Origin of the sequence: Virgibacillus siamensis (genome assembly GCF_039522605.1) — a bacterium.
Lineage (GTDB): Bacteria > Bacillota > Bacilli > Bacillales > Amphibacillaceae > Lentibacillus > Lentibacillus siamensis.
Genome location: NZ_BAAADS010000001.1, coordinates 173014 through 218660, shown reverse-complemented (window position 1 = coordinate 218660; position 45647 = coordinate 173014). Strand labels below are relative to the sequence as shown.

The window sequence follows — 45647 nt, the reverse complement described above, 5'->3', positions numbered from 1 at the left end:
TAAGGAAGGCCGACTAAAACCGGCCTTTGCGGCCAACGTCGACACACCCCTATGAAGGGGCGTGTTTCCTTTATCTCATTTAAGGAAGATCGGCTAAAACCGCCGCTTTGCGCAGCAACGCCGACCTACCCGCGATGCGCGGGCACAGTTTGTACGTCGCTAAACGGGCGCTTCCGCTTTTGTTCTTGCCATAAAGGGGTGTTTTTAAAAACAAGGGGTTGTGGTTGATTATAAAGAAACTTCGACACTCGTTTTAGACGGGACGAATGCCGAAGTTTTTCAATGCACGTTATTTTGTATCCATCAAAATGTTTGTGACTTTATCTACTACATAGCTGCTGCCGCCATCATCTTCAGTATGTTCGACCATCATGGAAATCAGAATATCTTTTGACTTCGATGGGTAACCGACAAACCAGCCGTTTTCTGCACCTGATTCCTGCTCAAGTGTCTTTTTCAATTCAGCCGTACCTGTTTTACCAGCAATTGGGAAGTCCGCCTGCTGTGCCCCGTTTGCTGTTCCTTTTGGTGATGATACGACCTTCCGCAATGCTTTCTGCAGAAGATTTACTTGCTTCGTGGTGATTAAATTCTTTTTCCATACCTGACCATCTTTAGCGTCAGCAAGTAAAGTCGGTTTTATCATATTTCCTTTGTTCAGAATCGGTGTATACGTCATTGCCAGATGCAATGCACTTACCTGCAATTCGCCTTGTCCGTAACTTGAATTTGCAAGCAGAACTTCATCATCTATACTTCCGCTCGATGATATCGTTGATTTCTGGATCGGATATTTAAAAGGCAATTCCTTACCAAAGCCAAATTGTTTCATGCCTTTCACATATTTTTCGGACCCCATCTCAACTGCCTGCATTGCAAAATAAATGTTGTCGGATCGAATCAGGGCATCCGTGACGTCAACTGGCTGGCTGGACGTGGATACACGGGTAACTTCATAATCACCCCAACCCTCACCTCCGCTCCAGGTAAGACCGTTTATTTCAATACCTTCTCCAGGTTTGATGGTCCCATTATCTAATCCGATTGCCGCTGTTACTGGTTTAATCACTGATCCCGGTGTAAATGTTGCCGAAAATCGATTGATCAATGGCTTTTTTGGATTGTTTTGCAGTTCATCCAATTTGGATTGGGAAATACCATATAAAAAATCGTTTGGGTTAAAAGAGGGACTGCTGACAAGTGCCAGTGTCTCACCGGTCTTTGGATCTATCGCTGCCGCGGTACCGGCTTCCCCGTTATAGCTCTGGAAAATTCGCTTCTGTAATTCGGCATTAATTGTTGTTACAATATTTTCGCCGTCTTTTACCGGCTTTTCCGCAATAACAGTTGTTTCACCGTTCTTATTCGTGACGGTTATTTTAACTCCCTCTTCACCTTTTAGACGTTTATCAAAAAGTTGTTCAAGACCGCGTTTTCCAATCATATCATTTGGACTGTAGACTTTGGAATCACGTTTTTTCAGTTCTTCTGCAGTAATTTTCCCTACATATCCGACCAGGTGTGCAGTGGCTTTGCCGTATGGATATACTCTTCCCGTTACATCCCTTTTCACGACGGAGCTTAGTTCAAATAACTGGTTCAATAGATTATCATTGTTTTTTGATACCTTTTTGATCGGTACAAACATGCCAGGTTTTACCCAATCGGCATTAATACTGTTGTTGATTGATTCAACCGATATATTGAGCAGTTCAGCTATCTGTTGTTTTTGCTGGCTGGCGTTCGAACCAAGCTTCCCGGGAACAATACCAATCTCGTAAACAACATCATTAATGGCAAGTGGCATTCGGTTGCGGCCCAGGATTTCGCCGCGGCGAGGCTCTTCCGTTTCCAGTCCAATCTTTCCGCCATTTTTAATTGCCGGGAAAATAAAACCGGGATTCCATTTAACATACCAGTTCTCTTTGTCCTCTTCGCCTTCTTTAACCAATGTAGCTTTATAATCAAAGTTAACAGGACCTGCAACAGTATCCATTTTTACTGTAAAAGGGATAGTAGCTTTCCCTTTTTCCATCGCTTTTTCTATTTGTTTGTCTGAAAGTTTCTCATAGGAAATTTTCAGGTTGTTGATGTTAAGATCTCCGTAAATATCTTTATACCTTTTCACATAATCCTTTGTTGGATATTTTTCAGTCGATTTTTCCGCAGACATATCGTACATTTTACTGAATTCCTGCTGGTTCCAATGGCTCACATATTTATCAAACCGCTCCTGCGGGGTAATTTCATCTTCCGAGCATGCGGAAAGCAACAGTACCAATAGGACAGGGAACAGCAGTATAACCTTTTTCATAATGACCCCCTCCACTATCTGAAAATCTATTATTATCATATCATTTTCCGCCTGAAAAAACATGTGTTTTTCCGTTATTTGTGCAGATACAGTTTTGGAATCGGCAAACATTTTTGTTCGATATAATGAAAAGCAAGACATTAGACCTATATCGGCAATTATTTCCCAGTCATACACAAAACTAGTTGATATTTGACAAAAGAAGACACCCAAAATGTATTGCAACTATTGTATAGTAGTAGTAAAGTAGTATTATAGTTCTTATTTGAGAACAATTTGATTAAAGGCCAGGATTAAAGTATTGGGTATTAAGAATCAGAATTGTTGTCTGCACACGAAATAATTAGGGAGGAATACTGAATGCAAAGTCCGGTAAAACAAGTTGTTTTAGATGATGAGTGGTTTGAGTTGATCAAATCGGCTAAAACATTGGGGTTGACTATAGAAGAAATAAGGCAGTTCCTGACAGAAGTGCAGCGGAAAAACCGATGATGGATAAAACTGTACATTATATAGAACCATACACCTTTTTATGGTATACTTTGTCTGAAAGAAGGTGTATTACGTGATAGGTGAAACAATAAAACGATTGCGCAAGGCTAAAAAGATGTCTATTTCCGAACTGGCCGAGCGGGCTGGTGTGGCTAAATCATATTTGAGTTCCATTGAGCGGAATCTTCAGTCAAATCCTTCTATCCAATTTATGGAAAAAATAAGTGCTGTACTGGATGTCTCCGTGAATGATTTGATTCGTAATGATGAACAGGAGAATAATAGAGGGGAACTGGACGGTGAATGGATTGAAATTGTGCGGGAAGCAATGGATTCGGGTGTCAGCAAGGAACAGTTTAAGGATTATCTTGAATTTACAAAATGGAGAAAAGAACAGGATAAGTAAGAGCTGACCGTACAGCTGCCGGGCTTGCGGTTTTTTGCTGTTTGGGTTTTGCGGTGATGGGAGGGTCAGCAGTGCAAAAATCTGTATATTGGCTTTTTCCTTTGTTATGGATGGGGGTGATCTTTTATTCGTCGGCACAGCCATATGAGGAACAGGATATCAAGCCATTTTTGGGGAACGCCCTAAATTTATCGTTTCTGGAACCGTTTGTTGGATGGATGTCATTTACATATCATAATTCGGAAGTAAGTGTGGAAGCGTTGGGTGTTGATGGCCTGATTGAGTTTTTTATCCGAAAAGGTGCTCATTTTGGTGTATATTTCATCCTGCTTTGTTTATTTTACATGGCATTCGTTAAAACGGTTAAAGGTGCACATTGGAAACTTATGGAAGTGTCGTATTTGTTGTCCATTACATATGCTGTTACAGATGAATTCCATCAAAGTTATACGGCGAACCGGACACCGTATGCGGGTGATATTGTTATTGATGGAATTGGAGCAGGGGCTGCAGTATTATTTCTGATTGTATGGAATCGGAACAGAAAACGTCGGCAAAAAAACGGAAAATTAACCAGATAATCACGCAGAACGACATAATTCGACAGCCTTTTTCGAGTGTTTATGGTATGATTAGCGTATAATTTTAAAAAGGCGGTATTGCAAATGGTAGAACAGGAAAAATTTAAGCATTTGCTGGAAAAGCTTATTGAAGATACAGAAAATGCCAAATTTCAATCGTCAGAGGAATTAATTAATGCACTCATTCATGAACTGGGTGCTGACAATAACAGCTTTCAAGTAAAGTGATTAAAAAGGATTGAACATCTATTGAATACCAGATTATATATTAAAAACGCAGCTATTTATACAGAAAATCAGGGGATTGTCCAGGGATCACTGTTTATTGAAAATGATAAAATGAAAGAAATACACACGGAATCGAGTCCGCCAGCTGATGCTGAGATTATTGACGGGACGGGGCTTCATCTGATACCTGGCTTTATCGATGGTCACATTCACGGGGCGGCAGGTGCTGATGTTATGGATGCGACAGAAGAAGCGATTGATACAATGGCCGGTGTATTACCTGAAGAAGGTACTACCGGTTTCTTGGCTACAACGATTACCCAGTCGCAGGAAAACACCGAGCAGGCACTTGAAAATATTGCGGCTTATCATTCGAAATCAGGACAGGCTGAAGTTGTTGGGGTGCATTTGGAAGGACCGTTTATTGAGAAAAGTAAAAAAGGCGCCCAGCCGCTGGAACATATTTTGCAGCCGGACCTTGATTTGTTCAGAAAATGGCAGGCACTTTCGGGGGACAGCATTAAAACGATAACGATGGCTCCCGAGCATGATCCAAATGGAACGTTTATCAGAAATCTTTCAGCCACCGGGGTCAATGTTTCAGCAGGACATACGGCAGCAGGATTTGAGGGCATAAAAAAAGCTGTTTCACATGGTCTGCGGCAAGTAACACACCTTTGCAATGCAATGACAGGAATTCACCATCGTGATATTGGTGCAGTCGGCGCTGCATTTGAATTGGAAAAACTGCGTGCCGAACTGATTGCAGATGGGATTCATGTTGCACCGGAAATGCTTGAACTGATTTATGCGAACATGGGCAGTGAACGGTTAATTTTAATCACGGATGCAATGCGTGCAAAGTGTTTGCAAGCGGGTGACTATGAACTGGGAGGACAGCCTGTTGCGGTAACGGATGACCGTGCTGTATTAAAGGATGGTACATTGGCAGGGAGCATTCTAAAAATGTATCAGGGAGCACAGCAGATGTTGCAGGTGACGGATGTCACAATCGGTGACATTGTGAAAATGGCAGCAGCCAATCCGGCTAAACAGTTGGGCATCTTTAACAGGAAGGGAAGCATTAAGGAAGGGAAAGATGCTGATCTTCTGCTGGTTGATGACAATATGACGATTAAGTACACGATTTGCCGGGGTGTTGTAGCGTATAAGGAGGAAGCATGAATGGAAATTTTGAAATGTAAAGACTATGCTGATATGAGTGAAAAAGCCGCTGAATTGATTGTGAATACAATAAACGGGTTGCAAAAGCCGGTTCTTGGTCTGGCTACAGGTTCCACCCCTGAAGGATTGTACCGTAATTTAATTAAGGCATATAAAAAGAATGCCGTTTCTTTTGTAAACGCAACAACCTTTAATCTGGATGAATACGTCGGACTCCGTGAAGATGATCCAAACAGTTATAAGTATTACATGCGTGAAAAATTGTTTGATGCAGTTGATATTTCTGTTGAACATACACATGTACCAAATGGGGATACCGGAAACCCTGAGGAAGAGTGTGTAAGGTATGAAAAACAGATTCGTGATGCCGGTTATGCTGATTTGCAAGTATTAGGTCTTGGATTAAATGGTCATATTGGTTTTAATGAACCAGGAAGCAGTTTTGATACGAAGACACATACAGTTGATCTGGATTTATCAACCAGAAAAGCGAATGCACGCTTTTTTGATTCATTGGAACAAGTCCCTGAACAGGCAATAACAATGGGAATCAGTACAATAATGCACGGCGAAAAAATTGTTCTGCTCGTATCAGGCATTAATAAGGCGGATGCAGTAAAAAAATTGGTGCATGGAGAGATCACCGAGGAATTCCCTGCGTCTGTTCTGCAGCAGCATGGAAATGTGATTGTAATTGGGGACGAGGCAGCACTGTCAAAGTTAGGATAACATCGGTGCGTGGGGATCGATGCAGTTTAGACATCGATCTCCACATATGCACTGCCTTTATGGGTCACCAACGCAGTGTCACTGGTCAGATTGGTAACCCAATCCAGGAAACTTTCCTCGAAACCGTCTCTGACATAAACGATAAATTCCACTTTTTCCAAATAATGAATCGATTCAAGTACGTGATCAGAGTTTCGCAATTCATTTTCCAATTTTCCCAGCATCGAATAGTCAACAGTTACTGAAAATCCGTTCATTAACCTGCGCTCCACTACACCCGCTGTTTCTATCGCCAGGGAGGCGCTGCTTCCGTAAGCACGAATAAGACCGCCGGCACCCAGCTTAATCCCGCCAAAGTATCTGGTGACAACAATTACAGTATCTTTCAGGTCCCGTTTTTTAAGAACTTCCAGTATTGGTACACCGGCTGTTCCGCTGGGCTCGCCATCATCATTGGCTTTTTGGATTTGGTTGTTCCCGCCGATCATGTATGCTGAACAGTTGTGGGTTGCGTCGTGGTGTTTTTTCTTTATTTGATGAATAAATGCCTGTGCCTCCTCCTCTGATTCAGCTCGTTTCACATAACCGATAAAACGTGACTTTTGAATGACAAACTGATTTTCAACTTCTTTTTTTACGGTATAATAAGTAGATAGCATAGGAATATTTTGCCTCCTGTTTAATATAGAAGATTGGAACCTGCAAATTTTTGAAACATGGGTTGTCACCATGCCTTTAGGTGACGAGTTGGTTGCACGTATGCAGTAAGAAAGTTTTATATTTTCCTATCTGCTAAAAAGTTTTCGTAAAGCATGCTAAAAGACCCTATTAAAGAAAAATATGGATACGAATAATTATATCATAGGCTGGTGGAACTGTATGTCAGAAAAACTGGAACAGAAAACATTGGACTTTGTGATTGATGAAATGTTTGATGTCGTGGAAAACAGTAAAGATGAAATATTCAATATCAGTGAAGAAACAAGAAATGAATATGAGACGCTTACTGAAGAACTGAAAAAGACCAAAGAAGAGATGGCTCAGCACATTACTGACGGTGACCAGCTTGAACAGAAAGTGCGTTATTCCAGGGAGCGTCTTTCAGAGGTCAGTGAATATTTTGATCGCTATTCCGAAACAGAAATCCGCGAAGTTTATGAAAATACGCATAAAATGCAAACGCAATTGGCCGTGCTTCGTCACGAAGAAAAAGAGTTACGGAATAAACGGGATGATCTGGAACGGAGACTGGTTGCCCTGGATCAGACATTTGAACGTGCAGATGGATTGGCAGGAAAAATATCCGTTATTCTCACTTACTTAAATGATGATTTTCGGCAAGTAAATGAAATGATTGCTGAGGCAAAGGAAAAGCAAGAATTCGGGTTGAAAATCATCGAAGCGCAGGAAGAAGAACGCAGAAAAATTTCCAGGGAGATTCACGACGGGCCAGCCCAGATGCTTGCCAATATTTTGCTCCGATCTGAGTTGGTTGATCGTACATTCCGCAACGGTCCTGTGGAAGACGCAATCAAAGAAGTGAAAAGTATGCGTAAAATGGTACGGTCTTCGCTGTATGAAGTGCGCCGCATCATTTATGATTTGCGTCCGATGGCCCTGGATGACTTGGGGCTGATTCCAACCATTAGAAAATATATTGCAACCATAGCAGATTATAATGATGCTGAAATCACATTTTCATCAGTTGGGGAACAAAAGCGGCTGCACCAGAAATATGAAATAGCTTTTTTCAGGCTTGTTCAGGAGGCTGTACAAAATGCAATCAAGCATGCTGATTCCACATGTATTAAGGTAAAAATAGAAATAAATGAGCAAAATATTTTAGTAGAAATAAAGGATAATGGCAAAGGTTTTGACCCGGACATGAAGCATGATAAGTCATTCGGATTAATCGGTATGCGGGAGCGGGTTGAAATGTTGGATGGAACTTTGTCGATTGACACTGGTATCGGTAAAGGGACAACGATTCAGATCAACGTTCCGTATAACCCATCATAATGCTATACCATTTTTCAACAGATTTATGTATACTAATACTTAAATAGAGATTTAGCCTTCATAGATAATGTAATGGGGTAATTTAACATATACAGAAAATAATCAGGGAGGAACAATACCGATGAATACGAAACGAACTAGGATTGTATTGATTGATGACCACAAGCTTTTTCGCGAAGGGGTCAAAAGAATTTTGGAATTTGAACCATCTTTTGAAGTTGTAGCAGAAGGGGACGATGGGCTGACAGCATCGAAAATTGTCAAGGAAAATAACCCCGACGTTGTACTGATGGATATCAATATGCCGACAATGAACGGTGTTCAGGCAACTGCGGATCTCGTTCGGCATTTTCCGGATACTAGCATTATTATTCTTTCCATTCATGATGATGAAAGCTATGTGACGCATGCGCTGAAAACCGGTGCACAAGGATACCTGCTGAAAGAAATGGATTCAGATTCATTAATTGAAGCGATCAAAGTGGTCAGTGAAGGCGGTTCTTACCTTCATCCGAAAGTTACGCATAATCTGGTGCAGGAATATCGGCGTCTTGCACAGGAAAACATGTCAAGAACAGCTGAAAAAAATCTCGAATATCGTAAACCATTACATTTGCTGACTCGTCGTGAATGCGAAGTTCTGCAGCTTCTTGCTGACGGCAAAAGCAATCGTGCAGTTGCCGAATCGCTATATATCAGTGAGAAGACTGTAAAAAACCATGTCAGCAATATTTTACAGAAAATGAATGTTAACGACCGAACACAAGCAGTTGTTTCAGCAATACGCAAAGGCTGGGTCGAAGTAACGTATTAAGTTGGAGTTTTGTTCCTTAACACTCAATACTCTGTCATCAAGGTTGGTGGCAGGGTATTTTTTATGCAGGAGGAATCGGAGATGGGCAGATATCAACAGAACAGTAAATTTATCGATAAAAGTGCGACATATCGTTGAGACAATAAATTCGCGGAGGGCGCTCTACCGCCGGATTATTCTCCCCAAAACAAATGCATTTTTACCAGTATTCATGTAAAATAGTAATACAAAAATAGAAGAGGAGAAGGGTAGATGATGAAGGTTGCAATAATGACTGACAGTACGGCATATCTTTCGGAAAGGTTACTCAAACAGAATGATATACATGTCGTTCCGCTTAGTGTTGTCTTTGATGATACTTCTTACCGTGAAGGAATAGACATTACTACGGAGGAATTCTATCAAAAGGTAAAAGCTGCCGAGCAACTTCCCAAGACTTCCCAGCCCTCAATCGGACAAATCACCAAGAAATTTGAGGAACTTGCCGATGATTATGATGCTGTCATTTCGATTCATTTATCCAGCGGGATCAGTGGAACGTATCAGGCGGCTGCAAGTGCCGGGGAGATGGTGGAAGGCATTGATGTCTATCCGTATGATTCCGAAATCAGCTGTATGGCCCAGGGATTTTACGCGCTGGAAGCTGCTGAGATGGCCAAGGCTGAGAAAAGCCCGGATGAAATTATTCAACAGCTTGATCACATGAAAAAGAGTATCCGTGCCTATTTCATGGTGGATGATCTCAGCCATCTGCAGCGAGGAGGCCGTTTAAATGGTGCTCAGGCAATTGTTGGCAGTCTCCTGCAAGTCAAGCCGGTACTGCATTTTGTCGATAAAGTAATCGTTCCTTTTGAGAAAATTCGTACTCGAAAAAAAGCAATTAATCGAATCTTAGGGCTGCTTGAAGAAGATGCAGGAAAAGGGAAGGAAATGAAGGTTGTTTTCATTCACGCCAATAATGAGCAATCAGCTGTTGAGTTAAAAAACAGGGTTGACCCAGCGTACGCTAATATGGAGAGTATGATCAGTTACTTCGGCCCGGTAATTGGGACTCATCTCGGTGAGGGTGCAATTGGTGTGTGCTGGTACATGAAATAGCTGGTTTATTCTGCCAGTCAGTCGGCTGGCAGTTCCATATATTAATAGAGGAGTGTGAGGCCATGCAGCTTCAAGTGGATCAGGATTTTATTTCCCGTTACGATGGGAAACTATTGCTTCGACAGGAAATTCCCCTGAACGACCCCATATTTGAACAACTTCTGCAAGACAAGTATTTTACCCCAGTATCATCTTTTCAAATAAATTTTTTTCAAAAAAAGTGCAGTCGCTGTGGCAATTATAAAAAATCATTATTAGGAAAACTTCCATGTCAAGTGTGTGGTGAACGCCATGTATACTGTCGCAAGTGTATTGAAATGGGACGTGTAATGGAATGTATGCCACTGTTTGAATGGAACGGTCCGCGTGCCGTGTGGACCACACATGAAGATGCCTGTACGTGGGACGGTGAATTAACAAAAGTTCAACATAGGGCTGCAGATCGTATAACGACAGCAATCACTGCAGAGGAACCTGAACTGCTGATATGGGCGGTGTGCGGCGCTGGGAAAACGGAGATGCTTTTTCCCGGTATTACGGAGGCACTGCGACTGGGAAAGCGAATTTGCATTGCCACCCCAAGAACGGATGTTGTCAGGGAGCTGCTGCCAAGAATACGTACTGCCTTTTCGAATGTGTATATTCAAGGAATGTATGGCGGCAGCAGGGAAAATGACGGATCCGCCCAAATGATTATTGCGACAACCCACCAGTTGTTACGCTTTAAGCATGCATTTGATGTCATTATTATTGACGAAACAGATGCATTTCCATATCATGCTGACCCATCGCTTGCATTTGCCGCTAACCGTGCCAAAAAGATAACCAGTACCACGATTTACCTCACTGCGACACCTCGTCCCGTGCACCGGAAACGGATTTTAACGAATAAACTTTCACATATTTTTGTACCTGTCAGGTTTCACGGCCATCCTTTACCGGTACCTATATTCACCATGACATTTTCACTTCAGAAGGATCTTAGGCAATCCACCATTCCCAAATCGTTTCTGGACTGGGTGAAAAAGAGGTCGGACCGGAACAGACAGCTTCTCATTTTTGTACCTACCATTTCCCTGGCTGAAAATCTCATCCCCAACCTGAAAACAGCACTCCAGGATAACAATGTAACAGCTGTGCACGCATCTGATGTGGACAGAGAAGAAAAGATAAACCGTTACAGGAACAAGCAGATCCAAACACTTGTAACGACGACAATCTTGGAACGTGGCGTTACCTTTCCTTCAGTTGATGTTGCGGTCTTGGATTCCGGACACACCGTATTTGACGAAGCAGCGCTTGTCCAGATTGCCGGGAGGGCAGGAAGAAGTCCTGCAGACCCGACCGGAGAGGTGGTGTTTTTTCATGATGGCAAAACGGAAGCAATGATGGAAGCCGTTCGATTGATTAAGAAAATGAATAAACGAGGGGGATTCAACTAACATGGACTGTTTATGGTGTGACAATGAAATTATTCCCGAAATTAACTGGACTACCCTGTTTATGCTGCCTGAGCCGGAAAAATTATGTCAATCGTGCCGGGGAAAGCTAATTGAACTGGATGGAAAACGGTGTGAAAAATGCAGCCGTCTCAGCAGTAAGTCCATTTGTGATGACTGTCGATGGTGGAAGGAGCATAAGGATCCGCTCATGTTCAATTATTCCATTTTCCAATATAACGAACGGATGCAGGAAATGGTTGCACGATGGAAATACCGTGGTGATTATTGTCTTGGCGAGGCTTTCCGTAAACAGTTTCGGAACGGGTTTCGGCAATCATTTTCTTTTTTGACTAAACAAGCAGTAGCTGTCCCAATTCCGTTAAGTCATGAGCGGCTTATGGAACGGGGGTTTAATCAGGCTGAACTGCTTTCCCGGTTTTTGCCGGTTCCAACCAGAAATGCCTTATCAAGAGTCCATGGCGAAAAACAATCCAAAAAGACCCGTTATGAACGGATAACGGCCATTAATCCATTCAGGTTATCAATGGCTGTCGACAAGCCGGTGGTTTTGGTGGATGATATTTATACAACCGGAACAACTTTGCGGCATGCTGCTTCTATTCTGAAAGATGGGGGCAGTACGGAGATCTATGCTTTGACACTCATTCGGGGCTGACTGCTGTCTAAGAATAGCGTGTTGTTGCATGAATTGATGAAAAATCGGTTTTTGCAAGGTAATGCATCTAGGAATTTTTCACTATTTTTTAAATTATTATAAATTCTGTAATGCAACAGCGGCAGCGCTTACAGCCCAAATTCGACAATTCTTGCTAAAATATGACGGAATTTTTTAACGGTTTAAGCAGGAAAAGTGACGGGAAACGTAGTATAATATACGCATAAGGATGAAAGGAGGACACAATTTATGAAGTACAACATCCGTGGTGAAAATTTAGAGGTGACAGGGGCTATACGAGACTATGTAGAAAGAAAGATTAGTAAACTGGAAAGATATTTCGATACACCACCAACTTCTGATGTACACGTAAATTTGAGTGTCTATAACGATGAACAAAGGATTGAGGTTACGATTCCAATGACAAACTTGCTATTGAGGGCAGAGGAGCAGCATATTGATTTATATGCAGCTATCGATCTCGTAGTGGATAAGTTGGAAAGACAGATTCGTAAGTACAAAACAAAAGTTAATCGTAAATTTAGACAGCAAGGTTCTCCGAAACACGTTTTTGCTGAATTGGAAAAAGAGGCAGCAACTCAGGTAGCTGAAGCGGGAGAGGACGATATTGAAATCGTCCGGACAAAACGTTTTGACTTGAAGCCAATGGACTCGGAGGAAGCGGTCATGCAGATGGATATGCTGGGCCATGCTTTCTATGTTTTTACCAATGCACTTTCCGGTGATACTAATGTGGTCTACAGACGGAAAGATGGAAGGTATGGACTGATCGAGCCCAACAGCTGATGATTTTATAAAAATAATTTGGACGGCTCCGGATTTCCGGGCCGTCTTTTGTGTGCGGGCAAGTACCGGTCTCTCCACAGCTCATACCTAGTCTTAGAGGGTGACCCAGCCTTGATTGTTTCTGCCCAGGAATCCGGATATTCCAACGGCTTGATAATTTAACCATATGGCGGGTTTCTGTTTTTATACGGAGGTGGATACAAGCTCTAGCGCAGGAATGCACTCCTTAAGTGTTGTTTTTATTAAGTATAGGTAACCGGCAGCCCCCGGTAAAGAAGACATCGCTTCTAATGCCTATGCTTTGTCATAATTTGTCGAATAAATTGCCGAATTTTAATTTTAGGTGTAAAGTTCCTTCTGAAATTCCGGGTTAATCCGGCAAAATTGAAAAACAGACCGATTTATTAATCGAAAACTGTCGAATAAATTGCCAAATAAGAAAAATGGCAATTCGCATACTTTTAACGCTTCATGGTATAACTGAATCATCAAAGCGAAAGGGGCAGATTATGTGAGTGAGATAACCAATAATGAACTTGCGAAAAGACTTCGACAGCACGAGGAAACCATAACACAACTGGTTGAAATCGTAGCTGCAACAAATCATAAGCTGGCAGAGCTGGATAAGAAGTTAAGCGAAAATACACATTCCGCTTCACTCACATAATGGATTTGCTGTTCGCTTGAATGTCTAATTTTCCACGGGTCTTCCTCTTATTTACCTCACGAAAAGGATTGTCCATCCCCCGGGCAATCCTTTTGTATTTTTCCGCCATGTCCATTCCCAATCAGTTGTCATACGTGTTTAGATGAGTTATGATTAGTGTTGGATTGTAGTAATTCACTAGGGATTTTTTAATCATATGAGGAGCGTTTTAAATGGCAGGATTACTGACAAAGATATTTGGTGATGGTACGAAAAGACAATTATCCAAACTTCAGAAGAAAGTTGATCAGATAGAAGCATTGGAAACAGATATAGAGAAATTAACAGATGAAGAACTTCGGAAAAAAACAGAAGAATTTAAAGAACGCTATGCAAATGGCGAGACCTTGGATGATTTAATGGTGGAAGCATATGCGGTAGTCCGCGAAGGCTCCAAGCGTGTGCTGGGAATGCGTCCATTTCCTGTTCAGCTGATGGGTGCGATTTCATTGCATGAAGGCAATATTGCGGAGATGAAAACAGGTGAAGGTAAAACCCTCGCCTCAACAATGCCGGCATACTTGAATGCTATTGCTGGAAAGGGCGTTCATATCATCACAGTTAATGAATATCTTGCAGACAGAGATGCGCGGGATATGGGCGAACTGTACGGGTTTCTCGGCTTAACGGTTGGTCTGAATGGAAATGGTTTGTCAAAAGAGGAAAAACGGGAAGCATATTACAGCGATATCACGTATGGTACAAATAACGAATTTGGATTTGATTACCTGAGGGATAACATGGTGCTGTACAAAGAGCAAATGGTGCAGCGTCCACTTAATTTTGCAATTATTGATGAGGTGGATTCAATCCTTATTGATGAAGCAAGAACGCCTTTAATCATTTCCGGTTCTGCACAAAAATCTGCACAAATGTATATGCAGGCCAATTCATTCGTAAGTACACTCAAACATGAAACAGATTATACGTACGATGAAAAGACAAAAGGTGTTCAATTAACAGAAGAAGGGATCAACAAAGCAGAATCATACTTTAATATTGAAAATTTGTTTAATCTTGATCATGTTTCCCTGACACACCATATTAATCAGGCATTAAAAGCACATGCATCCATGCACCGTGACACTGATTATGTTGTGCAGGAAGGCGAGGTAATTATTGTGGACCAGTTTACCGGACGTCTTATGAAAGGACGCCGTTACAGTGATGGTCTTCATCAGGCGATTGAGGCTAAGGAAGGACTGCAGATTCAGAATGAAAGTATGACGCTGGCATCGATAACCTTCCAGAACTTTTTCCGTATGTACAACAAACTCGCCGGTATGACAGGTACTGCGAAAACAGAGGAAGAAGAATTCCGTAATATTTACAATATGGACGTTGTAGCAATTCCGACGAATAAACCGATTATTCGTGATGATAGAGCGGATATGATTTATAAATCAATGGAAGGTAAGTTTCGGGCAGTTGTCGAGGATATAAAGGAAAGATATCAACATGGTCAGCCGGTTCTTGTCGGTACTGTCGCAGTGGAAACTTCCGAATTGATTTCCAATATGCTGAAAAAAGCCGGTGTGAAGCATAATGTGCTGAATGCAAAAAATCATTTTAGCGAGGCAGAAATTATCGAAAATGCTGGTCAGCCCGGTGCAGTCACAATTGCAACCAACATGGCCGGACGCGGTACCGATATTAAACTCGGTGATGGTGTAACGGGGGTGGGCGGTCTGGCTGTTATTGGTACGGAGCGGCATGAGTCCCGCCGGATTGATAATCAGCTGCGTGGACGTTCGGGGCGTCAGGGAGATCCTGGGTTGACCCAGTTCTATTTGTCCATGGAGGATGAATTGATGCGCCGCTTCGGCTCTGATAACCTGAGGTCGATGATGGAGCGGCTCGGAATGGATGATTCCCAACCGCTTGAAAGTAAAATGGTATCCAGAGCTGTCGAGTCCGCACAAAAACGTGTGGAAGGTAATAACTTTGACGCACGTAAGACAGTACTATCATATGATGATGTGCTCCGCCAACAACGGGAAATCATCTATAAACAGCGGTTTGATGTTATTGAAGAAACCGAAAATCTTCGGGAAATTATTGAAGGTATGATTTTGTCATCAATACAACGTGTAGTTGGTGTAAACACACAGGATGAACTCGATGAAAATTGGGAATTGGAATCCATCGTCGAATATGTGCGTGGAAACTTGCTTGACTATGATGATATTTCGGTTCATGACATCAAAGGTAAAGAGCCGGAAGAAATAACCGAATTGATTATGAATAAAGTAAAAGAACGTTATGATGAAAAAGAGGAAGAACTTTCACCGGAGCAAATGCGTGAGTTTGAAAAAGTTATTGTACTCCGGACGGTTGATACAAAATGGATGGATCATATTGATCAAATGGATCAGCTTCGTCAAGGTATTCATCTGCGTGCATATGGACAAACTGATCCATTGCAGGAATATCAGGCAGAAGGATTCCACATGTTTGAAGAGATGGTTGTTGCGATTGAAGAAGAGGTTGCCAAATACGTGATGAAAGCGCAAATTCGTGAAAACTTGCAGCGCCAGGAAGTCGCGAAAAATACACAAGCTGTTTCCGGTGATCAGGAGGAAAAGAAAAAAACCCGCAAACCATATGTCAAAACTGAAAATACCGGAAGAAATGATCCTTGTCCATGCGGAAGCGGTAAAAAATATAAAAATTGTCATGGTAAATAACCTTTTACAAACAATTAATTTTGTGATTAACCAGGCCATCGCTGATGAGAAATGCTGATGGCCGGTTTTCTGATTAGAAAAGAATTATTCGTATTTTTAAAGGAGTGGTGCATAATGGATCTCACAGAAATCAGCCAGCAACTGGAACATATGGAAGCACGAATCGACGACTTCAGGGGGTCTCTTTGACTTAGATGTTAAAAAAGAGCGAATCAAAGAACTGGAACTCAAAATGGCCTCACCCGGATTCTGGGATGACCAGGATACTGCTCAGAAGGTAATCGGCGAAGTAAATGGACTGAAAGAGTATGTCGTTAATTTTGAAAATCTTGTGGATCAGCTCGATAACCTCCATGTTTCCTATGAACTTGTGAAGGAAGAAAATGATCAGGAATTGTTTGCCGAGCTGGAAGCAGATGTGAAATCGCTGAAAAAGGATATTGAAAATTTTGAATTGCAAATGCTTTTAAATGAACCATATGATGCCAATAACGCAATCCTTGAATTACACCCCGGCGCTGGGGGTACAGAATCTCAGGATTGGGCGAGCATGCTTCTGCGAATGTATCAACGTTGGGCGGACAGTAAGGATTTTACAGTGGAGACACTTGATTATCAGCCAGGTGATGACGCGGGAGTAAAAAGTGTAACATTGTTAATAAAAGGGCATAATGCGTATGGTAATCTGAAGGCTGAAAAAGGTGTGCACCGGCTTGTTCGAATTTCACCGTTCGACTCTTCCGGAAGGCGTCATACATCATTCACATCATGTGATGTTATGCCGGAGATGAATGATGATGTCGATATTGAAATCAAGTCAGAAGATATAAAAATCGACACATATCGGTCGAGCGGTGCCGGTGGACAGCATGTCAATACGACTGATTCTGCGGTTCGGATGACTCATTTGCCGACAAAAGTCGTTGTTACCTGCCAATCAGAGCGATCCCAGATTCAAAATCGTGAGCGTGCAATGAAGATGATGAAATCTAAATTATACCAGTTGGAACTGGAACGTCAGCGTGAAGAAGTCGCTGCACTCAGGGGTGAACAGAAGGAAATTGGCTGGGGCAGTCAAATTCGATCCTATGTATTCCACCCCTACACAATGGTTAAGGATCATCGTACAAACGTTGAGGCAGGTAATGCCCAAGGAGTTATCGATGGTGATTTGGATCCCTTTATTGATGCATACTTGCGTGCGCACATGAATTAAAACTTAGCAGTGCCGCCGTTTGCCGGTCTGAAACTTTTCGGTAATTTGACACAAATAGCTTTATCCCTGAACACCCCAGCATTCACATGATGCAGAAGGTTAAATTTACCAATGTTAGCCGTTTTAAAATATTGCAGTTCGGTTATACTAGTTATGAATAATCCACATTTTATGTTAGGGGGATTGAAGGATGAAGAAATTATTAGCTACAGTTCTTTTCGGGACAGCGCTTGTGCTCGGTGCATGTGGCGGTGGCGGCGGGGACGAAGGTTCCTCAGGCGGATCTTCTGACAGCGGCGGTGGTACAACTGATACTGCTTCGGCTGACCAAATTTTTCAGAACAATTGCGCCCAATGCCACGGGTCAGATTTGTCCGGTGGAATGGGACCTAATTTGACGAAAATTGGTTCCAAGTATTCCGCTGACGAGATAACTGATATTATTAAAAACGGTAAAGGCCAGATGCCTCCTCAAAAGCAGGTCTCAAAAGAGGATAGACAAACAGTAGCCCAGTGGCTTTCCAAGAAAAAATAAGGATACTTAATCCGGAGTCCGGAACACTTCCGTTTAGTTCAGTGTTGCGGGCTTTTCTTTTGGCAATTTTACTCCCATTTCAGCTTCCCTTTGAATAAAGAAGCCTCAAAAACTCAAAATAAATGTTGATTATTGTCGCAGTAACAAATAAAAAAGCGGCAAAATAGCAGACATTACCCGTGTTCGACCTCCAGAAATAACAAACATACGACAATATATTACAAAATTATAGTCGTTGTACATAATTTGAAATAAAAACGTAATATAAATAAGTCTAAATTTCGTGCGGAAAAATGTTATAATTACTATTAATTCTTTATAAAAACAGGTATTTTTGCACAGGAAAAAAGGCTTCAGTTTTATGGAAGCTTGCAGGGGAGAATTACCATCATGATTCGACAACAAATACGAGTAAAGGTGATACATTCATGATAAATATGAAAGACGTTTACAAAACGTATTCCAATGGTGTTACGGCGCTGAATGGGATAAATATAGATATCGACCAAGGAGAGTTTGTTTACATAGTCGGCCCCAGTGGTGCTGGAAAATCCACACTTGTCAAACTGATGTACCGCGAAGTAAAGCCCTCAGACGGAACGATTATCATCAACGGAACGGATGTCAAAACGATTAAAGAACGAAAAGTTCCCTTTTTGCGCAGGCAGATAGGGGTCGTTTTCCAGGACTTTAAATTGCTTCCGAAACTATCAGTCTATGAAAATATTGCTTTTGCGCTTGAGGTAATAGAAGAGCAGCCACGAAATATCCGAAAACGGGTTATGGATGTTTTGGAACTTGTTGGCTTGAAGAATAAGGCACGGTTTATCCCCGATGAATTGTCAGGGGGAGAACAGCAGCGGGTTTCCATTGCACGTGCAATTGTTAACCACCCTAAAATTGTAATTGCAGATGAGCCGACAGGAAACCTTGACCCGGAAACATCATGGGGAATTATGCGTACCTTTGAAGAGGTAAACGCCCGGGGTACGACAGTTATTATGGCCACACACAGCAAAGAAATTGTTAACACCATTAAGAAACGTGTGATCGCTGTTGAAGACGGTTTGATTGTACGTGATGAACAGCGGGGTGAGTACGGCTATGAAGTTTAGGACACTAAGGCGTCATTTCAGGGAAGGAGCCAAAAACATCTTCCGCAACGGTTGGATGACAGTGGCTTCAGTTGGAGCGGTAACAACAACTCTTATTCTTGTTGGTGCGTTTCTCGCATTGATGCTGAACCTGAATAATATAGCCGATAACATAGAAGAAGATGTAAAAATTGAAACGTTGGTTGATTTGACGGCAAATGAGGATCAGATTAAGGAGCTTGGACAGCAAATTGAGGATATTGATGAAGTAGGCAGCGTCAAGTTTTCATCAAAAGACCAGCAGCTTCAGAACCTTATTGAAAGCATGGGTGAAGAAGGTGATGCATGGGGGCTGTTCAAACAGGACAATCCGTTAAACCATGCTTATATTGTCCAGGCAGAGGATCCGGCAGATACAATGGCTGTCGCGAAAAAAATCAAATCTTTTGATAATGTGTATGAGGTTAATTACGGAAAAGATGTTGTGCAGCGTTTGTTTCAATTTAATGATTATGCCCGCAATATCGGATTGATTTTAATTGCAGGTCTGGTATTTACTGCAATATTCCTGATTTCAAACACGATTAAATTGACGATAATGGCCCGGAGTACCGAAATCGGTATTATGAAATTGGTAGGCGCCACTAACGGTTTCATCAGATGGCCGTTCTTCATTGAAGGATTGCTGCTTGGAGTACTTGGTTCGGTTCTGCCGATAGCAGCTGTACTGACAGGGTATTATTATTTGGTGAACAATGTAAGCGAGCAAATAACGTATAATTTTGTGACGATATTGCCATTTAATCCGTTCGCATGGCAGCTTGCACTGATCATCCTTGCAATTGGAGCATTTATCGGAGTTTGGGGCAGTGTAATGAGTGTCCGTAAATTCCTGAAAGTCTGACACTGCCATTAACAGAAAAAATGTACTAGTCACACAGAGGGAAAGGGGAACGAGCATGAAGAAAATAGTTTCATTTACCATAATGGCTGTCCTCATCATGGGGGCAGCAGTTATGAATGGGGATTATGTATCGGCAGCATCCGTTGACGGCTTAAATGATAAGATCAACGAATTGGAGAAAAAGAAGGATAAAATAGACGAGAAGCAAGGTAAATTGAGCGATAAACAGAAAAACACTGAAGAAAAGATGGCCAAAAACAAGGACAAGCAGGCGAAAGTTAACAATGAAATCAATTCGATTGATCAAAAGTTAACAAAGACCCGAAACAAGATTCAGGCGAAGGAAAGCGAAATCACAGAAACGAATCAGGAAATTGAAAGTTTAACCGGCCAAATCAAATCGATGAAGAAGAAAATTGAAAACCTGAAAAAAGAAATAAAAGTGTTAAAAGAACGCATTGAACAAAGAGAAAAGCTATTGAAAGACCGTCTTCGGGCGATTCAGTCAAATGGCGGCAGCATGAGGTACATAGAGGTTATTCTTGGTTCACAAAGTTTTGGTGACTTCATAAGCAGGTCGACCGCCGTTAATACAATAATGGATCAGGATGAAGATATTATGCAGACACATATGGCGGAGAAACGAGAAGTTCAGAACAAAAAATCTGAAGTTGTGAACAAAAAGAAGCAAATCGAACAAAAGAAAAAAGAAGTGGAACAGAAAAAAGCTTCCCTTCAAAATCAAAAACAGGATCTGGAGTCTTTAACATCCAAGCTGAACAACCAAATGTCAGAAAAAGAGCAATTGATGGGTGAACTGAAAGAAGAACATCAGAAGATGGAAAAGTACAAGATGAGCGTGGCTGAAAAGCAGCAGGCACTGAGTGATCAGGCAGCTGTCATTGCAGAAGCCAAAGAAAAAGCATCAAGTGAAAAAGAACGCCTGAAACAACTTGCCGAAAAAAGAGAGCGTGAAGCAAAACAACAAAAAGAGAACAGCAGCTCAACGTCAGGTTCTGGGTCAGCTGCCCCGTCCTCATCTGGCGGTGCATCTACAGCCAGCTCAGGCGGCAGCGGAATATTCATTTGGCCAGCATCCGGAAGCGTATCATCCGGTTATGGCGGCAGAGATTTAGGATATCACTATGGTATTGATTTAGCCCCAGGGTATGGTGCACCCGTTCACGCTGCAGCCAGCGGAGTTGTAACAAGATCCGCAGTTTCCAGCAGTTACGGAAATGTTATTTATATTTACCACCCGCAATATGACAAATCAACGGTTTATGCACATTTGTCGAGCAGATCGGTGAGCCTTGGACAATCTGTTTCAACCGGTCAGACAATCGGTGCAGTCGGCAATACTGGTAATTCATATGGTGCACACCTTCATTTTGAAGTTCATGAAGGACCTTGGAATTATCACAGCGGTATCAATCCGTTTCCTTACTTGCCGTAAATTAAATGAATGTATTTGCAATTTGCATGCATAAACTATAATATTAAAGGCATCGCACATTACGGTGTGATGCCTTTTCCGTATTATTGGCGGTAATCGCCACTTAACACTTTTGATGTAGGGGTGAAACGATGAATCTCCGTAAACAGCACATCGTAATTATTTTATTTGCTGCGCTCGTTCTGGGGTTTGCCGGGGCTTATTTTGGAGTCCAACTTGCAGATGATCAGACGCCTGATTCAGCTGTTCAGGACTCGGGTAATACATCCGATTCCTCTAATAAACAGCAGGGTAATCTAATGGGGAACATGAACAAAGTTTCCAATGCTTACAATTTAATAAAAGAAAATTATCTGCATGATGTCTCGGACAAGCAGCTGGTGGAAGGTGCTATTCAGGGCATGCTCAAATCATTGGACGATCCATACAGTACATATATGGATGCTGAGACAATGGAGCAATTTAACAATACAATCGAATCCTCGTTTGAGGGAATTGGTGCCGAAGTCAGTGTGGTAAACGGTAAAGTAAATATCGTGGCACCAATAAAAGATTCTCCTGCGGAAGAAGCAGGATTGCGGCCAAATGATAAAATCCTCAGTGTCGACGGAAAAAGTGTTGTCGGAATGGATTTGTTTGAGGCGGTTGAACTGATCCGCGGCGAAAAGGGCTCAGAGGTTGTCCTGGAAGTTCAGCGTGCGGGAGTTGAGGATCCATTCAAGGTAACAATTGTGCGTGATGACATTCCGCTTGAAACCGTATATTCAAAAGTGAAAAAAATCAACGGCAAGAAAACAGGTGTCATCGAGATCACCTCGTTTTCTGAAAATACGGCCAAGCATTTCTCCAAGCAACTGAAAGAACTTGAGAAAAAGGAAATTGAAGGACTTGTCATCGATGTACGTGGTAATCCGGGTGGACTGCTGAAGGCGGTTGAAGGAATCCTGAAGAACTTTATTCCTGAAGACATGCCAATGGTTCAAATTGAAAATCAACAAGGAAAAAAAGACAAAGCTTTTTCGGAACTTAATGAGAAAAAGCCCTATCCAATCAGCGTCGTTATTAACGAGGGAAGTGCATCCGCATCTGAAATCTTGGCGGTTGCCATGAAGGAAGCAGGATATGAGGTTGTCGGTGTGACAAGCTTTGGTAAAGGGACTGTCCAACAGGCAGTACCACTGGGAGATGGAAGTACGGTAAAGCTTACGTTCTTCAAATGGCTTTCACCAAAAGGTAATTGGATCCATGAGAAAGGTGTTAAGCCGACTATAAAGGTAAAACAGCCGGACTATTATTTCACCAATCCGGTTCAGATAAAGGAGCCGATCACCTATAATCACACTGGAGACAAAGTGAAAAATATCCAGATTATGCTGAAAGGACTTGGGTATAATCCAGGGAGAACGGATGGCTATTTTAATAAAGAAACGGAAGAAGCCATTAAAAAGTTTCAGCAGGAAAATGAGTTGAATGTGACCGGAAAAATTAATGCAAAAACAGCTGGTAAGATTGAAACAGCCATTGTTGAAAAAATCAGGAATGGAAAAGAAGACCAGCAAATGGAAAAGGCTTTGCACGTACTATATAAATAATAATATCCGCGGGTACTCCCGCGGATTTCCTGTCAGATAAGGAAAACTTCGGCACTCGCTAAACGAGGCAAATGCCAAGTTTTTCTAAGCAGATAAGTAAGTGCAGCTAAGGCTGTCACCTAAAGGCTTGGTGACAACCAAGTTTTCTAATAACGAAAGCAGGAAAAACTCGACAAATATCGAATATTCTTGTATGTGGAATAGGGCATTGACAATTGTGGAAGGTGATCACATGGCAGAATCTTGGATAACTGAATTAGCTAAAGGAATTGGAAAACTGTTTTTAAATCCGCTTCTTTACTGGATTGTTTTACTGGTATTCCTTGCCGGGGTAAAACGGATCCGAAAAGAAAGGCGTAATTTTGGATTTAAGCTGTTTGATGTGTTTTCGGAATGGAACAAAACCTGGGCTGTCGGTTTGCTCACCGGCCTTATTTTATCTCTCATTTTTCTTGGTGCCGGGGTTGTTTTTTCTCGTGAAACCATTCTCGTAGTAAGCGGTCTTGCGATTATACTTAGTATTACATTACGATTTACGCTGCTGTCTGCAAGTTATACGATTGGCATTGGTTACTTGATCCTGCTTGTGCTGTCATTTATATTGACAGATCAGTATGGATTTGATGGCAGTTTGTTTACGAAGACCAATTTTACTGGGCTGGTATTTTTACTTACCGTCCTGCTGATTGCAGAGGCTGTACTGACAAAACGCGTCCAAAATAGTACAACTTTCCCTGATCTGATTGCAGGTCGGCGCGGTATGCTGACTGGCGTTCATCATATTAGGAAGTTAAGTGTTATTCCGTTCTTTGTGCTTGTTCCATCAGGGCTAATAACATCATTTGTTCCATTTTGGCCTTATTTTTCCATGAACGGAGAAACGTATAGTCTGATGCTTGTCCCACTCCTGATCGGATTTGACTATACGGTAAAAGGCAGCCTGCCGGATGAAGCTGCTGCCCGAATTTCCAAGTCGATGTTTACGCTGAGTGGAATGATCCTTCTTTTGGCAGTGGGTAGTATATTTATTCAGTGGCTGTCGATTGTGGCAATTGTACTCGGCATTATTGGAAAAGAATTTATTTCTTACAGACACAGGGCATTGGAAAATAAACGTCATGCATACTTCAGCCGTCAGCAGAAAGGGTTCAAAGTATTGGGGGTTGTCCCGGATTCGCCTGCAGAACGGTTGGGATTAGTAGTTGGCGATTCAGTTGTTAAAGTGAACGGGCAGCCGGTTCATAGCCTGAATGATTTTTATTTTGCATTGCAGCAGAATACATTTTTCAAACTTGACATTGTGGATCGAAATAATGAGGTCAGGTTTGTGCAAAGTGCTCTATACGAGGGAGATCATCATGAACTGGGCATCGTGACAACGACATTCCGGAATTATGAAACGGAGCAAGGAATTACTAAATAGGGAAGAGGCTAGAAGGTGCCTCTTACTTATTGCTTAAGTGCAATTAAGGTTGTCACCTGAAGGTTTGGTGACAACCAAGTTTTCTGACCTTTTTTTATTATTTCACGTTCACTTCGAACACATTATGATAATGAATTTCGTCTTTTTTAACATGGACTTTTATTTGGTAGTTCCCTTTATTTTTAAAGGTTGTTTTGGCTTCGTACCTTCCGGAAGACGTTTCTTCCATATTAACCCATTCGTGTTTCTTACTATTTTTTTGCCAGATTTCCATCGTAACGGATGCGTCCGATAATGGTTCGTGTTTAGTTGAAACGTTTGCTGTAAACGCTGCTTCCTCACCTTTAGTGATTTTTTCCGGCGGTTGAAATTCTACTTTTGTTTGGGAATGGTGGCGATTATGTTCCTTTTTGGTAGTATCTTTCTTCTTCGCATTACCAATATTTATTTTCGCTTTTGGCATCGTGTGCATTTGTCTGGCGGTAACATGTGATTGAACATAGTAGATTCCTTTTTGGTCAAAAGTCTTTTTAACGATGTATATACCGTTTTTCGTGTGTTTCGCCTTTACCATCTCACTGTTACTTTTTGAGCCTTCCTGCCAGATTTCAAATTTTACCTCGTCGGCATCATTTACAGCTTTTTCATTCTGGGTAACCGTTACTTTAAATGTTATTTTCTTTCCAGGCTCAGCTCGTTTCGGCACTTGCAGATCGGCCTGTATCGGCTGAACAACTTCATCACTGGAGTTGCTGGTATTATTCGTCTGCCCGCACGCTGCAAGTACTACAGCAGTTAGAATCAACAATATTATCTTTTTCATAATCTTCGTCCTTTCCAATGCCTTTCTAGTCCGATTATAAGCGAGATGAATAGGTGATAGCAATCAGTTCTATGTATTCTTTTTGACGGATTTATGTCCAGAAGAAATGGGAAGAATGCTTATATGGAAGGGTCAAGCATATTAATCGAATATTTGTTCGTTAATCTGTTAAAATAATAATAAAACTATGGTAAACTAGTATGTAGATCGATGAACGGAGGATTGCCCTGTGAAAAATCAATTTGATCTGGTGGCACAGTATGAGCCAAGTGGAGATCAGCCAAAAGCGATAAAGGAACTGGTAGATAAAGTAAAGGCCGGACAGCGGCATCAGACATTGCTTGGTGCAACCGGGACAGGTAAAACGTTTACTGTTTCAAATGTGGTTACAGAAATCAACCGCCCCACACTTGTAATTGCTCATAATAAAACGCTGGCTGGACAGCTCTACAGTGAGTTTAAAGAATATTTCCCGAACAATGCAGTGGAATATTTTGTCAGTTATTATGACTATTATCAGCCGGAAGCGTATGTGCCTTCAACCGACACTTTTATTGAAAAAGACGCAAGCATTAATGATGAAATCGATAAATTACGGCACTCTGCGACATCAGCACTGTTTGAACGCCGTGATGTGCTGATCGTAGCAAGTGTTTCATGCATATACGGTTTGGGTTCACCTGAAGACTATGAAAGTCAGGTGCTGTCATTAAGAATGGGCATGGAAAAAGATCGTGATCAGTTACTGAGAGACCTTGTTGATATTCAGTACGCACGGAATGATATCAATTTTCAGCGTGGAACCTTTCGTGTACGGGGTGACTCTGTTGAGGTTATTCCTGCTTCAAAAGAGGAACACTGTATGCGTATCGAGTTTTTTGGTGATGAAATTGATCGGATCCGTGAAGTCGATGCTCTGACCGGGGAAATTGTCGGAGATCGTGAACATGTGGCTATTTTCCCGGCTTCACACTTTGTTACCCGTGAAGAAAAATTAAAAAAAGCAATTAAAAATATCGAGCAGGAATTAGAGGATCGTCTGAAACAGCTGCGGGATGAAAATAAACTTCTTGAAGCACAGCGGCTGGAACAACGGACGAACTATGATATTGAAATGATGCATGAAATGGGTTTTTGTTCCGGAATTGAAAATTATTCGAGGCATCTTACATTCCGTGCACCGGGCTCAATGCCGTATACGCTGCTTGATTATTTTCCTGATGACTTTCTTGTCGTTGTTGATGAGTCACATGTTACCCTGCCACAAGTGCGGGGTATGTACAATGGGGATAAGGCGCGGAAACAGGTGCTTGTTGACCATGGATTCCGTTTGCCGTCAGCGCTTGATAACCGCCCCCTTACATTTGGGGAGTTTGAAACCGTAACGAATCAGCTGATTTATGTTTCAGCAACACCCGGACCATATGAAAATGAACATGCTCCGGATGTGACGGAACAGATTATCCGGCCGACCGGTCTGCTTGATCCGAAAATTGATGTTCGGCCTATAGAAGGACAGATTGATAATCTTATTGACGAAATCAACACACGATCCAAACGAAATGAACGTGTGCTTGTAACAACGCTGACGAAAAAAATGTCCGAGGATCTTACCGATTATTTGAAAGAAATAGGCTTCAAAGTTGCATACCTTCATTCCGAAATTAAGACACTTGAACGAATCGAGGTTATCCGGGATTTGCGGGTCGGTAAATATGATGTTCTCGTAGGTATTAACCTGTTGCGTGAAGGGCTTGATATTCCTGAAGTCTCGCTTGTTGCAATTTTAGACGCTGATAAGGAAGGCTTTTTGCGGTCTGAACGGTCACTGATTCAGACAATGGGCAGGGCTGCACGAAATGAAAACGGTGAAGTGGTGATGTATGCAGACCGCATAACGAATTCGATGCAGGTAGCGATCGATGAAACGAATCGCCGCCGCGAAAAACAGATGGCTTACAATGAAGAACATAATATAACGCCAACGACCATCAAGAAGGATGTTCGTGATGTTATTCGCGCAACGGTCGCGGCAGAGGATACCGAAGAATATGAAGGAAAATCTGCCAGCCTTACCAATTTGTCAAAATCGGAGAAAGCAAAAACGATAGAAAATATGGAAAAAGAAATGAAGGATGCTGCCAAAGCGCTTGATTTTGAAAAGGCGGCGGAACTTCGTGATATACTACTTGAATTGAAAGCAGAAGGATGATAACGACATTGAAAGTGGAAGGATGAGCCGTTTATGCCCAGTAAATCAATAAAAATACAAGGTGCACGTGCACATAATCTAAAAAATGTTGATGTGACGATTCCTAAAAATAAACTAGTCGTGTTAACCGGGCTATCGGGGTCCGGGAAGTCGTCACTTGCCTTTGACACGATTTATGCCGAGGGACAGCGCCGTTATGTCGAGTCTTTGTCCGCCTATGCCCGGCAATTTTTGGGTCAGATGGATAAGCCTGACTTGGATGCAATCGAAGGCTTGTCACCGGCGATATCGATTGATCAGAAGACAACGAGCAGAAATCCGCGGTCGACAGTTGGTACGGTTACCGAAATCTATGATTATTTACGGCTGCTTTATGCCCGTGTCGGCCGGCCAACATGTCCGAGGCATGGAGTTGAGATTACTTCGCAGACTGTCCAGCAAATGGTCGACAGGATTTTAGAGTTCCCTGAACGGACCAAAATGCAAATCCTTGCGCCGGTAGTTTCCGGTCGCAAAGGGGAACATGCAAAGACCTTCGAAAAACTGAAACGCGAAGGCTATGTCCGAATTCGGGTGGATAAAGAAATGCGTGAAGTAACCGAGGACATCCAGCTTGAAAAAAATAAAAAACACTCGATTGAGGTAGTAGTGGACCGAATTGTTGTCAAGGAAGGCGTTGCCGGCCGGCTGAGCGATTCGATTGAGACCGCGCTTGCATTGGGTGAAGGAAAAATTATCGTGGATGTTATTGGTGATGAAGAGTTGATGTTCAATGAAAATCATGCCTGCCCGATTTGCGGGTTTTCCATCGGTGAGCTTGAGCCAAGACTGTTTTCGTTCAACAGCCCGTTTGGTGCCTGTCCGACATGTGATGGACTGGGAACCAATCTGGAAGTTGACCTGGATCTGGTTATTCCTGACTGGAACAGGACGCTAAATGAACATGCAATTGCGGCATGGGAGCCGATCAGTTCACAGTATTATCCCCAGCTGCTTAAAAGTGTCTGTGACCATTATGGAATCGACATGGACATTCCGGTTAAAAAAATCCCAACGAAACAAATGAACAAAATTCTGTATGGCAGCGGTAAAGAAAAAATTCATTTTTATTACAAGAATGATTTCGGTAATATCCGTGATAATGATATTTTCTTTGAAGGCGTTCTGAATAATATTGCACGCCGTTACAAAGAAACTTCATCCGATTTTATCCGGGAAACCCTGGGAAAATACATGGCACACACCAAATGTCCTGATTGTAAAGGGTATCGGCTGAAGGAAGGTGCGCTGGCAGTACTAATAAACAATATGCATATCAGCCAGGTTACGGATTATTCCATTGTGGAAGCAAAGGAATTTTTCAATAATCTGGATCTGACTGAAAAAGAGGCGAAAATTGCCAGCATGATTTTGAAGGAAATTTCTGACCGGCTGGATTTCTTGAATAACGTTGGACTGGAATATTTGACACTTTCCAGGGCTGCCGGAACACTATCAGGCGGTGAAGCCCAGCGAATACGGCTTGCCACGCAAATCGGCTCAGCATTGACCGGGGTCCTTTACGTGCTGGATGAGCCCTCGATTGGACTGCATCAGCGGGATAATTACCGGTTGATTAACACCTTGAAACGAATGCGTGATTTGGATAATACGCTGATTGTTGTGGAGCATGATGAGGATACGATGCTGGCAGCCGATTATCTGGTTGATATCGGACCGGGTGCCGGTGAGCATGGCGGCGAAATAGTGGCAAGCGGAACACCTGAAAAAGTGATGAAAAAAAAGGAATCACTAACAGGTAAATATTTAGCAGGAGATGAGTTTGTCCCATTGCCGGTTAAGCGCCGGAAACCATCGAAACGCAATATTGAAGTCATCGGCGCAGAGGAAAATAACCTGAAAAATGTCAATGTGAAGTTTCCAATTGGCCTGATGACAGTGGTTACCGGTGTGTCGGGTTCAGGAAAAAGTACACTGGTGAATGAAATTTTATATAAATCACTATCGAAGCAATTGCACCGCAGTAAACTCAAACCCGGCAAACATGAGAAAATGAAGGGTATTGAGCATTTGGAAAAAGTCATTGATATTGATCAATCCCCGATAGGACGGACACCGCGCTCAAACCCGGCAACATATACAGGTGTGTTTGATAATATCCGTGATGTTTTTGCTCAGACAAACGAGGCAAAAGTGCGCGGGTATAAAAAAGGCCGGTTCAGCTTTAATGTGAAAGGCGGGCGCTGTGAAGCCTGCCGCGGCGATGGGATCATCAAAATTGAAATGCATTTTCTGCCGGATGTTTACGTTCCATGCGAGGTTTGCCATGGCAAGCGATATAACCGGGAAACACTGGAAGTAAAGTACAAAGGCAAGAGTATTGCTGATGTGCTTGAAATGACTGTGGAAGAGGCATTGGACTTTTTTGCAAACATCCCAAAAATAAAACGAAAGATTCAGACTGTTTATGATGTTGGTCTCGGTTATGTGAAACTTGGTCAGCCGGCAACAACTTTGTCCGGCGGTGAAGCACAGCGCGTAAAACTGGCAAGTGAGCTGCACCGCCGTTCAAATGGTAAATCATTTTATATTTTGGATGAACCAACGACTGGATTGCATACAGATGACATCCGCCGATTGTTGAATGTGCTGCAGCGACTTGTGGAAAATGGTGATTCTGTGCTGATTATTGAGCATAATCTTGATGTCATCAAAACTGCGGATCATATTATTGACCTCGGTCCTGAAGGCGGAGAACGCGGTGGAGAAATTATTGCCACGGGAACACCGGAAGCAATTGGGGATACAGCACCATCTTACACCGGCCAATATTTGAAGCCGATTCTTGAACGCGACCGGAAACGAATGGAAGCAGACCTGAAAGAGTACGAGAAAATAGGCACGAAATAAGGAGATAAGCAGTGAGTCTGAGAAAAGACTTACTGCTTTTTTGGTGTGTCCAGTTTCTTGGGGAAAGGGTAGGCTTATCCGGAGAAGAATGAATTTAACGGGAGAAGAATGGGTTTAACGGGAGAAAAATGGATTTATCAGGAGAATAGCAACTTATCGGTCGGCAAAACATTTACCAGTTTGGCAATCCTTACTTCCCGTTTGCCGGACAGATTTTTTGACGCATTACAGGTGATTCGATAAGGTAAAAAGAGACGGGGAAGCAGGGAGGAACAAACTGATGGAATCAATTCAACAAACAGAAGTACAAAAGTGGCTTGAGCATTTTGTGAATAAGGATGTTTATGTTCATCTTGAAACAACAAATGGGGCTTATGCCAGTCATTTTGATGATAAGGCATATACGGTTGGCGCGTATATCCGTAATGCGAAAGTGAATTTTTCACAGGCTAAAATCGTTGGAAATGGAAAAACATACCGTGCAGGTTTAAAGATGGAAATCGGTTGGATTTATGCGGAAGGCCTGACGGACTGGACGATTCATAACGATAATCAATTATTGCTTGCTGGGCATGATCGGGAAGGCCGGCTAATGGTCTCGCTCGAAATCAGTGAGACGTCATTTCGGTATTAAAGGGAAGGGATCAGGTGATTCAGGTGGAAAAACATGTTGTAGTTATCTATCCGCATCCGGATGATGAATCATTCGGTGCTGCTGGAACGATTACTAAATTTCGTCGGGAAGGTGTACCGGTAACGTATTTATGCGGAACACTTGGCGAAATGGGCAGAAATATGGGGAATCCCACATTTGCCAACCGGGAAGTTCTTCCGGAAATCAGAAAGGAGGAACTTCTGGAGGCTTGCAAGAAGCTGGATATAGACTTGCGTATGCTTGGCTACCGTGACAAAACGCTTGAATTTGAAGACAGGGATGAAGTTGCCAGGCATCTGAAAAGCATCCTGGAAGAAATTAACCCAAGTCTTGTTATTACGCATTATCCTGAACACGCGGTACATCCGGATCATAATGCGCTTGGAGCAGCCGCAGTTGAAGCGGTTCGGCTGATGGACCCGGATGAACGTCCGACTGTTTGGGCGCAGGCGATTACCAACAATTATTATGAGGAAATCGGTATACCGGAAGTTCAGAATGATGTTGCATCGTTTTTTGATGAAAAGATGGAAGCGATTCTTTCCCATAAATCCCAGGCAAGCGGAGTGCTGAATAATATCCGGAACAGCCGTAACCAAAATGGTGAAATGCATGAAGAAGCTAAAAAGCACTTGGGGAAAGAACATTTTTTCATATGGAACTATGAGAAATAACAAAGTGAGAGCGGATTTATATGTCCAAACGACTTTACCGGTCAGGGTCAAATCGCATATTGGCGGGTGTTTGTGCGGGCATCGCAAAATATTTCCATATTGATCCGACTATTATCCGCTTGCTATTCGCAGTGAGTATTCTGCTTGAAGCGTTTGGTATTATTTTGTATATCATTTGCATTTTTGTCATACCAATTGAGCGGGAGGTACGCTAATGCTGCTTCGGTGGTTTATATCTATTTTGCTTAATGCGGTTGCATTGATTGCCGTCGCACAATTATTCGACGGGTTTCATATTGAAGGTTTTGGAACAGCATTATTGGCCAGTGTTATTCTGGCTGTTTTGAATGTAATCGTTAAGCCGATTCTGATTGTATTGACACTGCCGATAACGGTTGTGACGCTTGGCCTGTTCTTGTTCGTCATTAATGCAATTACATTGATGATCACACAGGGAATTATGGATAAATCTTTTGTGATAGAAGGATTCGGTACTGCATTCATTGCGGCAGTTATTATTTCGATATTGAATTTACTGTTAAACCGGCTGGTACGGGATACAGTAACGGAGCGATAAATCGTATGGTGTGCCCTGCGATTTATTTTTCTGTCCGTTTTTGAAAAATAGACCGATCCAATTCGAACTTTGGCTGTATAGAGATGGACAAAAATATGCTACAATAAACATCAGTATCAGGGATATCAACTGGAGGTTACAATAAATGGCAAAAGTGCGGACAAAAGATTTGCTGGAGAATTTCAATTTAACCCTTGTTGCAGGGGAAGATGGAATACATAGAGAAATTACAACGAGTGATATTTCAAGACCGGGAATTGAGATGACCGGCTATTTCAATTATTATCCAAGGGAACGTCTGCAGCTTATTGGCAAGACGGAGATGGCGTATTTTTTGGATTTAAGTGATACAAATAAAAAAGAACGAATGGAACAATTATGTACGGATATCACACCTGGTATTGTTATTTCAAGAGGGATGGAAATTCCACAGGCCATGCTCGATGCGGCGAATGAGTCGGGAGTGCCGATTTTGCATTCGCCAAGAACGACGACCAGAGTCATCAGCCGCCTGACGAACTATCTTGAGGCAAAATTTGCACCGTTCACAGCGATCCATGGAGTGCTGGTTGATATTTATGGAGTGGGTGTGCTGATAACCGGACAGAGCGGTGTTGGTAAAAGTGAAACAGCTTTGGAACTTGTAAAGCGTGGACACAGATTGATTGCGGATGACAGTGTAGAAATTCGTCAGGAGGATTATGACCGGCTGATTGGAAATCCGCCGCCATTAATTGAGCATCTTCTGGAGATACGTGGACTTGGGATTATTAATGTCATGACCTTATTTGGGGCTGGCGCTGTTCGCAGTTATAAAAAGATATCGCTTATTATTAACCTGGAGCTCTGGGATCAGAATAAGCAGTATGACCGGCTCGGCATTGATGAAGAAAAAATGAAAATTATGGATGTTAGTCTGCCGAAAGCCACCATCCCGGTTCGTCCGGGAAGGAATCTTGCCGTCATTATCGAAGTGGCAGCAATGAACTTCAGATTGAAGCGGATGGGTGTGAATGCCGCGGAAGAATTTTCCGAACGGCTGACTACCATGATTGATCAGGGAAAAGATGAAATAGAATAGGAGCTGGTTGTATTGAGTTGCAGTGCACCATCATTGGATCGGGTGTTTCTTGAACTTGGTCCATTAACAATTTATTGGTATGGCGTGATTATTGCGTTTGGTGTATTTATAGGTCTATATTTGGCAACAAAAGAATCTGATAGGCTTGGTCTTGATAAAGATCTGATTATTGATTTGATTGTGTTTGCCATTCCGGCTGCCATTCTGTTTGCACGTATTTATTATGTGGTGTTTGAATGGGACAGATATGCTGGTGCTCCATGGTGGGATGTGTTTGCTGTCTGGGAAGGCGGTATTGCGATTCATGGTGCACTGATTGGCTCCGTGTTAACGGCAATCATTTATACACGTGTTAAAAAAATATCATTCTGGCAACTGGCTGATATCATCGCACCAAGTCTGATTCTAGGTCAGGCGATCGGCCGCTGGGGTAACTTTATGAACCAGGAGGCACATGGCGGCCCCGTGTCAGAGGCAGTATATAATAATTTCCTTCAGTACCTGCCGGATTTCATCATGAATCAAATGTGTATTGAAGGCACCATGTATCATCCGACATTTTTGTATGAGTCGCTTTGGAATCTGCTGATTTTTGTATTTTTGCTTGTATTGCGCAGATACAATCCATTGCGTGGTGAAGTGTTCCTTAGTTATGTGATTGCCTATTCGGCGGGTCGCTTTTTTATCGAAGGAATGCGAATGGACAGCCTGTATATTCCGGGAACCGATATTCGCATGGCTCAGTTTATTTCTGTCGTTCTGATTATTTTTGTTGCTGGTCTGATGATTTACCGTCGCGTATCAGGAATGGCTGAACGACACTATAACGGTAAAAAAATTAAGAAATAACAGCATTTCAGAAAGAAGGGTGATTGAGTGAAAGGAATACTGTTCCGTGGATTGCAACAGGGGTTAAAGGTGACATGGGCATTGGGAAAGGTTATTTTTCCAGTGACCCTGATTGTAACGATTTTACAACACACACCGGTACTGCCGTGGATAATCGAACAAATCAGTCCTTTCATGGCATTACTTGGGCTTTCCGGGGAAGCAGCTGTTCCGCTGGTGTTGGGGAATGCGTTAAATCTGTACGCTGGAATTGCAGCCATCGTTTCATTCGATTTTACATTAAAAGAAGTCTTTATTATGGCGGTAATGATGTCTTTTTCCCATAATCTGTTTATTGAATCAACAGTAGCGTCCAAAGCAGGGGTGAACGGCTGGCTGATTACCGGGATTCGGATTTCATTGGCAATTTTTTCTGCGATTGTGATTAACCTGCTTTGGAGCGGCGGAGGGGAAATCGCGGAATATGGTTTAATATCCACGTCGGAAGTATCACCTGACGGCTGGAGTGAAATCATCACGCAAGGTTTGCAAACTGCACTGCTGGCTGTGGTACAGCTCGCACTAATCGTAATTCCGCTGATGATGGTCATGCAGTTTTTCCGGGAAGTCGGCTGGCTTGACTTGATTTCTGACAAACTCACCCCTTTTACTAAACTGCTTGGCATGGAAAAAAACACTTCGATGACACTTGTGACCGGGCTGACGATTGGGCTTGCCTATGGTGCCGGAATGATGATTCAGGCGGTTGAGGAAGATGGTGTTTCCCGCCGCGACATGTATCTGGCATTGATTTTTCTTGTCTCATGCCACGCGGTTGTGGAGGATACACTTGTATTTATACCGCTTGGAATACCTGTTCTGCCGTTATTGCTGATTCGGTTTGTCACAGCTGTCGTGCTGACGATGACGGTAGCATATGTCTGGAAGCGGATGGAGAATCGAAAAAGGAAGGAAACATCAAATGAACATTCATACAATACTCTTTGATCTTGATGGAACACTGATTGATACAAATGAGCTTATAATAGAATCATTTATGTATACATTCAAACAATATGGAAAAGAGCTTTCACGAAGCGATGCTGCTGAATTTATCGGCCCGCCTTTGCGGGATTCCTTTCTGCAGGTTGATGCAAATCGCGCAGATGAAATGATTGCAACGTATCGGCAGCATAATCTGCATCACCATGATCATTTTGTAACAGCTTTTCCGAATGTTGCAGCAACACTCGAAGCATTGCATAGGCATAATATAAAAACCGGTATTGTAACGACGAAAATGCGCCACACTGTTAATATGGGGCTAAAAGTAACCGGTCTGGACCATTACTTTGAAACAATTATTACATTGGATGATGTTACCCATGCCAAACCCCATCCAGAACCGATTGAAATGGCAATGCAGGATATGAATGCAATGGCTGATTCAACGCTGATGGTCGGGGATAACCAACATGATATTGATGCGGGAAAAAATGCCGGGGTTCAGACAGCTGGTGTGGCGTGGTCATTAAAAGGCAAGGAAAAGCTGCTGACTTACAAGCCGACATACATGCTTGATGACATGATGGATCTACTGAAAATTGCAGGAGTGTGAAACATGCGTAAAACCGAGCGTTACCATGTTAAAAATGCCAATCCATTGTGGCAAATTTATAAGACGGTGCCATTCTGGAAAGTGACACGGAACTTTATTTTTATCCAAGTTGCCCGGTATACGCCATTTCTTGCAGTAAAGAATTGGATGTACCGGACTTTTCTGCGTATGAAAGTCGGTCAGGAGACATCGTTTGCTCTGATGGTAATGCCGGATATTATGTTTCCTGAAAAAATTTCCGTTGGCGCCAATAGTGTTATCGGCTACAATACAACCATTTTGGCACATGAATATTTGATAAAGGAGTATCGGATTGGTGAAGTTATGATCGGAGATGAAGTAATGATCGGGGCGAATTCGACGGTACTTCCCGGTGTAACAATCGGTGACGGTGCAATTGTTTCGGCGGGAACATTAGTACATAAGGATGTTCCAGCAGGTGCTTTTGTTGGCGGCAATCCGATGAAACTTATTTATACAAAAGAGGAAATGGAAAAGCGGATGGATGAAGATTCGCTGTAAGGTGGTTTTATAAATGGATATACCAGCGGGAATTATTCCGGCGATACGGAGAATGAAGGATTTCGAAAAAGCTTTGGAATCCGATTATGAATATGTTGTTTTCCTGGAAACACGTCTTTCCCGCCTGAAAAGCCTGGTGGATTACACCAAGCGCGCAGGTAAGAAGGCATTAATTCATGTTGATCTGATTCAAGGGTTGAAGGCTGACGAATATGGGATGGAATTTCTTGTCCGTGAAATTAAGCCGTATGGTGTACTTTCAACGAGAGGTAATATTATCAAGCTGGCCAAAAAGCATAAACTTTTAGCAATCCAGCGGGTTTTTCTGCTGGATAGTCATGCGCTTGAACAGAATATTAAAATGATTAATCGGTTTAAGCCGGATTGCATTGAAGTTTTACCCGGCATTATTCCGGACGTCATAAAGGAACTGACAGGCCAGACGGATAAACCGGTAATTGCCGGCGGATTAATCCGTACATCTGATGAGATCGACAACGCGCTACATCGCGGGGCCGTTGCCGTGACGACTTCGAATAACAAATTATGGAACTAGTAAGCGGATTGCCGATTGAATGCCGGCAGTCCGCTTATGGTGGACATGCAAAAAAATAAAGTTGACAGCGGTTACACTTTGCGGTAAAATTGTTTTACAAGTTAAGAACGTGGTGGAGATACGGAGACCCACACTTGAATAGATCCTCCAGAACGAGGTCTGTCTATTTAGGTGTGGGTTTTTGTTTGCAGCTAAGAAGTAAAAAACTTCTTCCTGCATAAGTGCAACGAAGGCTCTAATGTTGTTCTTGCTTGGGAAATTATCAGATTGAAAGATATGGAATTATCGGCCAGGCCGCTGGTGTTCGTTCTTTTTAATCGCAATATATTTATAAGGGAGATGATCTGCTTGCCGGAGTTTTTAGCAGAATTAGTTGGAACGATGATTCTTGTTATTTTAGGTGGAGGTGTTGTTGGAGGAGTCGCTCTAAGTCGATCAAAGGCAGAGGGGTCCGGATGGGTTGTCATTACCATTGGCTGGGGTCTTGCTGTTACAATGGGGGTATATGCGGTAGGTAAATTTACCGGTGCCCATATTAACCCGGCTGTTACACTTGGCTTTGCAGTAGCTGGAGACTTCCCATGGGCAAAAGTTCCGATGTATATCTCTGCACAGATGTGCGGGGCATTCATTGGTGCTTGTATTGTATTTTTGAATTACTTGCCACATTGGAAAAAAACAGAGGACAAAATAGCCAAGAGGGATGTTTTTTGTACAACCCCTGCGATTCGCAGTCCATTTTCAAACCTGGTAAGTGAGATTATCGGGACATTTATCCTGGTGTCAGGACTCTTGTTTATTGGTGCAAACGAATTCACAGAGGGATTAAACCCGTTAATTGTCGGGCTGTTGATTGTTGCAATTGGAATGTCACTCGGTGGTACTACCGGGTATGCGATTAATCCTTCCCGTGACCTTGGACCAAGAATCGCCCATGCTGTACTGCCGATTCCTGGAAAAGGTGGATCGGACTGGGAATACAGCTGGATACCGGTCGTTGGCCCGCTTCTTGGCGGTGCTTATGGTGGTGTGTTTTATAAGGCAATATTTGTAGGAAATTATTCAGTAACCTTTTGGGTGTTAAGTGTTGTAATGCTTGTCATCATGATTAGTGCAGCAAGTTCGGAGTTAAAAAAAGGCCGAACCGTAGCCGATAAAGTTGAAGAACAAATTAATTAATTGGGAGGAATTTGATTATGGCTAAACAGTACATTTTATCACTGGATCAGGGAACGACGAGTTCGCGGGCAATTTTATTCGATCAGGACGGATCAATTGTAGAAACAGCACAAACCGAATTTGAACAGTTTTTTGAAAAGCCCGGCTGGGTGGAGCATGATGCGAATGAAATATGGACATCTGTACTGTCCTGTATTGCCGAGGTGCTGCGAAAATCCGATATTGACCCAAGTCAAATTGCCGGAATCGGTATTACCAACCAGCGGGAAACAACGGTGATTTGGGATAAACATACCGGAAAACCAATTTATAAAGCAATTGTCTGGCAGTCACGACAGACTGAGGACATTTGTAAAGAGTTGCGTGCTAAGGATTATAACAATCTGTTCCGGGAAAAAACCGGATTACTGCTTGACCCGTATTTTTCCGGAACAAAGGTAAAGTGGATTTTGGATAATGTGGAAGGTGCAAGAGAAAAAGCGGATAATGGCGATTTACTGTTCGGTACAATGGATACGTGGATTGTCCATAAACTATCCGGCGGCAAAGCGCATATAACTGATTATTCAAACGCATCCAGAACGCTGATGTTTAACATATACGATTTAAAATGGGATGATGAACTGTTGGACATTTTGGGTGTGCCGAAAAGCATGCTTCCCGAAGTCCGTCAATCATCGGAAGTGTATGCCAACACGGTTGATTATCATTTCTTCGGTCATGAAGTACCGATTGCCGGTATTGCCGGTGACCAGCAGGCGGCACTGTTTGGCCAGGCATGCTTTGACACAGGAATGGCTAAGAACACATATGGAACCGGCTGTTTCATGCTGATGAACACTGGTGAAGAAGGTGTCAAGTCGGATAATGGTTTGTTGACAACGCTGGCATGGGGTGTTGATGGCAAGGTTGAATACGCGCTGGAAGGAAGTATTTTCGTTGCAGGTTCAGCGATTCAGTGGCTCCGTGATGGTTTGAAACTGATTGATTCGGCACCACAAAGTGAAGAGTATGCTTCCGAAGTTGATTCAACGGACGGTGTATATATGGTTCCGGCATTTGTCGGTCTTGGTACACCATATTGGGACAGTGACGCGCGTGGTGCGGTATTTGGGCTGACCCGGGGAACGACAAGGGCACATTTTATTCGTGCTACCCTTGAGTCACTTGCTTATCAGACAAAAGACGTGCTCGATGCTATGATTACCGATTCCGAAATAAACCTGAAAACGTTGCGTGTGGATGGTGGAGCTGTTAAAAATGACTTATTAATGCAATTCCAGAGCGATGTTCTCGGAGTTCCGGTTGAGCGTCCGGTTGTACAGGAGACAACCGCACTGGGGGCAGCTTATCTGGCAGGGCTGGCTGTTGGCTATTGGAAAGATAAGAACGAGATTGCTCAACAATGGAAAACCGACCATATGTTTAAACATGAAATGGAAGAGGAAAAACGTAATGAATTATACACAGGGTGGCAAAAGGCAGTCGAAGCTACCCGGCAGTTTAAATAGTATTTCTTGGCAGAGGGAATGAATGAGGTGAATCAGGATTTCCCTCTTTTTTAAAAAGTTCATTTTAATGGTTGTTGTTTTTTACAAATATCCATAAACTGGCGACATAACTACTGGAATGTTTTCTATAAATACGTCCACTTATGTAGCAGTTTAGTTCAATTATGTAAAACAAAAATATTATACATTATCCGAAAGTGAGGGATGGTCAATGAAAAAAATTATTAATAATGCCAATGAAGTTGTGCAGGAGATGGTAGAGGGTATTGCTGCTGCATATCCGGATGCGGTAAAGCAGCTGCCGGAAACATCCGTTATTGTCAGAAATGATGTCCCTGTTAAAGGCAAAGTTGGTATTGTGAGTGGTGGTGGAAGCGGGCATGAACCTGCTCATGCCGGCTATGTTGGAAAAGGAATGCTTGATGCCGCTGTATCTGGAGAAGTTTTCACCTCACCAACCCCGGATCAGGTATTGGAAGCAATCAAAGCAGTTGATGGTGGAAACGGAGTATTTCTTGTCATTAAAAACTATACTGGTGATGTCATCAATTTTGAAATGGCCGCTGAACTTGCCGAAGCTGAGGGAATTGATGTGGAACAAGTAGTGGTAAATGATGATGTCGCAGTTGAGGACAGTTCGTTTACGACCGGTCGAAGAGGAATTGTCGGAACCGTTCTCATACACAAAATTGTCGGTTCTATGGCTGAAAAAGGTGCCACTCTAAAAGAAATCAAGGCTGTGGCTGATAAAGCGGTCGCAAACGTGCGTTCAATTGGCATGGCGCTGACATCCTGTATTGTTCCTGAAGCAGGAAAACCGAGTTTTGAGCTGGGTGAAAACGAAATGGAAATTGGTATCGGAATTCACGGTGAGCCTGGAATTGAGCGGGAATCCCTGAAATCCTCCAATGAAATTGCTGAGCGATTGGCGGAAAAGGTACTGCGTGATTTGGATTATTCGGGATCAGAAGTTGCTGTAATGATAAATGGCCTGGGCGCTACGCCTGAAATGGAATTGTTTATTGTAAATAAAAAAGTTCAGCAAATACTAAAGGATAAAGATATTCATGTGTATCGGACATACATTGGAGAGTTTATGACGTCTCTGGAAATGGCGGGATGTTCGGTTACCTTAATGAAACTTGATGATGAACTTAAAGCGTTGTTGGATGCAGATACTGCTGCACCCGCTTTTCGCTGATGAAAGGATCAATGCAAAATGGAATTAACCGTAAAAGAAATCATTGCATGGTTGGAAATATCTAATACAAATATTCAGGAAAATAAGGCATATTTAACGGAGCTTGACCAGGCAATTGGTGATGGTGACCATGGGATTAACATGGCCAGGGGCTTTCAGGAAGTACTCAATAAAGTTACAGATCAGGAATATGAAGCAATTTCAGATGTGTTGAAGGACACTGCAATGACGCTGATTTCAAAAGTTGGCGGTGCATCCGGTCCGCTTTTGGGAACTGCTTTTCTGAAGATGTCAACAGCTGTTAAAGGACAGGAGTCGCTTGATACAGCTGATTTTGCAGCGGCACTTAACGAGGCGATAAATGGCATTAAACAACGGGGAAAAGCGACCGAAGAAGAAAAAACACTGCTGGATGTCTGGTCACCGATGGCAGATTATTTTTCTGCTGTGGATCAATTTTCAGCTGAAGTGATAACCGAAACTGCAAAAGATGCTATGGAAAAAACGAAAGATATGATGGCGACAAAAGGGAGAGCTGCTTATTTTAAGGAAAAATCAATCGGGCATCTCGATCCTGGTGCTGTTACATCATTTTATATTTTCTCCGGTTTGGCTGAAGCGGTTAAAGGAGGCAAAAACTAATGGCCTATACAGGATTGGTGCTTATATCACATAGTCCGAAGATTGCAGAAGGGATTTATGATATGATCCGGCAGGTAATTCACGATGTACCTATTGAACTTGCCGGTGGAACCGAAGATAATGAAATCGGAACAAACCCCGGAAAAATTCAGGCAGCAATCGAGCGAGCAGATCACGGCAATGGAGTTTTGTTATTTTATGATATCGGCAGCGCTAAAATGAATGCCGAACTTGCTATTGAGTTGACCGGAGTTGAAAATGTACGACTGATGGAAGCACCAATCATGGAAGGTGCTTACCTTGGTGCGGTTGAGTCAGGAATGGGAAAAGAATTTGCAGATGTATATAGCGCTGTTGTGAAAAAGTATGGTGAGGAAGTCAAATAACTTTACGTTTGGAAGCGGCTGTGGTAGAATTGAAATCAAGTTAATAAATGTGTCGGAGAAATGGAGAAACCACAAATTGCTGATGGCAAGCTATGCCATCAGTCTAATTTGTGGTTTTTTCTTTTCCGGGCACGGTATTACAACAAAGTCTATTAAAAATCAAAATGTGATATGACACATGATTCAAGCAAAAAATGGGTATGGATATTAAGGGAGGTTTGAACGGATTATGTCTATTTTTTCAAGTTATCACAGGGATAAAATTTATCAAAACTTAACCGATAAACAGTTGGATGTTCTGGTGATCGGTGGGGGCATTACTGGTTCAGGGATTGCGCTCGATGCTGTTACCAGAGGGTTGAATACCGGTGTCATTGAAATGCAGGACTTTGCGGCAGGAACATCAAGCCGTTCAACAAAGCTTGTGCATGGCGGCCTTCGCTATTTGAAACAATTTGAAGTGAAAATGGTTGCTGAGGTTGGCAAAGAACGTGCGATTGTTTATGAGAACGGCCCACATGTGACGACACCGGAATGGATGATGCTTCCATTTTATAAAGACGGAAACTTTGGTCCGTTTACGACAAATGTCGGACTGCGTGTCTATGATTTTCTGGCAGGCGTAAAAAAAGATGAACGCCGAAAAATGCTCAGTGTCGATGAAACACTAAACAAAGAACCACTTGTTAAATCAGAAGGCTTAAAGGGCTCTGGCTATTATGTTGAGTATAAAACGGACGATGCGAGACTGACAATTGAGGTGATCAAAAAAGCCGTTGAAAACGGGGTACATGCCATTAATTATGCTAAGGCTGTTGACTTAATCTATAAGTCAGGAAAAGTTTCCGGAGTGGTTGTGGAAGATCAGCTTACTGGGGAACAACACACCATTTACGCTAAAAAAATTGTTAATGCAGGCGGCCCTTGGGTAGATGATTTGCGCGAAATCGATGGTTCCAAGGTTGGTAAATCATTGTATCTGACGAAAGGGGTCCATCTTGTATTTTCCAAGGAACGTTTTCCACTGAAGCAAGCAATTTATTTTGATGCCCCTGACGGCAGAATGGTTTTCGCCATTCCACGTAATAAGAAGACGTACGTAGGAACAACGGATACAAGCTATGACGGGGATATTGCCTATCCGGTCATGACCGATGCTGATCGTGACTATTTGATTAATGCAATAAATTATATTTTTCCATCCCAGGAAATAACGAAGAATGATGTGGATTCGAGCTATGCAGGATTGCGGCCGCTGATTGCTGAAGAAGGAAAAGATGATCCGGATGAAATTTCACGGAAAGATGAGATCTTTATTTCAGAATCTGGCTTGATTTCAATGGCTGGCGGCAAACTGACCGGGTATCGCAAAATGGCTGCAGATGCAGTGGACACAGTTGTCGGCCAGTTGAAAAAAGAGGAAGACATTCTCTATTCCGAATCGGTGACAGAGCATTTGCCGATATCCGGTGGTGAAGTTGGCGGATCACAAGGTTTCCGGAAATTTACGGATGCCAAACTTTCTGAGGCTGCCGATCTCGGGATTGATGAAGAAACTGCCAATTTCTTAGTTCAGAAATATGGCGCCAATACAGATAAAATATTTCAGCTGTACCGCGATGAAAAGGTGAATGCGGAAAAGGCAGGGATTGATCCGACCGTATTTGCGGAATTGACATATGCCATCGAATACGAATTAACGTATAAACCAGTTGATTTCTTTATCCGGCGGACCGGGGCATTGTTCTTTGATATTGAATTTGTGCGGACGCATAAAGACAATGTGATTGCTTACATGGCGGATAGACTTAAATGGAGCGACGAACAAACGAAAACCTACACGGACGAACTTGAACAGCTGCTTTATGAGGCAGTGCATCCGGTGGAAATGAATAAAGGCTAATCGCAATAATGCGATTAGCCTTTTCTTTTCAATCATCCGTTCTCGTTTTTCGGAAGCAGATATACATGAACAGTGCGGCGCCAATCATCCAAATAAAGACAATTCCCAGTTGCATCCAGGACTCTGTATCATGCATTTTAATCAACTGGGGGAGCGGAAAAACTTCTAATATTTTTGTTACAATGCTGTCCTCATCAATTCCGAGCATTCTAAACATTGGTGTAAATCCGAATAAAAACATCACTGGCATCATGTATGCAGATGTAGCCGCTGCCGTTTTAGCAAATAAACCAATTCCGATTCCAAGGGATAAAAAGAACAGGAATAATAGTACCAGACCAATGATTGGTTTGATTGCCAGAAACGGTTCCATTCCGACAATCAGCAATGAAATAACCAGTGTAACCACTGTAATCAGACCTGTTACCAGACTTTTTCCTACCAGAATATCGATAAACGATGCAGGAGACAGGGCGAGGCCGCGTAAAGTTTTCTTTTCATTTTCCTCTGCCATCATCATCATGATACAACCTGCAGTAACTGCTGAAAATATTACTCCTACAATCAGGTAAATCATAAATAGCGGAAGCTCTTCCCCGCCGCCGCCAAGACGGGAATACATTAATGCCAGAATAACCGAAATAACCGGCATCATTAACAGCATCATATTTTTCATGAAATCTTTGATATCTTTTTCAAAAATCGCCTGGATACGCTGCACATTCATCATACCAGCTCCTTTCCGGTCACCTTTAAGAAGATTTGCCCGAGCGTTGGTTTATCGGTATTGATTGACCTGACTTGTTCCTCTGCAATTAAAGTCCTGATCTGGTCTGCATTCGTTGAAGTATTATCGATTACAAGTTTTTCGCCATCAATCGTTTCCACGTGAAAGGCATGGGTCGAATACTTGTAACGAAGTGCTTCCGGTTCATCAAGCTCCTGCAATTTTCCATTGTTTAAAAAGGCGACCCGATCACACAATTCAGTGGCTTCCTCCATATTGTGTGTAGTTAAAAAAATCGTCGTACCTGCTTCGTTGAGCGCCTGAAGTCCGCGGTGGATTTGTGCCATATTTCCCGGGTCGAGTGCGGAAGTCGGCTCATCGAGAAAAACAAGCGCAGGTTTATGAATAAGTGCTTTGGCAAGCAGAATACGTTGTTTCATACCTTTTGATAACTTTGAAACTGTTTTGGTGCGTTCCCGTTCCATATTTACATCATGCAATATCGCATCAATCTGCTTGAGAGGTGCATGGTAAAGTTTACAGAATAGTTTCAGATTGTCATAGACAGACAGCCGTTCATATAACGCACTGTTATCTGACAGAATACCAATTTTTGATTTGAATTGGGACGATCTGAAATCTGATGACAATTCGCCCAAGACCGAAACATCTCCACTTGTCTTGTTCAACTCCCCTGTTAAAATTTTGATGGTAGTTGTTTTACCTGATCCACTTGGTCCAAGCAGTCCAAAAATTTCCCCCTTCCGGACCTGAAAACTTAAATCATCAATAGCGGATTTCTGTCCGAATTTTTTCATTAAGTGTTTCGCTTCAATTACATTTTCCAATGTAAAACCTCCTTGCCTAAGTCTGTTTTCATGTTATCCCGAAAAGCCCCTGATTGCAGTAATAATAAGTTGAAATGAGTAAATAAAAAGCTGAAATGTACCAGTGTCATGTTGAGTCCGGGGCGATGGCAGAATATATTGGATGCTGCTTGGGATGAAGTGTACTGTTGATTAGTTAATAAATCATTATTTCAGGTTAAATATCTGTTGAATTTCCTGTACCTTTGTGCGTGAAAGCGGGATTGTTGATTGGGTTTTATTGTCAATTCGAAGTGAATAGGTATTCTTCGACCAGGTTATGATTTCACGTACTTTTTGCAGATTTACAACATAGGAACGATGACACCGATAAAAACCATAAAACTCCAGCTGTTTCCCAATTTCAGCCAG

At 42.4% G+C, this 45647-nt stretch carries 46 protein-coding genes (1 of these 46 running past the window's edge); 40 read left to right on the top strand and 6 right to left on the bottom strand.

Features of this window, described 5'->3' with window-relative positions:
- Positions 1-289: 289 nt before the first annotated feature.
- On the bottom strand, positions 290-2314 hold the full coding sequence (locus ABD010_RS01125; RefSeq protein WP_343809496.1) for a penicillin-binding transpeptidase domain-containing protein: 2025 nt from the start codon (positions 2312-2314) through the stop codon (positions 290-292).
- Between the two features lie 360 nt (positions 2315-2674).
- On the opposite strand from ABD010_RS01125, the gene ABD010_RS01120 reads away from it, so the two are divergent.
- The 6 genes from ABD010_RS01120 to nagB all read left to right on the top strand — a co-directional run bounded on the left by ABD010_RS01120 (position 2675) and on the right by nagB (position 5935).
- A complete protein-coding gene (locus ABD010_RS01120; RefSeq protein WP_343809494.1) occupies positions 2675-2806 on the top strand; it encodes an anti-repressor SinI family protein in 132 nt (43 codons plus the stop codon).
- Between the two features lie 73 nt (positions 2807-2879).
- A complete protein-coding gene (locus ABD010_RS01115; protein ID WP_343809492.1) occupies positions 2880-3212 on the top strand; it encodes a helix-turn-helix domain-containing protein in 333 nt (110 codons plus the stop codon).
- A gap of 71 nt (positions 3213-3283) precedes the next feature.
- Entirely contained in the window at positions 3284-3793 is a 510-nt protein-coding gene (locus ABD010_RS01110; protein ID WP_343809490.1) for a VanZ family protein, read from the top strand.
- Positions 3794-3877: 84 nt separating this feature from the next.
- Positions 3878-4021 carry a hypothetical protein gene (locus ABD010_RS01105; protein ID WP_343809488.1) on the top strand — a complete coding sequence of 48 codons (144 nt, stop codon included), beginning with the start codon at positions 3878-3880 and terminating at the stop codon, positions 4019-4021.
- A 21-nt stretch (positions 4022-4042) separates the two neighbouring features.
- The gene (nagA, locus tag ABD010_RS01100) at positions 4043-5206 is read left to right on the top strand and encodes an N-acetylglucosamine-6-phosphate deacetylase (protein WP_343809486.1); all 1164 of its coding nucleotides are present in this window, start codon (positions 4043-4045) and stop codon (positions 5204-5206) included.
- Positions 5207-5935 carry a glucosamine-6-phosphate deaminase gene (nagB, locus tag ABD010_RS01095; protein WP_343809483.1) on the top strand — a complete coding sequence of 243 codons (729 nt, stop codon included), beginning with the start codon at positions 5207-5209 and terminating at the stop codon, positions 5933-5935. It begins immediately after the preceding gene.
- 26 nt (positions 5936-5961) lie between these two features.
- Here the strand turns inward: nagB and ABD010_RS01090 are convergent, their stop codons facing one another.
- Complete coding sequence (locus tag ABD010_RS01090) at positions 5962-6594, bottom strand: YigZ family protein (RefSeq protein WP_343809481.1); 633 nt, start codon at positions 6592-6594, stop codon at positions 5962-5964.
- Positions 6595-6814: 220 nt separating this feature from the next.
- Here ABD010_RS01090 and ABD010_RS01085 point away from each other — a divergent pair, with 220 nt between their 5' ends.
- The 15 genes from ABD010_RS01085 to ABD010_RS01015 all read left to right on the top strand — a co-directional run bounded on the left by ABD010_RS01085 (position 6815) and on the right by ABD010_RS01015 (position 24404).
- The gene (locus ABD010_RS01085) at positions 6815-7954 is read left to right on the top strand and encodes a sensor histidine kinase (RefSeq protein WP_343809479.1); all 1140 of its coding nucleotides are present in this window, start codon (positions 6815-6817) and stop codon (positions 7952-7954) included.
- Between the two features lie 121 nt (positions 7955-8075).
- Positions 8076-8768, top strand: a complete 693-nt coding sequence (locus ABD010_RS01080; RefSeq protein ID WP_343809476.1) for a response regulator — start codon at positions 8076-8078, stop codon at positions 8766-8768.
- 255 nt (positions 8769-9023) lie between these two features.
- Positions 9024-9866 carry a DegV family protein gene (locus ABD010_RS01075; protein WP_343810151.1) on the top strand — a complete coding sequence of 281 codons (843 nt, stop codon included), beginning with the start codon at positions 9024-9026 and terminating at the stop codon, positions 9864-9866.
- Between the two features lie 317 nt (positions 9867-10183).
- Positions 10184-11308, top strand: coding sequence for an ATP-dependent helicase ComFA (locus ABD010_RS01070; protein ID WP_343809473.1), 1125 nt, complete (start codon positions 10184-10186; stop codon positions 11306-11308).
- 1 nt (position 11309) lies between these two features.
- Positions 11310-11984 (top strand): ComFC family protein, encoded by a 675-nt coding sequence (locus ABD010_RS01065; RefSeq protein ID WP_343809470.1) that lies wholly within the window; start codon positions 11310-11312, stop codon positions 11982-11984.
- A gap of 249 nt (positions 11985-12233) precedes the next feature.
- The gene (gene hpf, locus ABD010_RS01060) at positions 12234-12791 is read left to right on the top strand and encodes a ribosome hibernation-promoting factor, HPF/YfiA family (RefSeq protein ID WP_343809467.1); all 558 of its coding nucleotides are present in this window, start codon (positions 12234-12236) and stop codon (positions 12789-12791) included.
- Between the two features lie 511 nt (positions 12792-13302).
- Entirely contained in the window at positions 13303-13458 is a 156-nt protein-coding gene (locus ABD010_RS01055; protein ID WP_343809465.1) for a hypothetical protein, read from the top strand.
- Between the two features lie 212 nt (positions 13459-13670).
- Positions 13671-16184, top strand: coding sequence for a preprotein translocase subunit SecA (gene secA, locus ABD010_RS01050; protein WP_343809463.1), 2514 nt, complete (start codon positions 13671-13673; stop codon positions 16182-16184).
- Positions 16185-16298: 114 nt separating this feature from the next.
- Positions 16299-17400 (top strand): peptide chain release factor 2 gene (gene prfB, locus ABD010_RS01045; RefSeq protein ID WP_343809461.1). Its coding sequence is split into 2 segments (ribosomal slippage): positions 16299-16370 and positions 16372-17400, totalling 1101 coding nucleotides; the frame shifts between segments, so codons are not numbered across the junction.
- Positions 17401-17590: 190 nt separating this feature from the next.
- Positions 17591-17935, top strand: a complete 345-nt coding sequence (gene cccB, locus ABD010_RS01040; protein ID WP_343809459.1) for a cytochrome c551 — start codon at positions 17591-17593, stop codon at positions 17933-17935.
- Between the two features lie 428 nt (positions 17936-18363).
- The gene (gene ftsE / locus ABD010_RS01035) at positions 18364-19050 is read left to right on the top strand and encodes a cell division ATP-binding protein FtsE (protein WP_343809457.1); all 687 of its coding nucleotides are present in this window, start codon (positions 18364-18366) and stop codon (positions 19048-19050) included.
- A complete protein-coding gene (gene ftsX, locus ABD010_RS01030; protein WP_343809454.1) occupies positions 19040-19933 on the top strand; it encodes a permease-like cell division protein FtsX in 894 nt (297 codons plus the stop codon). The genes ftsE and ftsX overlap by 11 nt, the downstream gene beginning before the upstream one ends.
- Positions 19934-19988: 55 nt before the next feature.
- Positions 19989-21389, top strand: a complete 1401-nt coding sequence (locus ABD010_RS01025; protein WP_343809453.1) for a murein hydrolase activator EnvC family protein — start codon at positions 19989-19991, stop codon at positions 21387-21389.
- A gap of 131 nt (positions 21390-21520) precedes the next feature.
- Entirely contained in the window at positions 21521-22981 is a 1461-nt protein-coding gene (locus ABD010_RS01020; RefSeq protein WP_343809451.1) for a S41 family peptidase, read from the top strand.
- A gap of 232 nt (positions 22982-23213) precedes the next feature.
- Positions 23214-24404 (top strand): PDZ domain-containing protein, encoded by a 1191-nt coding sequence (locus tag ABD010_RS01015; RefSeq protein WP_343809449.1) that lies wholly within the window; start codon positions 23214-23216, stop codon positions 24402-24404.
- A 97-nt stretch (positions 24405-24501) separates the two neighbouring features.
- On the opposite strand, the gene ABD010_RS01010 is transcribed toward ABD010_RS01015, so the two are convergent.
- Entirely contained in the window at positions 24502-25227 is a 726-nt protein-coding gene (locus tag ABD010_RS01010) for a FixH family protein (RefSeq protein ID WP_343809447.1), read from the bottom strand.
- Positions 25228-25456: 229 nt separating this feature from the next.
- Here ABD010_RS01010 and uvrB point away from each other — a divergent pair, with 229 nt between their 5' ends.
- From uvrB to ABD010_RS00915, 19 genes are all read left to right on the top strand, one after another.
- On the top strand, positions 25457-27439 hold the full coding sequence (gene uvrB, locus ABD010_RS01005; RefSeq protein WP_343809445.1) for an excinuclease ABC subunit UvrB: 1983 nt from the start codon (positions 25457-25459) through the stop codon (positions 27437-27439).
- A gap of 33 nt (positions 27440-27472) precedes the next feature.
- Positions 27473-30349 (top strand): excinuclease ABC subunit UvrA, encoded by a 2877-nt coding sequence (gene uvrA / locus ABD010_RS01000; RefSeq protein WP_343809442.1) that lies wholly within the window; start codon positions 27473-27475, stop codon positions 30347-30349.
- Between the two features lie 108 nt (positions 30350-30457).
- Positions 30458-30592, top strand: coding sequence for a hypothetical protein (locus ABD010_RS00995; protein WP_343809440.1), 135 nt, complete (start codon positions 30458-30460; stop codon positions 30590-30592).
- Between the two features lie 37 nt (positions 30593-30629).
- Positions 30630-30983, top strand: coding sequence for a YojF family protein (locus ABD010_RS00990; protein WP_343809438.1), 354 nt, complete (start codon positions 30630-30632; stop codon positions 30981-30983).
- 23 nt (positions 30984-31006) lie between these two features.
- Positions 31007-31678: a bacillithiol biosynthesis deacetylase BshB2 gene (gene bshB2 / locus ABD010_RS00985; protein ID WP_343810148.1), complete on the top strand. Its 672-nt coding sequence runs from the start codon at positions 31007-31009 to the stop codon at positions 31676-31678.
- Positions 31679-31698: 20 nt separating this feature from the next.
- Positions 31699-31893 carry a PspC domain-containing protein gene (locus ABD010_RS00980; RefSeq protein ID WP_343809436.1) on the top strand — a complete coding sequence of 65 codons (195 nt, stop codon included), beginning with the start codon at positions 31699-31701 and terminating at the stop codon, positions 31891-31893.
- A complete protein-coding gene (locus ABD010_RS00975; protein WP_343809434.1) occupies positions 31893-32255 on the top strand; it encodes a phage holin family protein in 363 nt (120 codons plus the stop codon). The genes ABD010_RS00980 and ABD010_RS00975 overlap by 1 nt, the downstream gene beginning before the upstream one ends.
- 145 nt (positions 32256-32400) lie before the next feature.
- Positions 32401-33336 carry an HPr(Ser) kinase/phosphatase gene (gene hprK, locus ABD010_RS00970; protein ID WP_343809432.1) on the top strand — a complete coding sequence of 312 codons (936 nt, stop codon included), beginning with the start codon at positions 32401-32403 and terminating at the stop codon, positions 33334-33336.
- A 12-nt stretch (positions 33337-33348) separates the two neighbouring features.
- A complete protein-coding gene (gene lgt, locus ABD010_RS00965; RefSeq protein WP_343809430.1) occupies positions 33349-34185 on the top strand; it encodes a prolipoprotein diacylglyceryl transferase in 837 nt (278 codons plus the stop codon).
- A 27-nt stretch (positions 34186-34212) separates the two neighbouring features.
- Positions 34213-35172: a nucleoside recognition domain-containing protein gene (locus ABD010_RS00960; RefSeq protein WP_343809428.1), complete on the top strand. Its 960-nt coding sequence runs from the start codon at positions 34213-34215 to the stop codon at positions 35170-35172.
- A complete protein-coding gene (gene ppaX, locus ABD010_RS00955; RefSeq protein WP_343809426.1) occupies positions 35147-35782 on the top strand; it encodes a pyrophosphatase PpaX in 636 nt (211 codons plus the stop codon). Before ABD010_RS00960 ends, ppaX begins: the two co-directional genes overlap by 26 nt.
- A 3-nt stretch (positions 35783-35785) precedes the next feature.
- Positions 35786-36304, top strand: coding sequence for an acyltransferase (locus ABD010_RS00950; protein WP_343809424.1), 519 nt, complete (start codon positions 35786-35788; stop codon positions 36302-36304).
- Positions 36305-36317: 13 nt separating this feature from the next.
- Positions 36318-36860 (top strand): glycerol-3-phosphate responsive antiterminator, encoded by a 543-nt coding sequence (locus ABD010_RS00945; protein ID WP_343809422.1) that lies wholly within the window; start codon positions 36318-36320, stop codon positions 36858-36860.
- A gap of 348 nt (positions 36861-37208) precedes the next feature.
- Positions 37209-38039, top strand: a complete 831-nt coding sequence (locus ABD010_RS00940) for an MIP/aquaporin family protein (RefSeq protein WP_343809420.1) — start codon at positions 37209-37211, stop codon at positions 38037-38039.
- Positions 38040-38056: 17 nt separating this feature from the next.
- Positions 38057-39550 carry a glycerol kinase GlpK gene (gene glpK / locus ABD010_RS00935; RefSeq protein WP_343809419.1) on the top strand — a complete coding sequence of 498 codons (1494 nt, stop codon included), beginning with the start codon at positions 38057-38059 and terminating at the stop codon, positions 39548-39550.
- Positions 39551-39761: 211 nt separating this feature from the next.
- Positions 39762-40751 carry a dihydroxyacetone kinase subunit DhaK gene (gene dhaK, locus ABD010_RS00930; RefSeq protein WP_343809418.1) on the top strand — a complete coding sequence of 330 codons (990 nt, stop codon included), beginning with the start codon at positions 39762-39764 and terminating at the stop codon, positions 40749-40751.
- A gap of 18 nt (positions 40752-40769) precedes the next feature.
- Positions 40770-41393, top strand: coding sequence for a dihydroxyacetone kinase subunit DhaL (gene dhaL / locus ABD010_RS00925; protein WP_343809416.1), 624 nt, complete (start codon positions 40770-40772; stop codon positions 41391-41393).
- A complete protein-coding gene (dhaM, locus tag ABD010_RS00920; RefSeq protein WP_343809413.1) occupies positions 41393-41779 on the top strand; it encodes a dihydroxyacetone kinase phosphoryl donor subunit DhaM in 387 nt (128 codons plus the stop codon). Before dhaL ends, dhaM begins: the two co-directional genes overlap by 1 nt.
- A 229-nt stretch (positions 41780-42008) precedes the next feature.
- The gene (locus ABD010_RS00915; protein WP_343809411.1) at positions 42009-43682 is read left to right on the top strand and encodes a glycerol-3-phosphate dehydrogenase/oxidase; all 1674 of its coding nucleotides are present in this window, start codon (positions 42009-42011) and stop codon (positions 43680-43682) included.
- A 28-nt stretch (positions 43683-43710) separates the two neighbouring features.
- On the opposite strand, the gene ABD010_RS00910 is transcribed toward ABD010_RS00915, so the two are convergent.
- The 3 genes from ABD010_RS00910 to ABD010_RS00900 form a co-directional block, all read right to left on the bottom strand.
- Positions 43711-44412, bottom strand: a complete 702-nt coding sequence (locus tag ABD010_RS00910; protein ID WP_343809409.1) for an ABC transporter permease — start codon at positions 44410-44412, stop codon at positions 43711-43713.
- A complete protein-coding gene (locus ABD010_RS00905) occupies positions 44409-45257 on the bottom strand; it encodes an ABC transporter ATP-binding protein (protein WP_343809407.1) in 849 nt (282 codons plus the stop codon). Before ABD010_RS00905 ends, ABD010_RS00910 begins: the two co-directional genes overlap by 4 nt.
- 186 nt (positions 45258-45443) lie before the next feature.
- Positions 45444-45647, bottom strand: partial view of a LytTR family transcriptional regulator DNA-binding domain-containing protein gene (locus tag ABD010_RS00900; protein WP_343809405.1) — the end only. It continues 747 nt past the right edge of the window; 204 of the gene's 951 nt are visible here — the last part of the coding sequence; its start codon lies beyond the right edge, outside the window — the gene reads right to left on this strand; the stop codon is at positions 45444-45446.

Bases quoted from the DNA above. Each gene is read 5' to 3' on its own strand.
- ABD010_RS01125 (WP_343809496.1), bottom strand. From the start codon at position 2,314: ATGAAAAAGGTTATACTGCTGTTCCCTGTCCTATTGGTACTGTTGCTT.
- ABD010_RS01120 (WP_343809494.1), top strand. From the start codon at position 2,675: ATGCAAAGTCCGGTAAAACAAGTTGTTTTAGATGATGAGTGGTTTGAG.
- ABD010_RS01105 (WP_343809488.1), top strand. From the start codon at position 3,878: ATGGTAGAACAGGAAAAATTTAAGCATTTGCTGGAAAAGCTTATTGAA.
- nagB (WP_343809483.1), top strand. From the start codon at position 5,207: ATGGAAATTTTGAAATGTAAAGACTATGCTGATATGAGTGAAAAAGCC.
- ABD010_RS01090 (WP_343809481.1), bottom strand. From the start codon at position 6,594: ATGCTATCTACTTATTATACCGTAAAAAAAGAAGTTGAAAATCAGTTT.
- ABD010_RS01085 (WP_343809479.1), top strand. From the start codon at position 6,815: ATGTCAGAAAAACTGGAACAGAAAACATTGGACTTTGTGATTGATGAA.
- ABD010_RS01080 (WP_343809476.1), top strand. From the start codon at position 8,076: ATGAATACGAAACGAACTAGGATTGTATTGATTGATGACCACAAGCTT.
- ABD010_RS01075 (WP_343810151.1), top strand. From the start codon at position 9,024: ATGAAGGTTGCAATAATGACTGACAGTACGGCATATCTTTCGGAAAGG.
- ABD010_RS01070 (WP_343809473.1), top strand. From the start codon at position 10,184: ATGGGACGTGTAATGGAATGTATGCCACTGTTTGAATGGAACGGTCCG.
- ABD010_RS01065 (WP_343809470.1), top strand. From the start codon at position 11,310: ATGGACTGTTTATGGTGTGACAATGAAATTATTCCCGAAATTAACTGG.
- hpf (WP_343809467.1), top strand. From the start codon at position 12,234: ATGAAGTACAACATCCGTGGTGAAAATTTAGAGGTGACAGGGGCTATA.
- secA (WP_343809463.1), top strand. From the start codon at position 13,671: ATGGCAGGATTACTGACAAAGATATTTGGTGATGGTACGAAAAGACAA.
- cccB (WP_343809459.1), top strand. From the start codon at position 17,591: ATGAAGAAATTATTAGCTACAGTTCTTTTCGGGACAGCGCTTGTGCTC.
- ftsE (WP_343809457.1), top strand. From the start codon at position 18,364: ATGATAAATATGAAAGACGTTTACAAAACGTATTCCAATGGTGTTACG.
- ftsX (WP_343809454.1), top strand. From the start codon at position 19,040: ATGAAGTTTAGGACACTAAGGCGTCATTTCAGGGAAGGAGCCAAAAAC.
- ABD010_RS01025 (WP_343809453.1), top strand. From the start codon at position 19,989: ATGAAGAAAATAGTTTCATTTACCATAATGGCTGTCCTCATCATGGGG.
- ABD010_RS01020 (WP_343809451.1), top strand. From the start codon at position 21,521: ATGAATCTCCGTAAACAGCACATCGTAATTATTTTATTTGCTGCGCTC.
- ABD010_RS01015 (WP_343809449.1), top strand. From the start codon at position 23,214: ATGGCAGAATCTTGGATAACTGAATTAGCTAAAGGAATTGGAAAACTG.
- ABD010_RS01010 (WP_343809447.1), bottom strand. From the start codon at position 25,227: ATGAAAAAGATAATATTGTTGATTCTAACTGCTGTAGTACTTGCAGCG.
- uvrA (WP_343809442.1), top strand. From the start codon at position 27,473: ATGCCCAGTAAATCAATAAAAATACAAGGTGCACGTGCACATAATCTA.
- ABD010_RS00995 (WP_343809440.1), top strand. From the start codon at position 30,458: ATGGGTTTAACGGGAGAAAAATGGATTTATCAGGAGAATAGCAACTTA.
- ABD010_RS00990 (WP_343809438.1), top strand. From the start codon at position 30,630: ATGGAATCAATTCAACAAACAGAAGTACAAAAGTGGCTTGAGCATTTT.
- ABD010_RS00980 (WP_343809436.1), top strand. From the start codon at position 31,699: ATGTCCAAACGACTTTACCGGTCAGGGTCAAATCGCATATTGGCGGGT.
- ABD010_RS00975 (WP_343809434.1), top strand. From the start codon at position 31,893: ATGCTGCTTCGGTGGTTTATATCTATTTTGCTTAATGCGGTTGCATTG.
- hprK (WP_343809432.1), top strand. From the start codon at position 32,401: ATGGCAAAAGTGCGGACAAAAGATTTGCTGGAGAATTTCAATTTAACC.
- ppaX (WP_343809426.1), top strand. From the start codon at position 35,147: ATGAACATTCATACAATACTCTTTGATCTTGATGGAACACTGATTGAT.
- ABD010_RS00950 (WP_343809424.1), top strand. From the start codon at position 35,786: ATGCGTAAAACCGAGCGTTACCATGTTAAAAATGCCAATCCATTGTGG.
- ABD010_RS00945 (WP_343809422.1), top strand. From the start codon at position 36,318: ATGGATATACCAGCGGGAATTATTCCGGCGATACGGAGAATGAAGGAT.
- glpK (WP_343809419.1), top strand. From the start codon at position 38,057: ATGGCTAAACAGTACATTTTATCACTGGATCAGGGAACGACGAGTTCG.
- dhaK (WP_343809418.1), top strand. From the start codon at position 39,762: ATGAAAAAAATTATTAATAATGCCAATGAAGTTGTGCAGGAGATGGTA.
- dhaL (WP_343809416.1), top strand. From the start codon at position 40,770: ATGGAATTAACCGTAAAAGAAATCATTGCATGGTTGGAAATATCTAAT.
- dhaM (WP_343809413.1), top strand. From the start codon at position 41,393: ATGGCCTATACAGGATTGGTGCTTATATCACATAGTCCGAAGATTGCA.
- ABD010_RS00915 (WP_343809411.1), top strand. From the start codon at position 42,009: ATGTCTATTTTTTCAAGTTATCACAGGGATAAAATTTATCAAAACTTA.
- ABD010_RS00910 (WP_343809409.1), bottom strand. From the start codon at position 44,412: ATGATGAATGTGCAGCGTATCCAGGCGATTTTTGAAAAAGATATCAAA.